Here is a 57,671-nt window from a genome sequence, read left to right as displayed (position 1 = left end):
AGCTGGCCGCGCGGGCCGCCATGAGCGTCGAACGGGCGCACAGCTTCACCCGGCAGCGCTCGATCGCCACCGCGCTCCAGCGCCATCTGCTGCCCTCCCCGCCCCCGCCGCTGGCCGCGATCACCACCGCCCACCTCTACCTGCCCGCGGGCACCGGCGGCGCCTGGTACGACCTGGTCCCGCTGTCCGGGGCCCGGGTGGCCCTGGTGGTGGGGGAGGTCGCCGGCCACGGCATCGAGACCGCCGCGGCCATGGGCCAGCTGCGCACCGCGGTGCAGACCCTGGCCGCCCAGGACCTGGCCCCGGACGAGCTGCTGGGCCGGCTGGACGAGACCATGCAGCGGCTGGCCCGCGACAGCGGCGGCGAGCCGGCCACCGCCTCCTGCCTCTACCTGGTCTACGACCCGGTCACCGGCGGCTGCGACGGTGCCAGCGCCGGGCACCGCACACCGCTGGTCCTCGGCCCGGACGGCACCGAGCTGCCGCTGGACGTCCCGGTGGGAGCCCGGCTGGGCTCCGGCGAGGCGGGCTACCCCTCGGCGCAGCTGCGGCTGCCGGCCGGCAGCCTGCTCGCCCTGGCCACCGACGGCCTGCGGGCCGCGGGCGGCGCGAGCGGGAACGGGAACGCCGACGGAGCCGGGAACGGCAGCGGGAACGGCAGCGGCCGGCTGGCCCAGGTGCTGGCCCAGCCCGACCAGGACCTGCAGTCGCTGTGCGACGCCGTCGCCTACGCCCTGGCCACCGACCGCCCCGAGCAGGACGCCATCCTGCTGCTGGCCCGCACCAGCGTGCTGGACGCCGACCAGGTCGCGCACTGGACCCTGCCGGCCGAGCCGTCCATCGTCTCCACCGCCCGCGATCTGACCCGGCGCCAGCTCACCGCCTGGGGGCTCGACGAGCTGGTCGACTCCACCGAACTGATCGTCAGCGAGCTGGTCACCAACGCCATCCGCTACGGCCAGGGGGCGGTGACGCTGCGGCTGATCCGGGCCGGCACGCTCTCCTGCGAGGTCTCCGACGCCAGCAGCAGCGCACCGCACATGCGGCTGGCCGCCGACGGCGACGAGGGCGGCCGCGGGCTGTTCCTGGTGATGCACATCAGCAGCCGCTGGGGCACCCGCTACAACCCCCGGGGCAAGACCATCTGGTCCGAACAGCCGCTGCCCCCGCCGCCCTGAGGTCCAGGACGGCGGGGGCAGGACGGCGGGGGCGGGCCGGTGGCGCCGCCGGGTCAGCGGGCGGTCAGGTTCCACAGGTGGTCGGCGGTGCCGTTGTCGTCCCACTGCAGCACCTGCGCGCCGGAGGCGGTGCTCATGCCGCTGACGCCGAGCAGCAGACCGCTGTTGTAGTTGGCGATCTTGTAGTGGCCGCTGCCGGCCGGGATCAGCTGCCACAGGTGGTCCGCGGTGCCGTTGTCGCCCCAGATCAGCGCGGTTCCGCCGTCGGCGGTGCCGGCGTTGGTGATGCCCAGCAGCAGACCACTGGCCTTGTTGACGATCTTGTAGAGGCCGGATCCGGCGGCCGTCAGCGTCCAGGACTGGTCGCTGCCGCTGCTGGAGGCGGCCTGGTCGACCAGGGTGCCCTGGGCGGTGCCGGCGCCCGCGGTGTCCAGTGCCAGGCCGCTGTTGACGTTGGTGATCTGGTAGGTCCCGGCCAGCGTGCTGGAGCTGCCGCTGGGGGTGACCACCAGGTGGTAGCCGTAGGCCGCGTTGGTGGCCACCGGTACCGTGATCGAGCCGTTGACGACCGGGTAGTCCGTGTCGGAGATGGTGAACGGGGCGGAGACGGCGGTGGTGCGGCCCAGCGAGGGGGCGTACTCCAGCTTGACGTGCACGGTGCTGCCGAAGGCGCTCAGCGAGCCGAGCCCGTTGACGGTGACCGCGCTGGCGCCGCTGCCGCCGCCGAAGACCACGCTGACCTGGTTGCCGGCGCTGTTGACGGAGGCGGCGCCGTCGATGCCGGTCTGCGCGGGCGGCACGGTGGTGACCATGCTGCCGGTCATCGACCCGTACCAGGAGTAGAGCCAGTAGGCGCCGTTGGGTGCGCCGCCGGTGTCCACCAGGGTGTCGCCGAGGGTGCCGTAGTGGTTCCAGAAGGCCATCTCGGCGTTGTTCACCCCGGCGCGCTCGAACTTGGCGACATAGCCGACCATCGCGCCGGGCACGCCGACCTCGCTGGTGGTGCCGTACTCCTCGATGGCGATCGGCCGCGGGCTGATCCCCAGAGTGGTCTCCAGGTTGCGGTAGGCGGCCACGTCCGCGGCGATGTTGGCGTCGCCCTGGAGCTCGTGCCAGCTGACGATGTCGGGGAGGGTGCCGCTGGCCTTGGCGTCGGTGAGGAAGGTGGTCATCCAGCCGAGGTTCCAGGCCGAGTAGCTCGGGCCCTGGATCGGTGTGGTGGTGTCCTTGGCGCGGACCTCCTTGTAGGTGGTGGCCCAGCCGGAGTCGAAGCTGCCCGCCGAGCTGGTGTTCCAGGTCCAGTCGGGTTCGTTCCACAGCTCGTAGGCGCTGATGTTGCTCGCGCCGGACGCCTTGACCGAGGCGACCTGGGTGTCCACGGCGGACAGCCAGTTGCTCCAGCTCACCCACTGGTAGGGGAAGTTGGGGTACCAGTCGGGCATCCGGACCACCACCTTGGCCCCGGCGCCGGCAGCCTCGGCGGCCACCTTCAGCGCGTCGCCGGCCGGGGCCGGCTCGCCGTTGGGCAGCTGGGTACCGCCCGGCGCCATCTGGACGAAGGTGTTGGGGTGCAGCGGGGCTACCACGCTCGCGGCCGGGACTCCGGCGTTGGCCAGCCCGTAGAGGCTGCCCGAGGCGACATGGGTGACGGTGCGGAAGGGCTGGTTGGCGTCGACCACCAGGGTGGTGGCGGCGCTGGGTGCGGCATGGGCGGCGGTGCTGCCCAGGGTGGTGGCCGAGACGGCGAGGGCTACGGTGCCGAGCAGGGCGGTTGCCCTGCCCGCACGGGAACCTGCTGTGGTCACGGGGTGCTCTCCTGACGGGTGCCGGGTGGGTGGTGCCGGGCGGTTGGTGCCGTGGTGCGGAGGAGCGGTACGAGGGGCCGGCGGCGGTTCAGTCCTTGACCGCACCGGCGGTGACGCCGGCCGCGACATAGCGCTGGGCCAGCACGAGCAGGAGCGCGGCGGGGATCGAGGCCACCACGGCGGTGGCCATGATGGCGTTCCACTCCTGGTTGTTGTTGCCGATGTAGCGGTAGATGCCGAGGGTGATCGGCTGCATGGAGCCGCCGCTGTCGAGGGTGTTGGCGAAGACGAAGTCGGACCAGGCCCACAGGAAGCTGAACAGCGAGACGGTCACCAGCGCGTTGCGGCTGACCGGCAGCACCACCGACCAGAAGGTGCGGACGCTGCCGGCGCCGTCGATCAGCGCGGCGGCGGTCAGCTCGTCCGGGATGCCGGACATGAACGCGGTGAAGATCATCACGCCGAACGGGACGGCGATGGTGGAGTCGGCCACGATCAGGCCCCACCAGGTGTTCATCAGACCGTAGTTGAGGAAGATCCCGTAGAATCCCATGGCCATCACGATGCCGGGGATCATCTGCGCGATCAGCAGCACCATGCCGAGCACCCCGCCGCCCCGGGGGCGCAGCCTGGCCAGCGCATAGGCGGCCGGGGCGGAGACCGCGAGGGTCAGCGCCACGGTGCCCAGGCCGATCAGCAGGCTGGTGAGCAGATAGGGCAGCTGGTCGTTGAGGACGGCCTGGTAGCCCTGGAAGGTGGGATGCAGCGGGAAGAGGTCCGGCGGGTCCTTGCGCATGTCCTGCTGCGGCGTCAGCGAGACATTGACCATCCAGTAGACCGGGAACAGCATCAGTGCGGTGAGCACGACGCCGACGGCCGTCCTGGTGCGGGAGCGGGTCATGCGTTCTGCCTCCTCTGGACGCGGATGTAGAGCAGGCCGAAGACCAGGGCGATCAGGATGAGGATGTTGCCGACCGCGGCCCCGGGGCCGAACTGCGGCAGCAGCGAGCCGAATCCGAACCGGTAGGACCAGGTGGCCAGGGTGGACGAGGCGTTCCCGGGACCGCCCTTGGTCATGATCCAGATCAGGTCGAAGACCTTGAGCGTGTAGACCAGGCCGAGCAGCAGGGTGATCGCCGAGACCGGCCGCAGCAGCGGGAAGGTGATCCGGCGGAACTGCTGCCAGGTCCCGGCGCCGTCGAGCGAGGCCGCCTCGTAGAGCTCGCCGGGGATGTTCTGCAGGCCGCTGTAGAGGATCACCAGGTTGAACGGGATGCCGATCCAGATGTTGGCGACGATCACCGAGGTCAGCGCCCAGCTGGGCGAGGTGAGCCAGTCCACCGGCGCAAGCCCCACCAGGTGCAGACCGTAGTTGACCACCCCGGACTCGCTGTTGAGCATCCAGGCCCAGGTCGAGGAGGACACGATCAGCGGGAGCAGCCAGGGCACCAGGAACAGCGCCCGCAGCGTGCCGGACAGCCGGAAGCCGCGGTTGAAGAAGACCGCCAGCGCCAGTCCGGCCGCGTACTGCAGCAGGATCGACACCAGCGTGAACACCATGGTGTTGCGCATGGCCGGCCAGAACGTCGGGTCGTGCAGCACCTGGGAGTAGTTGGCCCAGCCCGAGAACGGGGCGTCGTTGTCGACGAAGGAGCGGACCGTGTAGTGGTGCAGGCTCAGATCGAGGTTGCGGTACAGCGGATAGAGGTAGAAGGCGGCGAGGTAGCCGACCAGGGGCGCGATGAACGCCCAAGCGGTGAGCTGGCTGCGGCGGCGCTGCCGGCGCCGCCGGGTCCGCGCGGCGGGGTCGAGCGGTTCGGTCGGTTCGGCGGGGGTCGCCCTGGACGTGGCTGGTGACCGCTGGAGGCGATCGGCTCGGACGGTGGTCATGCTGACGGGGCTCCTCGGTGCGGTGGCGACGTCCAGGGACAGGCCCTCGAAGGGGGTCCCGCTCAGCCCTGGTGGTTGGCGACGGCGGTCTGCGCCGCGTCGAGGGCGGCCTGCGGGCTCTTGCCGCCGGACAGCGCCGACTGCACCGCGGTCCACATCTGCTCGGAGATCACCGGGTACTTGGTGCCCAGACCGCCGCTGGTCCGCCCCTTGGCCGCGGCCACCGCGGTCACCCAGGGCTTCAACTCGGCGTTGGCCGCCACCTGCTGGGTCTGCACCGCGCTGGTGGGCGCGATGTAGGACAGCGTGGTGTCGGTGGAGAGCAGGTTGGCGGAGCTGGTCAGGCAGGTGACGATCTTCTTGGTGGTGTCGTACCGGGAGGAGTCCTTCTGCACCGGGACGGTGACGAACTCGCCGCCGGTCGGCGCCGGGGCTGCCCCGCCGTTCTGCGCCGGGATGCTGATCACGCCGTACGGGAACCCGGCCTTGTCGGCGTTGGCCAGCTGCCAGGTGCCGTTCTCGCCGAAGGCGTACTGCCCGGTGGCGAACTCCTGCCAGCTGGTGGTCTGGGTGTTGCTGAGCACGTCGTTGGGGGCCAGCCCGTCGGAGACCCAGCCCTTCCACAGCGACAGCGCGGCTGCGCCGTTGGCGTTGTTCAGCTTGGTCAGGTCGCCGCCGGCGCCCCAGAACCAGGGCAGGAACTGGAAGCTGCCCTCCTCGGTGCCGATCGCGGAGAAGGTGATGCCCTTCTTGCCGGCGGCCTTGACCTTGTTCAGCGCCGCGGTGAGCGAGGCCCAGTCCTTGATCGCCGTCGGGTCCACCCCGGCGGCCTTCAGCACGTTCTTGTTGTAGTACAGCGCCAGGGTGTTGGCCCCGATCGGGATGCCGTAGGCGGAGCCGTCGACCGTCCCGGCGCCGATGATGTTCGCCTGGATCGCGGAGGTGTCCAGGCCCAGGTCGCTGGTCTTGTTCAGGATTCCGGCCTGCACCAGCGTGGACACCACCGGGTTGTCGACCAGCATCACGTCCGGGGCGTTGCCCTGCTGGGCGGCGAGCAGGGCCTTGTTGCCCAGGTCGGTGGTGTCCATCCCGGTGCGCTTGACGGTCACCCCGGCCTGGGTGCCGCACGAGGCGACCAGCTTGGCCCAGGCGGAGCCGGCGTCGAACTGCGGGTACGGGTCCCAGAAGGTGTACGTGGACGCCTTGGCGGTTCCGGAACCGGTCGCCGAGCCGCCGCCGGAGGAACAGGCGACTGCGGAGGCGAGCGTGCCGGTGGCCAGCAGGGTGGCCAGGAGGGTACGGCTCAGATGTCTCATGCTGGTAGACCTCGTTGTCTGCGGTGTCGGTACGACACGGGAATGGGACAGGGGTGGTGCTGACGGTTCTTCAGTCGGTCGGCAGCCAGATGCGCATGGCGCCGCTGCTCCGGTTGGCCCAGGCGTAGTACGGGATGGCGGTCAGCTCGATGGCGGTCCCCCCGTCCGGGGCCGGCACGGGACCGCCCTCGCCCTGCGCCTCCGGACGGGCGCGGTAGGGCCACCAGCCGGACGCGGTGGGCGGCGGAGTGCTCCGGTTGCCGGCCGCGAGGACGGTGACCACGCCGCCGAGCAGGTCGGGGCGCTCCTTGACGGTGAGCGGGACGGCCGGGTCGATCGACACGTCGTCGAGCCCGCCGCCGGGGTGGTCGGCCTGTTCCAGGCAGTACACCAGCGGGCCGCGCTCGATCGCCGCGCAGCCGCGCACCGCGTCGACCCGCGGGTCGGCGACCACCAGACGCGGGGTCAGGTCGAGCTCCAGGACCACCTCGTCCCCGGGCGCCCAGGTCCGCTCCACCCGCAGCCACCCCTCGGCGGCGACGGCTTCGGCTTCGGCGACCGGGTCGCCGCTGCCGCCGTGCCGGAGCGAGTAGCGGTCGCACCACTCCGGGATGCGCAGCGACAGCGTCCACGGCTGCTCGGGGCTCTGCTCCACGGTGACCCGGATCCGGCCGTCCCGCGGATAGTCGGTGTTAACGCTCACAACTGCGGGCGCGCCGGCGGCGTCCCCGCTGAAACGGCCCGAGGCGTACTGGTGCAGTTGCAGGCCGTTCCCGTCGGTGGAGCTGAGGTAGTGCTCCAGGCTGGCCAGCAGCCGCATCACGTTCGGCGGGCAGCAGGCGCAGCGGAACCAGCGGGTGCGGCGCGACGACTGGTCGCCGCCGGCGTCGACGTAACCGTCGCGCACCTGGAGCGGATTGACGTACAGCCAGGTCTCCCCGTCCAGCGAGACCCCGGCCAGGAAACCGTTGAACAGGGTGCGCTCGATCAGGTCGCTGTACCGGGCCCGCCCGGTGAGCAGGGCCAGCCGCCAGCTGAACTGGATCGAGGCGATGGCGGCACAGGTCTCGCAGTAGGCGCGCTCGTTGGGGAGTTCGTAGGGGTCGCCGAAGTCCTCCTTGTCGTGGTGCGCGCCGACCCCGCCGGTCAGATGGGTCTTGGTGGTGGCCATGGCGTGCCAGAGCCGCTCGGACGCCTCGGTCAGCGCAGCCTCGCCGGTCTCCGTCGCCAGGTCGGCGGCGGCGGCCAGCAGGTAGAGCTGGCGCACCGCGTGGCCCTCCACCGTCTCCGCCTCACGCAGCGGGACCCGGTCCTGGCAGTAGGCCTCGTTGCCGTGCAGCCCGTGGCCGTGCCGGTCCACGAAGTAGCCGGCCAGGTCCAGGTAGCGCTGCTCGCCGGTCTCCCGGTACAGCTCCACCAGGGCGGTCTCCACCTCGGGGTGGCCGTCGAAGCCGTCGATCGGCCGCCCGCTGTGCTCCGGTCCGAAGACGGAGTCGATGTGGTCGGCGAAACGCCGTGCGACGGCGAGCAGTTGCCCGCCCCCGGTGGCCCGGTGGTGCGCGACGGCGGCCTGGATAAGGTGGCCCGCGCAGTAGAGCTCGTGGCCCCAGCGCAGGTCCGAGTAGCGGCCCTCGCCCTTTCCGGTCTGGAACCAGGTGTTGAGGTAGCCGTCGTCCTCCTGCGCCTGCGCGACCAGCGCGATGATGCGCTCGACCTCGGCGGCCAGCGCGCCGGTGTCGCCGTCGCCCTGGGCCAGCTGCCAGGACGCGGCCTCCAGCCACTTGTAGACGTCGGAGTCCACGAAGGGGTAGTGGCCCTCGAAGGCCCCCTCCTCGGCTCCGGCGACCAGACGCAGATTGTGCAGATTGCCGGCGGATTCGAGCAGCTCCGGGCCCTGCGGGATGCTCACCCGGGCATTGGCCAGCCGTCGTTCGGCCCAGAACCCCGCGGTCACCGTCGGCCCGGCCGTGGGTCGCAGAGCGGCCCGCGCCTGCGGGCCGAGCCGGACCGGACCAGTCGCGGTTGAGGTGGAGGTGGAGGTGGGGACGGTGCGGGACATGGAACTCCCAAGTTCGTTGCCGGGAAAGCAGGAGAGCTGGAAAGCTGAGCAAACCTTTTCCAAGCCGGAAACGTAAGGTCAACCTGGCGGGCCGTCAAGGGCTTGCGCAAGACGGGTTTTCGTCTGCCCACGACTGGTCAGCACGGGTCTTCGCTGGCACTATGAGGGAACCAAGCCCAAGTGAGAAAAGGATTGCCCGTGTCGGACCCGGTTCGCTCTCCCGCCAGGACGAGGGCCACCACCCTCACGGACGTGGCCACGCTCGCCGGTGTGAGCGTCGGGACCGCGTCCAAAGCCCTCAGTGGCAACGGCAGGATGCGTCCCGAGACCCGCCAACGCGTGCTGGACGCCGTCCAGGCCCTGGACTTCCGCCCCAACCCGCAGGCCCAGAGCCTGCACACCGGGCGCAGCTGGACCGTCGGGCTGATGACCACCGACGGCATCGGCCGCTTCAGCACCCCGGTCCTGCTGGGCGCGGAGGACGCGCTGGGCGCCGGGAAGATCTCGGTGCTGCTCTGCGACACCAGGGGCGACCAGATCCGCGAGCAGCACCATCTGGGCAATCTGATGGACCGTCGGGTGGACGGCATCATCGTCACCGGCCGCCGCACCGATCCGCGTCCGCCGCTGACCGGGGTCAGGGAGATCCCGGTGGTCTACGCCCTGTCACCGTCGACCGACCCGGCCGACACCTCGGTGGTCTCCGACGAGAGACACGGCTGCCAGCTGGCCGTCGACTACCTGCTCGGCTCCGGCCGCACCCGGATCGCCCATGTCACCGGACCGGCGCACCACGCCGCCGCCAGCGACCGGGCCCGCTTCACCACCAGCCTGCTGCAGCAGGCGTCCCTCGAACTCTCCACCGGGCGCGTGCACTTCGGCGACTGGAGCGAGGCCTGGGGCCGCCGCGCCGCGGACGCGGTGCTGCGCGCGGCGCCCGACACGGACGCCATCTTCTGCGGCAACGACCAGATCGCCCGAGGGGTCACCGACACCCTGCGCGAACGCGGCGTGCCGGTGCCGGAACAGGTCGCGGTGGTGGGCTACGACAACTGGGACACCATGACCCTGGCCGCCCGCCCCCCGCTGACCACCATCGACGTCGACCTGGTCGAGATCGGCCGGATCGCGGCCCTGCGCCTGCTGGAGGCCATCGACACCAACCCCAGCCCGGGACTGCACCAGGTCCCCTGCCGCCTGGTGGTACGCGAGTCGGCGTGACCGGGCGCCGCCGTCCGGCGCAACGCAAAAGGTGCTGCCCGGCGAGCGTCCCCCCGGTCGCTCGCTGGACAGCACCCGCCCGCGGTCAGAGCTCGTTGCCCCAGAAGTACCGCGCTGCCATCTCCACCAGCTGGAGCTTGAGCCGCTCCTGATTGGCGGTCAGGCTGTTCTCCGCCGTGAAGGCGCCGTTGGTCGACAGGGCGATGTCGTCGATGTCGAGTTGTTCGGCTGCGGCGTCCACCCGGGCCACGATCTCGTCCACCGACTCCAGTTCGGGGGTGCGGACGTCGACCAGGCCCAGTGAGACCACGACGCCGGGGCGTACCCCGGACAGCGGGAAGCGGGCCTGTTCCTGGACCGGGTACTCGACGCAGATCCGGTCGAACGGCTGGCGCTCCTGGAAGACGGCCAGCGGCGCGTCGGCATAGCCGGCGCTGAGGTCGGCGGCTCCGCCGGTGCTGAGGTCCAGGCCCAGGTGGAAGGTGTCCGGGGTCTCCAGGCCGTCGAGGACGGCCGCGTCCGCGGCCAGCATCCGCTCCACCAGCTCGACGGCGTCCAGGCCCAGTCCGGCGGCGCGTTCGGCCCCCCGCGCGCTGAGCAGGAAGCCGTAGAGCGGGTTGTGCAGCAGTACGTAGGCCACGCCCTCGGCCGCCAGCGCGGCGACCTCCGCACCGATGATCGCGCCCAGGGCCGCACCGGCCTCCTCGACGGCCTTCGGCTGCTCGCCCTCGACGGCCGAGAGCTCGGCGACGTAGCCGGGCGACGGCAGCGAGACCAGCAGCGGGAACTCGGTGACCCCGCGCAGGGCGCTGCTCTCGTGCTGCGCCAGCCGCGCCGCCCGCTCCAGCGGCCCGACCGCCCTGCGGCGCACCGGGACCGAAGCGCCGAGCAGCTCCGCCACCGGCCCGCCGAGCAGCTCCGGCCCGAAGCCGGAGACACCGTCGTGGACCACGCTCAGCGGGTCGGACCTGCGGAACCAGCCGTCGCTGACCGCCGCCAGGCCCAGCCGGCGCTGGGTGCTGACCGCCTCGGCGACGGCGGCGTCCTCGGCCGCGTCCAGCCCGGCGTCGTCCAGCTCGCCGCGCAGGTTGGCGGCCCGTGCCTCCAGCAGCGCGGCCGGCGGGGTCAGGCCCGCGTGGTGGTCGATGTGGTACTTGAAGTCGTCAGCCACGGTTCTCGACATCCTTCTTGAGGCCGGCCCAGTCCGGGAAGTCGGTGCTCAGGCCGGCGGCGGCGACGATCGCCCGGACGATCGCCTCGTCCTCGTCGGGGCTGCCGCCGGAGATGCCGACACCGCCGATGATCTCGTCGTCCTGCTTGAGGGTGAAGCCGCCCTTGGTGGCGACGATCGGGTGCTGGCCCATCCGGGCGACCTGGCTGAAGAAGACCGGGTCGCTGGCGGACCAGCCCTGCAGCTTGACGGTCGGACGCTGCATCACGGCCGCCGAGTAGGCCTTGGACAGGGCGATGCTCGGGGTCATCGGGCGGGCGCCGTCCATCCGCTCCACCGCCACGATGAAGCCGCCGTAGTCGACGACGGCGATGCTCAGCGCCTTGCCCAGCTCGGTGGCGTGCTTGCGCGCGTCCTCGATCAGCCGGGTGGCCAGGGCCAGGGATGGGGCGCTCATGCGGTCACCGTCTCCTCGTTGGGGTAGGCCAGCTGGAGGAAGCGTTCCAGGGCCGCGTTGAACAGCTCCGGCTTCTCCCAGTACATGGCGTGCGGCGCGTCCGGGACCAGGTCCAGGTGCGCGTGGTCCAGCAGTTCGGCGGCCCGGGTCACGGTCTTGCCGCTGAGCACCGCGTCGTCCGCGCCGGCCAGGAAGTAGATCGGGATGCCGGAGGCGTTGATCTCGGCCACCGTCGGGCCGTCGGTGTCCAGGTTCCGCAGGTCCTGCATCTTGGCCCGGTTGAAGGTGCCCATCTGCCGGAACAGGAAGGTCTTGGCCGGGTCGGTCTCCCGGAAGGCCCGGGTCAGCAGCCGGTCCAGCACCGGCAGCTTCACCGCCTCGGCCCGGTCGGCGGCGACCAGCGGGGACAGCTCGGGGTCGCTGATGCCGCCCAGCGAGTGCGCCAGCACCACCCCGGCCACCAGCCCCGGCTCGGCCAGCGCCGCGCGCAGCGCGGCCACCGCGCCGATGGACTGGCCGGCCAGCACGGCCCGGTCGATCCCGGCGTCCTTGAGCACCGCGATGATGTCGCCGGGGAACAGCCCGGCGTCCAGCCCCTCGCTGAGGTCGACCGCGGCGGCCGCGTCCGAGGTGCGGCCGAAGCCGCGCAGGTCCAGGGTGACCACGGTGTAGCGGCGGCTCAGCGCCGACACCTGCTGCCACCAGGCGGCATGGTGCCCGCCGGAGCCGTGCACCAGGACGACGGCGGGACCTTCGCCGTGGGTCTCGTAGTAGACGGACGTGCCGTCAGCAGTCTTCGCGTAAGGCATCGGGTCACTCAGCTCCGTGCGCGGTCGCCGGCTTGCCGCCGCCCAGGGGCGGTCGGTTGCCGTGGTAGACCAGCTCGATCATGGTGTGGTCGGGGTCGTGGATGTAGCAGAACTTGGAGTTGTTCTCCGGGCGCTCGATCGGCCGGGTGTGCCGGATCCCCAGCGACTTGAGGTGCTCCAGGAACTCGTCCCAGTCCTCCACCTCCATCGCGAAGTGGTACGGCGACATCCGGTCCATCTCCTCGACCGGGGTGAAGTGCAGGTCGAAGTTGCCGCGCGTCATCAGCACGACCTTGGTGTTGCTCTTGGGCGTGATCCGCTTCAGGCCGAACACCTGGGTGTACCAGGCGGCGGTCCGATCGGGGTCGGTGGTGGGGAAGTTGACGTGGTGGATGTAGGCAGGTCGGGTACTCATGGGTTCTCCTCGGCCGCCGAGGGCGGCTCCTCTTGGACGACGGGATTGCTCAGGACGCCGATACCGGAGATCTCGACGGAGAGCGTGTCGCCGACGTTCATCGCCACGGTCGCGTCGGCGCCCATCCACAGCACATCGCCCGGGTGCAGGGTGATGTAGCGGGAGGTCTCGACGATGTAGTCGTAGGGGTCGAAGATCATGCCGCCGGTGGCGAACTCGGCGGCGGTGACCCCGTTCAGCGTCACCGTGGTGGTGGAGGCCATCGGGTCGACCTCGGTCTCGATCCACGGCCCCATCGGTTTGAAGCTGTCGCTGTTCTTCGCCCGCCAGAAGGTGCGGTCGGCGCGCTGCCACTCGCGGGCGCTGACGTCGTTGCCGATCGTCCAGCCGAAGACCCCGGCCCTGGCCTCCTCCCGCGAGCAGCGGCGCAGCCGCCGGCCGATGACCGCCACCAACTCGCCCTCGGCCTCCAGCAGTCCGGTGAAGTCGGCCGGACGGACCACCGGCTGCCCGTGGCCGGTCAGCGCGTTGGCGGCGCGGTAGCCGACCTCGGGCCGCTCGGGCAGGTTGGGCTTCGTCCCCATCCGCTCGGCGACGTGGCGGACGTGGTCGGCGTAGTTGTAGCCCACCGCGTAGAAGGTCGGCGGCACCACCGGTGGCAGCAGCTCGACCTGATCCAGCGTCAGCAGCTCACCGGTGGGCTCGGGTTCGGCCCAGGGCTCGCCGTGCACCGGGTGCACCCCCACCTCGTCCAGTGCGGCGAAGCCGGTGCGCCCACCGGCCCGGAAGCGTATCCACCTCATCTCAGGACTCCCATGTCAGGCCTGCAGCCGGTGCGAGACCCGCTTGGTGACCAGGTAGCCGTCCAGGCCCTCGGCGCCGCCCTCGCGTCCGTAGCCGCTCTCCTTGTAGCCGCCGGAGGGCGCCTGCGGCACCGAGCCGCCGGTGTGGTTGATCGACAGGATGCCCGCCTCGAAGCCGCGGACCAGCCGGTCCGCAGTGTCGGCGCGGTTGGTGAAGCCGTAGGCCGCCAGGCCGTAGGGCAGCGCGTTGGCCTGCCGCAGCGCCTCGTCCAGGTCGTCGAAGACGATCACCGGGGCGAGCGGGCCGAACGGCTCGTCGGAGAGGATCGCCGCGTCCGCCGGGACGTCGACCAGCACCGTGGGCGGGTAGAAGTAGCCCGGCCCGTCCGGGATCTCACCACCGGTCAGGACCGTGGCGCCCTTCTCCCTGGCGTCGGTGACCAGTCGGTGCACCGCCTCCCGGCGGCGGGCGTTGACCAGCGGGCCCATCTGCACCCCGGGCTCCAGGCCGTTGCCGACCCGGACCGCCTCGCTGGCCTCGACCAGGGCGGTGGTGAACTCCTCGGCGATGGAGCGGTGCACGAAGAAGCGGCTGGGCGAGGTGCAGACCTGGCCGGCGTTGGCGTACTTGCCGCGGGCGCAGGCCACCGCCGCCGACTTGGGGTCGGCGTCCGCGCAGACGATCACCGGGGCGTGGCCGCCCAGCTCCATGGCCGAGGGCTTCATCACCGAGGCGGCCCGCTGGGCCAGGTGCTTGCCCACCGGGATGGACCCGGTGAAGGCGACGAACCGGATCACCGGGGAGACGATCACATGGCTGGAGACCTCCTCCGGCACGCCGAAGACCAGGTTGAGCACCCCGGCCGGCAGCCCGGCGTCGTGGAACGCCCGGGTGATCAGGACGGCGGTGCCGGGAACCTCCTCCGAGGCCTTGATGACGATGGAGCAGCCGGCCGACACCGCGGCGGCGATCTTCCGCATCGGGCTGCCGGCCGGGAAGTTCCACGGTACGAAGGCGGCGACCGGGCCGATCGGCTCGCGCAGCACGGTGAGGTTCTCGCCCGGCCCGGTCGGGATGATCCGGCCGTAGGCCCGGCGGGCCTCCTCGCAGTCCCACTCCAGCAGGTTGGCCACCCGCTGCACCTCGCCGGCGGCCTCAGCCAGCGGCTTGCCCTGCTCCATGGTCATCACCCGGCCGATCTCCTGCGCGCGTTCGCGCAGCAGCCGGGCGGCGGTGTGCAGGATCCGCGAGCGGGTCTCGATCGGGGTGTCCCGCCAGCTGCGCCAGCCGCGGTCGGCGGCCTCCAGCGCGGCGTCCAGGTCGGCCGGCTCGGCGAGCGGGAGCTCGCCGAGCACCTGCCCGGTGGCCGGGTCCACGACGGGCTCCCGGCGGGTGCCGCTGCCCTCGGTCCACGCGCCGTCGATGTACAGCGCCAGGGGCGGGTAGGAGCTGGTGGCGGTGGTCATGCCGGGTCGCCCTCTCGGTCGTTGTCGCGGTTGGTCTGCAGGGTCCAGATGTGGTGCGGCGGCGTGGTCTCGTGCACCCGGGTCTCGAAGCTGTCGTCCGCACGGTCCATGTCGGCCGCGTACTCCACCCGGCCGCCGCAGGGGGCGTGCACGAAGCGGAAGACATTGGAGCCGACCGTGTGCCGGCCCAGCTTCCGCGCCTCGCGCCAGCCCTGCTCGATCATGTGGTTGGCGCCGAGCACGACCTCGTCGAAGTCCCGTACCTCGTAGGCGGTGTGGTTGAGGCCGGCCCGGTCCGGGCGGTGGCACAGCAGCATGGTGTGCTGGTCGGAGTCGCCCTCGGCACGCATGAAGGTGCCCATCGGCTTGACCACGTCGGTGGCGCGGAAGCCCAGCCGGTCCAGGTAGAACCCCGTGGCCCGTTCGCGCCCCTCCTTGGGGATGTTCAGCGCGACATGGCACAGCCGCAGCGGCCGGACCCGCCCGAAGGGGTCGATCGGGGCGTTCCAGCGCCGGACGTCCCCATGCTGGTTCACCGGCCTGTCAGTTGGCTGTGAATCCTCAGGCTGTGAGTCCTGCGGCGCGACGACCGCGAAGCCGATGCCGTAGCCGGTCTCGTCCACGGTGTGCAGCACCCCGTCGCCGTCCACGGTGACCTCGCGGTCCCGGCTCAGCTCGGCGTGCAGCCGGTCCAGGTCGGCCTGGGACTCCACGCCCCAGACGATCTCGCGGATCGTGGACCCGGGCTCGACGCCGGCCGGCAGGTCGGGGTCGTCGAGCGGCCGCAGTTCCACGATCTGACCGGTCCTGGTGGCCAGTTCGACCGACGCACCGACCGCAGTGCCGGACTTCGGCACCGGGTCGAGTCCGAAATCCTCGAAGAACCTGGTGCACTCGGCCACGTCCTCGACCCCGTACACCGCGCGCTCAATCCGGATAATTGCCATGGGGCCTTCCCGTCGTATTCGGCGAACTCGCGCACTCGGAAATGGGGGCGATACCCCGGAATTGCCGGCCCCGTGAATTCACGGCCAGCCTAGGCGGGGCGGCCCGCACCCTTCAAGGGCGGTGGACGGCAGCAGCCGGCACATTAAGGTTGCACGTCGTGCAGGGTCCCGGCGGTGGTCATCGGGTTCCGCTTGAACCAGGCCGAGATGTAGTCCAGGAACACCCTGACCTTGCGCATCGTGTGCGCGCCGGGCGAGTGCACCGCGTACAGGGACCGGGCCGGGCCCGCGTACTCGGGCAGCACCCGCTCCAGCACCCCGCTCCTGATGTCCTCGGCCACGGTGCGCACCGGCATCAGGGCCAGCCCGCGGCCGCGGACCGCGGCCTTGCGCAGGGTCAGGTAGCTGTTGGAGGAGTAGACCGTCGGCAGCACCTTGAGGTGCGTCTCCTGGCCCTCGCGGTAGAGCCGCCAGAGCGGGTCGTTGATGTGCACGAGGCATTCGTGGTCGGCGAGCATGGACGGGTCCACGAGCGGCTGGTGCCGCTTGAGGTAGTCCGGCGACGCGCACAGCATGAAATCGAGGTCGGACACCTTCCGCACAAGGAGGGTGGAATCGCGCAGCCCCCTGGTGTGGAAAGCGACGTCATAACCGCGGTCCAGGAAGTCGAAGGTGCGGTCCGACATTCCGCCCACCTCGAATCGGACATGGATCTTCGGATGGTCGACCGCGAAGTCCGCGATCGCCTCCCCCAGGTCCAGGTTCCCGATCCACTTCGGGCAGATCACCGCGAGCTGGCCCTCGGCCTTGTCCTGCGCCCCCCGCAGCGCGGCGTCCTCGGTGTCGATCTCGTCGATGATGCGCTGGGCGAAGTCGAAGTACCGGCGTCCGGTGGCGGTGAGGGTGACCGCCCGGGCGGTCCGGTTCACCAGCCGGGTCCCCAACTGGTGCTCCAGTTCGGTGATGTGCCGGGAGACCAGCGAGCCGGAGACGCCGAGGCGGCGGGCGGCCTGGCTGAAGCTGCCCTGCTCGCCGACGCTCACAAAGCTCCGCATCACGGTTATGCGATCCACAGGACTCCTTCGTGCTGTGTGCATGGTGCTTGACTGCTGCGCGGAGGAACTGCCCCGCGGGTACCGCTCTGGCCGTGACCTTACGTTCTCCTCGTCTGCTGCGGAACCCTTGACCTGCGCAAAGGTCGCCGCACAGCATCCCGATAGATTGCCTGGACGATCCGCTCGGCGGGCACGTCGTCGGTCAGCTCCTCCGCGATCCGGCCCTCGCGGAAGACCAGCACCCGGTCACAGAGCACCGCCAGTTCGTTCTCGTCGGAGCCGGCCACCAGCACCGCGCAGCCCGCGTCGGCCGCGGCCCTGATCGCCTCGGCGATGGCATGGCGCGCCCCGACGTCCACCGCCTGGGTGGGCTCGTGCAGCACCAGCAGCTGCGGCCGGGTCGCCAGCCACTTGGCCAGCAGCACCTTCTGCTGGTTGCCGCCGCTGAGCTGACCCACGTTCAGGTCGGGCCGCGGCGGCTTGATGTCCAGGGTCCGCACCCACTCCGCCACCAGCTCGCGGTCCTGGGAACGGTCCAGCCGGGACAGCGCCCGGCGTCCCGGGCCGCCGCGCTGCGGCAGCACCAGGTTCTCGGACACCGACAGCTCCAGGGCCAGCCCCTGCCGCTCCCGGCCCTCCGGCACCAGCACGATGCCGGCCTCGATCGCTCCGGCGCAGTCCAGTCCGGCCAGCCGCACGGCCCTGCCGTCGATCGACACCGTTCCCTGCTCCGCCGTCCTGACGCCGGTCAGCAGGTAGGGCAGTTCCTCGTGTCCGGCCCCGGTCAGTCCGGTGACCCCGACGATCTCGCCCCGGGCGATGTCCAGCCCGGCCTCCTGCACGCCCTTGCCGGCCACCGCGCGGATCTCCACCACCGGTCGGTCCGGGTCCGCCGGCTTGCGGGCCCCGGCGCCGTCGAGCGCCCGGCCCAGCAGCGCGTGGACCAGGTCCGCCTCGCTGAGCTCGGCGGTGCGCAGGCCGGACTCCACGGTCCGTCCGTCGCGCAGCACGGTGACCCGGTCGGTGGCGGCGAGCACCTCCTCCAGGCTGTGGCTGATCAGCAGCACCGAGGTGCCGGTCGCCACGACGTCGTCGAGCATCGCGTAGAAGGCCTCCAGCGCGGCCCGGGTCAGCGAGCGGGTGGACTCGTCGAAGACCACCACGCCCCGGCCGTCCTGGGTGTCCTGCAGCGCCCGGGCGATGGCGACGGTGGCGCGCTCCTCCTCGGACAGGCTGCCCACCAGCGCCTGCAGCGGCAGCGGGCGGCCCAGCCGCTCCAGCACCGCCCGGGCCTGCTCGCGCTCGTGCCGCCAGGCGATGTGCCGGGCCACGCCGTGCGCGCGGAACCGGCCCAGCCGCAGGTTCTCCACCACGGTGCGGTCGTCGACCAGACCCAGGCTCTGGTGCACCACGCCCACCCCGTGGGCGCGGGCGTCCAGCGGCCGCACCGGCTGGCGCAGCGATTGGCCGTCGACCCGGATGGAGCCGCCGGGGTCGGCCGCGTGGTAGCCGGTGAGGATCTTGGTCAGGGTGGACTTGCCGCAGCCGTTCTGCCCGATCAGTCCGTGGATCTCGCCCGCGGCCACCTCCAGGCTCACCTCGTGCAGGGCCCGGTTGGAACCGAAGGTCTTGCTCACCCCGGTCACCTGGAGCCGCGGCACGGCGCCGGGCCCGCCGGGCCCGGCGAAGTGCTCGGCAGTCATCTACGCCGCCCCCCAGAGGGTCTTGAACTTCGAGGTGAAGTCGGTCGGCCCGAACCAGGCGCCGGACGCCTCGTTGGCGCTGTCTATGGTGATCGAGCCGACGTTGTCCCGGGTGAACAGGCGCATCGGAATGGTGTAGTCGGGCAGGGTCTGACCCAGCATCAGCCGCAGCGCCGCGTCCGCGGTCGCCCAGCCCTGGTAGGCCGAGGCCTGGCCGGCGTCGACGTAGAGGAAGTTCTTCGACTTGAGCTGCGTCAGTCCGGCGGTCCCCGCCGCCGAGGAGACGCCCTTGACCGAGGCGGCCTTGCCGGACTGCTGCACCCCGCCCTGGGTGACCTGCAGGTACTGGTCGAACTCGGAGACCACGTACTGCACCCCGGGGGTGCGCAGGACGGTGGAGCTGGTCGAGGAGGCGATCAGCGAGAAGTTGGCCGAGGAGATCTTGTTGACGGTCACCGAGCAGTCCGGGCAGAGCTGCTTGAACTCCTCCTGAGCCTTCGTCACATAGGCGACGGTGGACGGGGAGTCGGTGCTCTCGTTGAGGACGACCTTGGCCTTGCCGTTGGAATCGGCGATGATCCAGTCGGCGATGGCGACCAGCTGCGCGCTGCCGGCGCCCTCGATGTAGCCGAGGGTGGAGTCGGCCGGGTGGGCGCTGTCCGCGATCTGGTCGGTGACCAGCACCGGGATCTTCTTGGCCCGGGCCGCGTCCAGGGCGTTGCCGGCCAGCGCGTAGGGGATGGAGTCGGTGACGATGGCCCCGGCACCCGCGCCGACCGCCTGGTTGACGCAGGCGGCGATGGTCGAGGGGTTGGAACCGCCGTTGCAGATCTGCAGGTTGACGCCGACCGAGGCGAGAGCCTGCTTCAGCGCCGTGCCGGTGACCGTGAACTGGGCCGCCTGCTGGGTGATCGGGATGTAGTAGACGGTCTTGCCCTTGAGCGCGGACACCCCGGACAGGGTGGCGGTGGGCACCGGATAACTGCTGAGCGCCTCGGTCAGCTTGGCCACATTGGCGGTGGCGGTGGCGGTTCCGCCGACGGCGGGGGCCGAACCGGAGGCGCCGGCGCTGCCGCCGGTACCGGTCGACGACGAGGAACAGGCACTCAGCGCCATGGCGACGACGGCGGCCAGCGCCACCGGCGCCGCGGCACGGCGGCCGAGCGGTCTGGTGGAACCGGTGGAACGGCCGGAGCGGAACGTCAGAGCGGTTTTACGCATAGCGGTAGCGCCTTCCTCTGTACGGGCTGTACGGGCCTTGAAGAAAAGGGGGGTGGGGGTGGGACGGGCGGCGGTGCTCAGACCGAGCGCCTGCGCAGCAGGGTGGACAGGGTCACCGCGATCACCAGGGCGCCGCCGTAGAACACGTCGGAGACCCAGCCGGCCACACCGAGCAGCTGCAGGCCGAGGATGCCGGTGGCCAGGAAGTAGACGGCGATCAGCGTGCCGAGCGGGTTGAACCGGCCCGGTTCCAGCACGGCCGTGCCGAGGAAGGTGGCCGCGAAGATGGGGAGCAGGTAGCTCTGCGAGATGGTGGGGTCGAACCCGCCGGTGGCGGCCGAGGAGAGCACCCCGCCCACGCCGGCGATGGTGCCGGCGGCGACGAAGGAGCCGAACCGGATCCGGTTGACCTGGATCCCGGCCAGTCGGCTGACCTCGCGGTTGGCGCCGACGAAGCGCATGTTGCGGCCCAGCGGGGTCCAGGCGAGCAGGTAGGCGAAGCCGAGCATCAGCACCAGCCCCTCCCAGAAGCCCAGCGGCAGGCCGGCCACGTCCTGCAGGGCGATCAGCGAGAAGCTGTGGCTCAGTCCGCTGACCGGGGTCAGGTTGCTGACCCAGAGCGCGATGCCGAGCAGGAAGGTCGCCATGCCCAGGGTGACCACGATGGTGTTGACGCCCAGGCGCACGATCAGCCAGCCGTTGACGGCTCCGACCAGGGCCGCCGCCGCGATCGCCACCACTGAGGCGAGCCAGACGTTCCAGCCGTGGTCGACCGTCAGCACCGGTACCAGGATGGCCGACAGGCCCAGCGTCGAGGCCACCGACATGTCCACGAACTCGCCGATGGTGATGGTGCACAGCAGCGCGGCGGTCAGGAACACCAGCGCCTGCTGGCTGCCGAAGATGGTCTGGAAGGTACCGGAGGTCAGGAAGGTGCCCGGCTCGGTGGCGGCGTAGACGACGGCCAGGACCACCCAGACGCCGATCAGCGAGAAGCGCGAACCGATGGTGTGGACCAGGTTCGCCCGGCCGGGCTGTTCGAGCCGGGTGTCCTGGAGGGTGGCGCTCACGCCGTCTTCCGGGAACGGGGCGCGACCCTGGTGTAGCCGCGGATGTCCGGGTAGGGCGGCTCGCGGTCGGCCTGCAGGTCCACCTGGAAGGTGTTCAGCAGCATGGAGAGCATGGAGAAGTTGCCGAGGCAGCCGATGATGTCGACCAGGCCCCGCTCGCCGAAGGCCGCGAGCGCCTCGGCGAAGACGGCGTCGGCGACGAAGTGCTCCTGGAGCACCTCGGTGGCGAAGGCGTACAGCAGCTGCTCGTCCTTGGCGTCGAACTGCGGGTCCTCGTCCCGGGCCAGCCGCTCGATCGCGGCGCGGGAGACGCCGGCCTCGACGGCCTTGTCGATGTGGGCGTTCCACGAGTACTGGGCGTCGAAGTGGCGCGCCGCGATCAGCAGCGAGAGCTCGGTCAGCCGCAGCGGCAGCGAGGACTCGAAGCGGCAGTAGGCGCCGAGCGCCTCGACCTTCTCGCACAGTTCCGGGCTGCGCAGCCACACCAGGAACGGGCCACGGGTACCGCCCCGGCGGGCGGTGATTCGGTCGCTTATCTCCTGCTGCCGGGGGCTGAGATCGGTAAGGGGTCCAAGACGCATCGTCGCGTCCTCCTTCGTAAGACCGCCGGAGTTGGTGGTGGGTTAACACTGCTGAAATGCCGAGTGGCTGTCCACAGTCGGCCGATGATTCATGGTGCAGGCGGCGAAACATTAGTGTGCGCGTCCTGCGGCGCTGCTCGGACCGGGTGCGGTCTAGCCTGACCGGGCACCGGAAGAAACCTAGAGGAGACCCCGTGACCATCATCAAAGCAGCGGCTGTGACCAGGCTCAACAGGGGTGGCAGCGTGGAGACGATCCCGTTGGTCACCCGTGCCAGCGCGGTCGAGAAGACCACCTTGACTTCTGGCATCAGTACGTACCCGGTGGGCACCGGGGCGCCTTTGCACACCCACAATTGCGTGGAACACGTCACGATCCTCGGCGGCTCCGCGGAGGTCGAGATCGACGGTGTGACGACCGCGTTGCAGCAGTACGACACGACTTATGTCGAAGCCGGAATACCCCATCTTTTCCGTAACACCGGAGACACTCCGATGACCATTCTGTGGGTGTACGACTCCGGATATGTCACGCGTACTTTCATGGCCACCGGGGTCACCGTGGAACACCTGACCCCGGAGGACCGGATGGTCGCCGACAGCTGAGGGCCACAACGACGCGGTCCGGACCGGGGTGCCCGCCCCCGGTCCGGACCGTCGCCTTTCGCCGTGCCTAGTGGGGGATCCCCTCCGGTACGGCGACCTTGCGGGCCTGGGCCTGCGCGACCAGCTTGGCCAGCAGCGCGTCCGGCACCGGCACGCCCTTGAGGATGCGCTCGTCGAGCGTGCGGGAACCCCGCTCACCGGGCAGCAGCAGCCTGCCGTCCGGGTCGCTCTTCGGCAGTGCCTTGATGGTCTCCACGGTCTCGTCGACCAGCGACCGGAACTGCTCGACCGGCGTGAAGGCGGCGATGTCGATGGCCATCAGCAGCGCGTTCTGACGGTGCTTCCGCCCCTCGGGGTCGTCGCTGTGGAAGGAGCTGACGATCGGGTTGGCCGTCAGTCCACTGGCCATCAGCTCGAAGACCAGCGACATGCCGGCCCCCTTGGCCCCGCCCATCGGCAGCGGCACCGCCGCCAGCGCCGGATCGGTGGTCGGCTGCCCGTCCTTGGCCAGGGCGGCCCCCTCGGGCAGGGGCGTCCCGGCGGCCTTGTGCTGGGCGATCCGGCCGAGCGCGATCACCGCGGTGGCCATGTCCAGCAGCACCGTCGGATGGCGTCCGGCGGGGACGGCGACCGAGAGCGGGCTGGTCGCCACGGCCGCGCCGGAGCCGCCCGGGTAGGCCATGTTGGGAACGCCCGCCACGATGCCCAGGCCGATCATCCCGTACTGGGCGGCCCGTTCGGTGTAGTAGCCGATGGCGCCGGTGTGCACGGTTCCGCGCACCGCGACCCAGGCCGCACCGGCCTCGCGGGCCATGGTCACGGCCTCGTCCATGGCCCGGGTCAGTGCGACCGGGCCCGGGGCCGAGTCGGCGTCGACCATGGCGACGGCCGACTTGAACCGGTCCACCTGGATCCGCGGCCTGGCCTTGGCCTCGCCGCTCTCCAGGAGCTCCAGGTAGCGCGGGACCCGGGACACCCCGTGGGAGTCCACCCCCCGCAGATTCGCCCAGACCAGGACGTCGGCGACGGTGTCGGCGTGCTCCCGGCTGGTCCCTGACACGACGAAGAGGTCGCTGACCAGCGTGCGCAGCGCCTTCTCCGGCACGATGGTGCGTGGTTTGGCCACAGTAACCTCCATGAGGTCGAGAGGGCTTGATGATTGACGATTGATCAGATCGAGACGCGGACGTCCACCAGGGCACTGACCCCGCTGCGGACGCTCGCCAGCGCCTGCGCCAGGCCGGACTTGAGCTGCTCCGGCTCGGTGAGGCTGAGCCCGAGCACACCCAACGACTCGGCCACCTTGGCCAGTTCGGGCTGCCCGTCGAGGTCGACGCCGCGGAAGTCGTCCTCGCGCACCGCCGCACCGTCGGGGTAGAAGCGCAGGTGGTTGAGTTTCATGGAGCGGTACTGGCGGTTGTTGAAGACCACGATCAGGATCGGCAGGTCCAACTGCCGGGCCGCGGACAGCGACTGGACGATCGGGTTGTAGAGCATCGCCCCGTCCCCGATGACCAGTGCCACCTCCCGGTCGGTGTCGGCCATCTTGACCCCGAGGGCCACCCCGATGCCCTGGCCCAGTCCGCCCTGGACGTAGCTGTAGCGGCCGGGGCGGTCGGCCCGCAGGCGCTGCTGCACGGTCCGGGCGTGGGTGATGGTCTCGTCGACCACCGCCGCGTCCGGGTCCAGCAGTTCGCGCAGGCAGTCCACCACGTCGCCGGGGTCGATCCAGTGCTCGGCGGGCTGCCGGGGGGCCGGCGCGGTGCGGGGCACGGTCAGCGCGGCGAGCCTGGCGGCCACCTTCTGCTCGTCCACGCCCAGCTCCCGGACGGCGCCGGTCAGCGCGCGCAGGGTGGGGCCGATGTCGCCCTCCAGGTACTGGTCGGCGCCCAGCACCTGGTAGTCCACGTAGGGGCGGTGCGGTACGTCGTCAATGACCAGGACGTCCGCGGCCACCGGCCGGTCGCTCGGCGGGTACCAGGGCGCCCGGCAGCAGAGCAGCACCACCAGGTCGGCGTCGGCGACCGCCGAGGCGGTGTCGCCGCCGCGGTGCAGCGCACTGGTGCGCGGGAAGTTGGCGCACACCGCCGCCTGCGGCTCGATCACCGGGACGGCGAGGGTCTCGGCCAGTTCCAGCAGCGCCTCGAACCCGTCCTCGTGCCGTCCGGCCGACTCGGTCACGATCACCGGACGCTCGGCGGCCAGCAGCCGCCGGGCGGCCTGCTCCAGATCGGCCGAGGTGCTGACCCGCCGGCCGGCCTCCGGGATCGCCCGGCCGACCAGCGCGGGCGGCGTCCACTCGTCGAGCAACACCTCAACCGGGATGTTCAGGTAGACCGGTCCCGCGGTGGGACGGGCGGCGATCTCCGCCGCCCGCACCACCGAGCCGTACACCGTGGAGACGTCGCCGACCTGCGTGGACCACTTGGTCCAGGGGGCGGCCACGGCCTGCGGGCCGCCCACGATCGAGAGGTTGCGGTACCACTGCGAGCCGGGGTCGGCGCCGTGGCCGTCGCCGTAGCTGGTGGACTCCGAGGAGGCCACCACCATCGGCACCCCGGCCAGCAGCGCGCCGTGCACCCCGCAGGCGCCCTGCAGCAGTCCGGGCACCGCGTGCACCAGCACCAGCTGCGGCCGGCGGGTCACCAGGCCGTAGCCGGTGGCCATGGCCACCGCCAGGGTCTCGTGCAGCAGGTCCACGTAGCGCGGCCCCGCGGTGCCGTCCCGGTCCTGGCGCGCCAGCGCCTCCCAGACCGGGGCCCACTCCGAGCCGGAGGATGCGAAGACCACGTCCACGCCCAGGCTCCGACAGGCGGCCAGGACGGCCTCGCCGCCGTCGAGGCGCTCGTCGGTCATCGCGCGGCCTCCACCTTGGCCGGTGCCTCGGCCGGCGTCTGGGCCGGGATCGGCCAGCCCAGCACCTCGCTGATGCCGCGGCCCATGATCCACTCAAGCTGCTCCTCGGTGAAGCCGAAGTGCTCGGTGAACTGGTCGATGGTGTCCTTCCAGGTCAGGCCGTGGCCCATGAGACGGGTGATGTCGGTGCCCCAGAAGCAGCGCTCCTTGCCCATCCGGTCCACCATCGCGTGCACGTACTTGGCGATGTTCAGGTTGGGGAAGGGCTGGGTGGAGTAGCCGGGGATGGCCGAGACCTTGACATAGATGTTGGGGTGCTCGTACAGGTCAGCGGTCTCCTGGGCCCAGTAGCCGATGGCGTCGTCCACGCAGCGGGCCATGATGCCCATGTGGTCGATGATGATCTTCAGACCGGGGTGGTTGCCGGCGATGGTGCCCAGCTCGGCCTTCCAGACCGGCGCGTGCACCATGGTCGGGATGTCGAGCTCCTCGGCCAGCGGCCAGTACCAGTCATTGGTGCCGTCGATCATCCAGTTACGGTCGATCGGCCGGTGGAAGGTCAGCCGGGTGCCCTTGACGTGCGGGTTCTGGGCGAAGTCACGCATCATCGCGGCACCCTCGGCCGGCTTGTTCTGCGGGATCCGGGCCATGATGCCGAAACGGTCCGGGTACGCCTCACAGGCCTCCAGGGAGTAGTCGATCCGGTCGCCCTCCCAGGACGGCGGCAGGATCAGCGCGCGGTCCACTCCGGCCTCGTCCATCAGGCCGATGGCCTCCTGGTAGCTGAAGGCTTCCTCGCGGTGGCCGTTCAGCCGGATCCGCTCACGGGCACCGGGCACCCAGGGGCGGTCCGGGGTCTCTTCCTTCCAGACGTGGATCTGGGTGTCGACGATGAACATGCGGGTCCTCTTTCGTGAATGTCCGCCGGGATGGCGACGAAGTGACAGGTGATCAGATTCAGTAAAGGAGAAGAAGGCCTCGGACCGACGGACCGTCAGGACGTCGGAGCCAGCCGGTCGACCACGTGCTCGGCGATCGCCATGCAGGAGGTGGCGGCCGGCGAGGGCGCGTTGCGGACGGCGGTGACCGGGCCGACCGTGGATATCCGGAAGTCGTCCACCAGCTGCCCGCGCTCGTCCAGGGCCTGCGCCCGGACCCCGGCCGGGGCCGGCACCAGGTCGTCCGGCCGCAGGTCCGGCACGTACTGCTGGGCGGCGGCGGTGAACACCCGCTTGGACAGCGAGCCGCGCATCTCGCGCAGCCCCATCCGCCAGTGCTCCCTGGCCAGCCGGCGGGTGCCCGGCCAGGCCAGCGCCCGGCCCAGCTCGCGCAGGTTGACGTCGCTGCGCCGGTAGCCCTCGCGGGCGAAGGCGAAGACCGCGTTGGGGCCGACGTCCACGGTCCCGTCGACCCTGGGGGTGAGGTGGGTGCCGAGGAACGGGTACTCCGGGTCCGGCACCGGGTAGACCAGCCCGCGCACCAGGCCGGCCCGCTCCGGCCGGAGCCGGTAGTACTCGCCGCGGAAGGCGATGATGGCGGGTGACGGCTGGTCACCGGCCAGCCCGGCCACGGTGTCCGACTGCAGTCCGGCGCAGATCACCAGCCGGTCCAGCTGGTACTGCTGCTCCCCGCTGCGGACCGTCACGCCGCGGTGCGGGTTCGGGGTGATCGCGGTGACCGGGCAGCCGAGCAGCACCCTCCCGCCGGCCTCGGTGATCTCGTCGGCCATCGCCCTGGCGATCTGCCGGTAGTCCACGATCGCGGTGGTCGGCGAGTGCAGCGCGGCCAGCCCCTGGACGTTGGGCTCGATCTCGCGCAGCTGCGCCGGCTCCAGCCAGCGCACCCCCGGCACGCCGTTGGCCTCGGCCCGGGTCTCCAGGTCGCGCAGCCGCTCCAGCTCCGCGTCCGAGTGCGCGACGATGACCTTGCCGATCTCCCGGTACTCCAGTTCGTGCTTGGCGCAGAACTCCTGGATCAGCGTCACCCCGCGCCGGCAGAGCACGGCCTTGAGCGAGCCCGGCGTGTAGTAGATCCCGGAGTGGACCACGCCGGAGTTGTGCCCCGACTGGTGCAGCGAGACCTCCGGCTCCTTCTCGAAGACCACCACCTCGTGGCCGCGCTGGGTCAGCAGCCGGGCCACGGCCAGTCCGACCAGTCCCGCCCCGACGACGCCGACAGGCCGCACCTGGGAGGATGGGAGAGTCGCCATGTCAGATCCCCGTGTCGTAGCGGACGGCGACGGTCTTGACCCGGGTGTAGAAGTTCAGCGCCTCGCTGCCCTGCTCCTTGAACGGGGAGCCGGAGTCGCCGAAGCCGCCGAAGGGCATGTGCACGTCCCAGCCCATGGTCGGCAGGTTCACCGACACCTGACCGGTCCTGACCCGGTCGCTGAACGCCTCCGCCTGCCGCAGGTCCCGGGTGAACACGGCCGAACTCAGCCCGTAGACGGAGTCGTTGACCGCCTCGACCGCCGCGTCGAACCCGTCCACCACCTGCACCGCGATCACCGGTCCGAAGACCTCCTCGCGCCAGATGTCCATCTCCCGGTCCACCCCGACCAGCACGGTCGGCCGGACGTAGCAGCCGTGGGCGTACTGCTCGCCCTCCGGCGCCGCTCCCCCGGCGGCGATCCCGGCGCCCTGCGCGGCCGCCCGGCCGATGTGCTCCAGCACGCTGTCCCGGTGCCCCGGGTCCGCCAGCGGGCCGATCACCGTCTCCTTCTCCTCGCCCGGTCCGACCTGCAGCGCATCGGCCTGCGCCACCAGGCCGCTGACGACCTGTTCGGCGACGGCCCGGTCCACCACGACCCGGCTGGTGGCGGTGCAGCGCTGCCCGGTCTGGCCGAAGGCCGCCGAGGCGATGGTGCGCACGGCCAGCTCCAGGTCGGCGTCGGCGAGCACCGCCGAGGCGTTCTTTCCGCCCAGCTCCGTCTGCAGCCTGACGTTGCGTCCGGCCAGCCGCCGCTGCAGCGAGCGGCCCACCGGGGTGCTGCCGGTGAAGGAGACCGCGTCCAGCCGGACGTCGTCCAGCAGCGCCTCCTCGATCTGCCGGATGCTGCCGACGGCGACCCCCAGCACACCGGCCGGCAGTCCGGAGTCGTGCAGCGCCCGGGCCAGGTGCAGCGAGACCAGCGGCGTCTGGGTGGCCGGCTTGAGCACCACGGTGTTGCCGGCGATCAGCGCCGGGGCCAGCTTGCGGGCCGGGGTGAGCAGCGGGTCGTTCCAGGGGGTGACCAGCAGCACCACCCCGACCGGTTCGCGGCGGACGCTGGTGCGGGTGCCCGGCCGTCCGTCGGCGAGCAGCTCGCCCCACGGCCGGCGGGCGAAGCCGGCGTAGTAGTCGAAGAAGTCGGCGGCCTTCTCGACCTCCCCCTCGGCCTCGGCCCGGGTCTTGCCCATCTCCGCCACCAGGTCCGCGGCGATCTCCTCGTGCCGCTCGCGCAGCGTGTCGGCGGCCCGGCTCATCACCGCGGCACGGTCGATCGGGGACAGCGCGGCCCAGCCCGCTGCCGCCCCGGCGGCCCGGTCGTACAGCTCGGTCACCTCGGGAGCGGTCATCGCCGGGATCCGGGCGACCACCCGGCGGACGTCGGCAGGGTCGAGCACGTCGAGCGTGCGCCCGTCCGCCGGCATCCGCCACTCCCCGCCGACCAATCGCGGCACTGATTTCACTGACATACGCGCCGAACCTTCTTCCTCAATCCAACCGAGTGACCTGAGCATAGGAGCGAGAAAGCGTGTGCGGACCATGCGGATTTGCAAGCTTTGGTTTACGGTCCGGACGTGGTCGGCGGCTTCGCCGGCGCCACCGCGTAGGCCACTATGGGAGGCGCTCCGCGCACATCGGCGCACCGAGCACCACCAGCGAGTACCCATCGCGGGCCGCCTGCCCGCGGACGAAACGGATGGCCATGTCGTACGTCGTGATTGCGCGCTACCGCGCCCAGCCGGGTTCCGAGAAGCAGGTCGGGGAATCCCTGCGGAACATGCTGGCACCCACCCGCGCGGAAAGCGGAAATCTGCGCTACGACGTCTACCGCGATCCCCAGGACGAAGCGGCTTTCGTCCTCTGCGAGGAGTACACGGACCAGGCCGCGTTCGAGGCGCACCTCGCCTCGGACCATTTCGAGCAGTGGCTGCGGCAGGGGACCCTGCCGTTCCTGGCGGAGCGTCACCGGCACGACCTGGTACCGCTCGAAGCGTCCTAGCGCCTTCGCCGGCGCAGCAGCGTCGACAGCGTCACCGCCACCACCAGCACGCCGCCGTAGAACACCGGCGACACCCAGGCCTGCAGGCCCAGCAGTTGCAGCCCGAGGATCCCGGTCTCCAGGAAGTAGATCCCGATCAGGGTGCCGACGGGGTTGAAGGTCCCCGGCTCGATGATCGCGGTGCCCAGGAAGACCGCGGCGAAGGTTGGCAGCAGATAGCTGTCGGCCGTCGTCGGGTTGTAGCCGCCCAGGGCCGCGACCGCGATCACCGCGCCGACGCCGCAGAGCAGCCCGGCCGCGACGAAGGAGCCGAAGCGGATCCGGTCGACCCTGACCCCGGAGAGCCGGCTGACCTCCCGGCTGGCCCCCACGAAGCGCATGTGCCTCCCCAGCGGCGAGAACGCCAGCAGATAGGCGAAGCCGGCCACCAGCACCAGGCCGTAGTAGAAGGACACCGGCAGGCCGCCCACCTCGTACAGCGCGATCCTGCCGAAGCCGGCCGACAGTCCGCTGACCGAGTTCAGATGGGACATCCACAGCGAGATGCCGCCGAGCAGGGTGCTCATCCCCAGCGTCACCACGATGGTGTTCACCTCGGCGACGACCACCAGCAGGCCGTTGACCGCGCCGATCGCCACCCCCGCCAGGACCGCGACGGCCGCCGCCGGCCACACCGCCCAGCCGTGGTCCACCACCAGCACCGGCAGCAGCGTCGCGGAGAAGCTGAACACCGCCGGGACCGAGAGGTCGACGAACTCACCGACGCAGATGGTGCACAGCAGGGCCATGGTGAGGAAGACCAGCGGCTGCTGCGAGCTGAAGATGGTCTGGAAGGTCGGCGTCCGCAGGAACAGTCCTGGCTCGGCCGCGGCGTAGACCGCGATCATGGCCGCCCAGACCGCGATCACCGCGTAGCGCGCGGAGACGGTGCGGACCCGGGAGGCCAGGCCGGGCACCGGCCGGCGCGGGACGCCCCGATCGGCGTCGTGGCTGGCGCCCTGGTCGACGCCCTGGTCGACGCCCTGGTCGACGCCCTGGCTGACGCCCTGGCTGACGTCGTGTTCGATGTCCTGGTCGTGCTGTCGGGCGGCGTCCATCAGCCCACCCACCCCTCTCCGCTCTCATCCGCTCCGAACGTCGCGTGCACGATGGCGTCCTGGTCCAGGTCGCCGCTGAGTTCCCGGGCCACCCGGCCGTCGCGGAAGACCAGCACCCGGTCGCAGAGCACCGCCAGGTCGACCGCGTCGACCGAGGCCAGGACCACCCCACAGCCGGCCCGGGCGGCGGCCCGGACCGCGTCGATGATGTCGTGCCGGGCGCCGACGTCGACCGCCTGCGTGGGCTCGTGCAGCACCAGCAGGTCCGGCTTGCCGGCCAGCCACTTGCCCAGCAGCACCTTCTGCTGGTTGCCGCCGCTGAGGGTGGCGACCGGTGCCCCGGGGTCGGCCGGCCTGATGTCCAGCAGCGCGATCATCGCGGCCGTCTCCTCGGCCTGCCAGGCGGCGCCGATCCGCAGCGGGTTGCCGCGGCTGCGGACCCGGGGCAGCGTCAGGTTGTCGGCCACCGACAGCTCGCCGGCCAGCCCCTCCTCCAGGCGGCGCTCGGGTACGAAGGCCACCCCCGCAGCGACGAAGTCCCCGGTGCAGCCGCGCCTGCGGTCCAGCGCCAGCTCGTGTTCCCGGACCGTGAGTCCGCCCGCCCGGGCCCGCCGCGCACCGCCCAGCGCCTCGGCCGCCTCCTGGAAGCCCGAGCCGACCAGCCCGGTGAGCCCCACGATCTCGCCGCGCCGGATCTCCAGGTCCAGTCCGTCCACCGGGCCGACCGCCAGCCCCCGCACCGAGGCCAGCGCCTCCTCCCGGGCCTGGGTGTCCACCCGGTCGTGGGTGACCAGGTGCCGTCCCAGCATCATCCGGGTGAGCGCGGTCTCGTCCACCTCGCGGGTGGGGACGCCCGCCTCGATCACGGCGCCGTCCCGCAGCACGGTGACCCGGTCGGTCACCTCGACGATCTCCTCCAGCTGATGGGAGATCAGCAGCACCGAGGCCCCGCCCGCGATCAGCGATCTGACCAGGTCGAAGAACCGGGACCTGGCCTCCCGCCCCAGCGCCCGGGTCGACTCGTCGAAGATGATCAGCCCGCTGCCGGGGCGGTGGTCCTGCATCGCCCGGGCGATGGCGACCGCCGCACGGTCCTCGGCGGACAGCGCGCCGACCCGCTCTCCGACGTCCAGCGGGCGGCCCAGCCGGGCCAGCACCTCCTCGACCGCGCGCCGCTCCTGCTTCCGGTCGATCCGCCGGGACAGCCGCCCGGCCCGGTAACGGCCCAGCCGCACGTTCTCCCAGACGGTCCGTTCGTCGACCAGGCCGAGGTTCTGATGGACCACCGAGACCCCGGCCTCCCGCTGCTCCGCCGGGCGCACCGGCAGCGACAGCGGGCGCCCGTCCACCGTGAGGCTGCCGCCCGGATCGGGCGAGTACACCCCGGTCAGGATCTTCACCAGGGTCGACTTGCCGCATCCGTTCTGCCCCACCAGGCCGTGCAGCTCCCCCGGAGTGACCTGCAGCCGGACCCCGCGCAGCGCCCGGGTCGGCCCGAAGGTCTTGGACAGCCCGGCGACCTCCAGCCGGTGCGGCCCCGCAGCGGGCGTCACCCCTGGCCCCACAGCTTGGCGAAGGCGGCCTCGAACGAGGAGTCGCCGAACCACTCCCCGGAGGCCTGGGCCGCCGGGGTGACCTGGACGCTGCCGATGTTCTGCTTGGTGAACAGCCGGGTCGGGAAGGTCTCGGTGACCGGTCCGGACTTGGTCATCATCCGCAGGATCTCGTCGGTGAGCGCCCAACCGGCGTAGGGCTGGTCCACCGCCACCACGGCCTTGACCACGGAGTCGCCCTTGAGCAGCCCCAATCCGTTCACCGAGCCGCCCGCCACCGACAGCGACATGGACGAGGCCCGCCCGGACTGCTGCAGACCCTGGACGGTGTCCTGCAGGCTGTCCTCGAACTCGGTGTAGTAGTAGGTCGCCCCGGGGTTGCTGAGCACATTGGAGCTGGTGGCCGAGGCCAGCAGCGCGTCGGTGGTGGCGGTGATGGTCTTGACGGTGATCTTGCAGTCGGGGCAGTACTTCGCGTAGATCGGCTCGGAGTCGGTCACGTACGTCATCGACGACGTGGAGTCGGCCTCGGCGGCGATGATCTCGTTGCCCTTGCCCTTGGAGTCGGCGATCAGCCACCAGGCGATCTGGCTCGGCTGGTCGACCGCGCCGGGGACGTAGGTCAGCGCGTTGTCGTTGGCAGTGCCGGTCGGCGGGATCTGGTCGGCGACGACGATCGGGACGCCCTTGGCCTTGGCGGCGTCCAGTGCGTTCTTCGCCATGCCGTACTCGATGGCGTCGGTGATGATCCCGGCCGCGTTGGCCCCGACCGCCTGCTGCACGCAGGCCGCGACCGCCGACGGCTGGCCCTGGCCGTTGCAGACCTGCAGCGACAGGCCCGCCTTGGCCAGCGCCGTCTTCATGGTCGCGGCGGTGACCACGAAGCCGGGTATCTGCTGCACCAGCGGGATGTAGTACACCGTCCGGCCCTTGAACTTCGCCGTCCCGGACACGCTCGCGGTGGGCACCGGATAGGTCGCGGTCGTCGCCGAGAGCTTGGCCACCTGCTGCTCCGCCATGGCCAGGCCGGCCGCCACCGGATCGCTCCCGGCGGAGGCGCTGCCCGTGCCGGCGCCGCTCCCCGAGGAGCCGCTCCCCGAGGCACCGCCGCCGGCGCCCTGGCTGCCGCTCGATCCGCATCCGGCCAGTACCGCCGAGGCGGCGACGAACGCCGCGCAGGACATCAACCGCCGCTTTCCGTAAGGTCTCACTGGTCAAGCCTCCGCAATCCCCGATCCGCGACCCTCGCGTGAACACTGGGTTTCTACTCCGTTGCCCGTGCCCGGTCGTGAAGCCTTAGCTTGTGCAATCAGCGGCAACCGACCCGTTGCCGGGAGGCGCACCGGAATGCCCGAACGCGCTCCCGCCCCCTCCCGGCCGCCTTCTGACGCCCCTTTGGGCCGGAATCGGCAAGATCCCCCCGGCGCGGTGCGGAACCGCACACCCCTTGACGCCCGGTCACGGCTTCAGTACAGGCGCAGGCCCCGGATCCGCCCCGCAGGTGCGAAAACGGTGACCGGATACCGACCCCCGCTACGCGCTCCGGCCGACCGGGACCGTCTACATTGACGTAGACAATCCGCTCAGTACGTGTGCGCCGGACCGGACGCCGACCACCGGCCACCGCCGCCGCGCCCGGATGCCCCCGAATGACCGCCCCGGCGTGCCCCCCGGCCCCGCGCTCCCGATGATGGCTCCAACGGCCCGTCACCCGGGCGGAGCGGGCGCACCTGCGGAGGACCCCGATGTCGACGTACCTGTTCCGGCTGTCCCGGTTCTCGTTCCGGCGCCGCCGGCTGGTGCTGGCGCTGTGGCTGCTCGCCGCCGTCGGCGCGATCCTGCTGGGCCAGCTCAGCGGCGGGAAGACCAACGACAACTTCACCATCCCCGGCACCGAGTCCCAGCACGTCTCGGACCTGCTGGTGAAGAAGGTGCCGGCACTGAGCGGTGCGCAGACCCAGGTCGTCTTCGCGGCGCCGGTGGGCTCGAACATCAGCGCCGAGCCCTACAAGAGCGGCGTCGAGGCCGCGCTCGCGAACCTGAAGAAGGTCCCGCAGGTGGTCTCGGTCTCCGACCCCTACACGGCGCACGCGGTCTCCCCGGACGGTCGGGTGGCCCTGGGCCAGGTGCAGTACTCGGTCGCCGCGGCGCAGGTGAAGGACGCCTCCCTGGACGACGTGAAGACCGCGGTGAAGCCGGCCCAGCAGGCCGGCGTCCAGGTGGAGTACTCCGGCAGCGTCTACCCCGGCTGGCGGCTGGTCCCCTCCGAGGCCCCCGAGCTGATCGGGCTGGTCATCGCCTTCGTCATCCTGGTGATCACCTTCGGCGCGCTGGTCACCGCCGGGCTGCCGATCCTCACCGCGATCATCGGCGTGGTGATCACCCTGATGGGCGTCACCGCGGTCGCCGCGGTGGTCGACATCGCCTCCGCCTCCACCACCGTCGCCATCATGCTCGGCCTGTCCTGCGGCATCGACTACGGCCTGTTCATCCTGTCCAGGCACCGCAACAACCTGCTCAACGGGCTCAGCGTGGAGGACTCCGCGGCACTGGCCGCCGGCACCGCCGGCAGCTCGGTGGTCTTCGCCGCGCTCACCGTGATCATCGCGCTGTGCGGACTGTCCGTGGTCGGAATCCCGTTCCTCACCGTGATGGGCCTCAGCGCCGCGGCCGCGGTGCTGATGGCTATGCTGATCGCGCTCACCCTGCTGCCCGCCATGCTCGGCTTCGCCGGGCACAAGGTCACCAAGTTCATCGACACCCCGCTGCGCCGCGGCCACCACGAGCAGGTCGCCACCATCGGCGCCACCGCCCCGCAGCGCACCTTCGGCGCCCGCTGGGCCCGCTTCGTGGTCCGGTTCCGGGTGCCGATGCTGATCGCCGGGGTGGCCTTCCTGGTGGTGCTGGCGATCCCGTACTGGAGCATGCAGCTGGGCCTGCCCAGCGGTTCCTCCAAGCCCACCTCGGACACCTCGCGCAAGGCCTACGACCTGACCACGGCCAGTTTCGGGGCCGGCTTCAACGGCCCGCTGCTGGTGGTCGCCGACGGGATCTCCGGCAGCGCCGACACCCAGCAGATCCTCGACAGGCTGGAGAAGGTCCCCGGCGTGGACACCGCCAGCGTGGCGGTGCAGACCCCGCAGACCGTGGTCTTCCGGCTGATCCCCAAGACCGGCCCCAACGACCCGGCCACCGCCGACCTGGTGCACGGAATCCGCAACCAGCGCGCCGCCGTCGAGGGCAGCACCGGGGCGACCGTCCTGGTCGGCGGCACCACCGCCTCCAACATCGACGTGTCCAGCAAGCTCAACAGCGCGCTGCCGGTGTTCCTGGTGGTCGTGGTCGGACTCGCCTTCATCCTGCTGACCTTCGCGTTCCGCACCATCCTGGTCCCGATCAAGTCCATCATCGGCTTCCTGCTCTCGGTGCTGGCGGCGCTCGGGGCCCAGGTGGCGATCTTCCAGTGGGGCTGGGGCCGGCACATCTTCGGGATCACCCCGAGCGAGACCATCAGCTTCCTGCCGATCCTGATGCTCGCGATCATCTTCGGCCTCTCCAGCGACTACGAGGTCTTCGTGGTCTCCCGGATCAAGGAGGAGTTCAGCAAGAGCGACGACGCCCGCGGCGCGGTCGAGAGCGGCACCGGCCTGGCGGCCCGGGTGGTCACCGCCGCCGCCCTGATCATGTTCTCCATCTTCGTGGCCTTCATGTTCACCAACGACCCCACCATCAAGGCCATCGGCTTCAGCTTCGCCACCGGCGTGCTGCTGGACGCCTTCGTGGTCCGGCTCACCCTGGTGCCCGCGGTGATGGCCATCATCCGCTCCAAGCTCTGGTACCACCCCCAGTGGTTCGCCAAGTACGTCCCCGACCCGGACATCGAGGGCAACCGGCTCCAGGAGACCTTCCACCCCGTCCCGGAGGCCGCCCCCGCCCCGCCGACGGCCTGACCGCCGCCGGCGCGGGGACGCCCCGCGGTCCGCGGTGATCATCGGCCGTGCGAGAGTGGCCCGGTACACAACCGGAACGTCACCACCGCACCGTCATCCTGGAGCCCCCGTGCCAGAGGCCGTCATCATCGGAAGCGAACGCAGCGAGGCCGGTCTGCCGACCGGCATGGAGGTGCTCGCGCGGGGCGGTTCCGCCCTGGACGCGGTCGAGGCCGCGATGCGCTGCTGCGAGGACAACCTCGCCGACCACTACGTGGGCACCGGCGGCCTGCCGAACGCCCAGGGCGAGGTCGAACTCGACGCCTCGGTGATGCTGGGCTCCAACCGCAGGTTCGGCTCGGTGGGGGCGCTGCGCGGCTACCCCAACCCGATCTCGGTGGCCCGGGCGGTGCTGGAGGGACTGCCCCAGCACTGCATGCTGGTCGGCGAGGGCGCCGCGCTGTTCGCCAAGGAGAACGGCTTCCGCCGGGCCGAACTGCTCACCAACGAGGCCAAGACGCTGTGGCGGGAGCAGCTGCGGGCCTCCGGCGAGTCGGTCGAGGGCGAGAACACCGCAGCGCTCGACGGAGACGCGCTCTACCGGCGCACGGCGCTGGACCTGGTCCGCAGGCTGGCACCGCACGAGGGCCCCTGGGGCACCATCAACATCATCGCGCTGGACTCCTCCGGCGAGCTGTGCGTGGGCGTCTCCACCTCCGGCTACCCCTTCAAGTACCCCGGCCGGGTGGGCGATTCGGCCGTCCCCGGCGCCGGGAACTGGTGCGACCTGCGCGCCGGCGGCGCGGCCTGCACCGGCCGCGGCGAGCTGAGCATGCGCGGCGGCACCGCCCGCACCATCGTCGACCTGCTCGCCGCCGGAGCGGATCCGGCCGAGGCCTGCCGTTCGGCACTGGCCGAGGCCGCGACGCTGCCCGACGACTTCCGCGCCGAGCTGCGCGCGCTGGCGCTCACCCCGGACGGCCGCCACGGCGGCGCCGCCGGCCAGCAGGGCAGCACCTACGCCGTGATGACCGAGCACTCCCCCGAGCTGCGGATGCACCCGAGGGCGGTGCTGTGAAGATCTTCGTCTCCACCGACATGGAGGGCACCGCCGGGGTCGTCGACTGGGAGCAGTGCCGGCCCTCGGGGGTCGACTACCCCTACTACCGCGACCTGCTCCAGGCCGAGGTCAACGCCGCGATCGAGGGCGCGATCGAGGGCGCCGCCGAAGGCGCGGGGGACGGCTCCGCGGTCGGCTTCCTGGTCAACGACTCGCACGGACGGATGGCCAACCTCCGCCCCGACACCCTGTCAGGACGCGCCCGCTACCTGTCGGGCCGGCACAAGCCGCTCTACATGATGCAGGGCCTGGATTCCTCCTTCGACGCCGTCTTCTTCGTCTCCTACCACGGCTCGATGGCCACCTCCTCGGCCCTCTCGCACACCTACAACCCGGCGGCCATCAGCGAGGTGCGGCTGAACGGGTCGGTCGCCGGCGAGAGCGCGATCAACGCGCTGGTCGCGCTGGGGCACCGGGTCCCGGTGGTGCTGATCACCGGTGACGACACCACCGCCGCCGAGATCGAGCCGTTCTGCCCCGACGTCCACGCCGCCGTGGTGAAGACCTCGGTCTCCCGCTTCGCCGCCGACAGCCTGCACCCGGCCGACGCCCGCGAGGCGATCCGCACCGCCGCCCACCGTGCCGTGTCCGGGCTGTCCACCGCCTCGCTCCCCCGGATCGACCTGCCCGCCACCCTCACCGTCCGCTTCCGCAACCCGGACCTGGCCGAAATGGCGACCTGGATCACCGGGGTCGCCCAGGACCGGGCCGACCCCACCGTGGTCCACCTGGACGACCACGACCCGATCCGCCTCTACCGCACCTTCGTGACCGTGGTGCTGCTCACCCGCGGCATCGCCGAGTAGCACCGCCGGCGGGGTGGCCCTCAGCGCGGATGCGCGGCGAAGACCTGGTGCAGGATGTCCATGTACGCCCCGTGGCCGCTGGCACTGGACCAGGCCGTGGCGGACTCGACCGCCGTGCCCTCGCCCCATTCGTTGTAGGTCACCACCAGCTGGAACGGGGCGCCCGAGGTGGCGACGGTGGTGGCGTCGTTGCGGAAGCGGGCGAGGTCGCGCGGGACCGCCGGGGTCTTGGCGTCGTTCTTCCAGAACCCGGGCGACAGGATCGCCGAGTAGCCCTTCTGCACGTCCAGCACGTCGGCGTACTGGTGCCAGCCCTGCGGCTGGTCGGCGCAGCCGAGGTAGCCGCCGAAGACCTTCAGCACCACGTAGTAGCCCTCGCCCTGGTTGGCCTGCGCCCAGCGGGTGGCCATGCCGCAGCCGTCGGTGCCCGAGGCGTAGACGAAGATCACCGGCTTGCCGTCGATGTGCAGCCAGGCCTTCTGGGCCGAGTACTTGCGCAGGTACTGCAGGTCGCTCCGGATCGCCGTCACCGAGGGGTCGCCGTACGCCTCCTGCTCGTAGTACACCGTCCAGGAGAAGCCGAGCTTCGCGCCCTCGGACAGCAGCAGCGGCAACCGCTTGTCCTCGCGCTTGCCCGCACCCCACCAGGAGGAGATGCCGGCCTGCAGACCGCCGTACTGCATGTCCTCGATCTGGCGGTCGACGGTGGCCGGGACGTCCACCGAGTACTTGCCCGCCGAGGGCGTGTACTGGCTGCCCGCGCCGCTGAAGTTCTCCGGGTACCAGGGGTAGTAGAAGGCCGCCCGCACCGGCAGCGCGGTGTTGTCGACCGCCGCCGGCTTCGGCGCCGCAGGCTTGTGCGACGGCGAGGGGCTGGGCTTGGCGCTGGGCGAGGGCGTGGGGGTCGGCGCGGGCCGGGTGGCGGAGGGCGCCGCGGCGACCGTGCGCGCCGCCGTCGCCACCGGCGCGGCGGCGCCGGCGTGGGCCGGCCCGGTCAGCCCGAAGGCGTAGGCGGCGGTCGCCGCGGTGGCGGTGACCAGCGCCACCGAGGAGAGCACCGCGCCCTTGCCGACCGAGACACCGCCCGTCTTCCAGGCGGCCCGCCTCGCCGTGCTGACCGCACCCCGGCCCGCGGCGGCCACCGTGTGGGCCCCGGCGCCGCCCGCAGCGCCGCCTCCCGCTCCCGCCCCCGCTCCCAGTCCCGAGGCGGCCAGCCCCAGCAGCAGCACCGGCGGGACGGACACCAGCGCCACATCGGCCAGCAGCCGCTCCGCCGGAACCAGATCGACCGGCACCCCGCCGCACATCTCGCAGGTGCGCACATGCCTGGCCAGCCGCTTGCGCCACAGGCCGGTGGGCCGTCCGTCCCAGCCCCGCAGCACCCGGTCCGTCTCCGGACACCGCGGCACCGCCCTGAGCGCGCGGACGATCGCCCGTGCCACGTCCAGCTGCGCCTTCATCCGCTGCACCCGGACCGCGGCCTGCGGCAGCGGCAGCTTCATCGCGGCGGCCAGTTCGCTGCGGGTGAGCCGGCCGGCCACCTCCATCCACCACAGCGACAGCAGCTGCCGGTCGTCGGCGTCCAGCCACCGGGTGGCCTCGGCCGCCTCCCGCCGCTGGCCCGACAGGCCCAGCACGGTGATCGTCAGATCGACGAAATCGGCTCCCGGATCAGCGAGTTGCGATGCCTCGTCGAGGCCGTCGATCCCGTCGGTGACCGGTGCGCTGCGCCGCAGCCGCCAGTGCCGGCGCACCTCCCGCATGGCGATGGCGACCAGCCAGGACCGGAACGCCTCGGGATCGCGCAGCTTCCGCACGTCGCGGATCATCTGCAGCATGATCTCCTGCACGACGTCGTCGGTGTCGGCGGGCACCCCCAGCGCACGTCCCACGATGTTGTAGATCAGCGGCAGATAGTCGGCCACCAGGACGTCCAGGGCGTGCTGGTCACCCCGTTGCGCGGCACGGACCACCGCGGTCTGCGAATTCTCGGTCATGGTCAGAGGAGGGTTCCCGGTCGGCGGCGGCATAACAGAAAGCCGCGGAACAGCTTCGCACAGGTGTGCCCAGCACGGGCTTCCGGTCCCTGGCGCCCGCCCTCGCGCAGGGACCCCACCGCTGTCACGGATAACAGATTCCGGTGCGATCGAGCGGTATCCCACACCGGTCCGGAGTTCCTTGACCCGCTGTCACACACGCAAGTTGAATCCCTTCCGACCTCCCCCTCGCTCTCCCCTCCCCCACTCCTCCCCCCACACGGAGAACCACGCAATGTCAGTCAACCACCGCAGGCAGACCTGGTCCCGCCGCAGGGTCCTCACCACCGCGCTCGGCGGCACCGCCGCCGCGGCGGCCGGCGCGTTCGGCATCGCCAAGGCCGCCACCGCGGCCAGCAGCTCGGCCAGCGCCGCCGGCGACGTGGTCGGGAAGATCACCGTCGGCTACCAGGGCTGGTTCGCCGCCATCGGCGACGGCGCGCCCATCAACGGGAGAAGTACGGCCGCAAGTTCTACATCATGTACGACGCCACCGGCTGGACCAACATGCAGTCGGAGATGAAGGCCGACTGGACCAACAAGATGAAGGCGCACACCGCCTCGTCCGCCTATGCCATGCAGAACGGCAAACCGGTGGTCTGCATCTGGGGCTTCGGCTTCAACGACGCCAACCACCCCTGGGACGCCGCCACCTGCCTGGACGTCGTCAACTGGTTCAAGAGCCAGGGCTGCTACGTCATCGGCGGCGTACCGCGCGAATGGCGCACCGGCGTCGGCGGCTCCCGGGCCGGCTTCTCCGGCGTCTACCACGCCTTCAACATGCTCTCGCCGTGGATGGTCGGCGCCATCGGGAACGCCGCCGACTCCGACTCCGCGTACCAGAACATCAACGTCCCGGACCAGGCCGACTGCAACGCCAACGGCGTCGACTACCAGCCCTGCGTGCTGCCCGGCGACGTGTCCGCCAGGCAGCGCGCGCACGGCGACTTCATGTGGCGGCAGTTCTACAACATGGTCCGGGTCGGCGCCCAGGGCATCTACATCTCCATGTTCGACGAGTACAACGAGGGCAACCAGATCGCCAAGACCGCCGAGACCCAGGCCTGGACCCCCACCAACTCCGGCTTCCTGGCCCTGGACGAGGACGGCACCGCCTGCTCCTCCGACTACTACCTGCGCCTCACCGGCGACGGCGGCCGGATGCTCAAGGGCCAGATCGCCCTCACCGCCACCCGCCCCACCCAGCCGGTCGTCGTCATCGCGCCGGCGCTCCGGACGGTCTCGCTGCGGGCCAGGGCCAACAGCGACTACGTCACCGCCGAGAACGCCGGCGCCTCCGCACTGATCGCCAACCGCACCTCGGTCGGCACCTGGGAGCAGTTCGACGTGGTCGACGCGGGCAGCGGCAACATCGCGCTGCGCGCCAAGGTCAACGGCATGTACGTCACCGCGGAGAACGCCGGCGCCTCGGCACTGATCGCCAACCGCACCGCGATCGGCCCCTGGGAGAGTTTCAAGCTGGTCACCAACTCCAACGGCACGGTCAGCCTGCTCGCCCAGGTCAACGGCAAGTACGTCACCGCCGAGAACGCCGGCGCCGCTCCGCTGATCGCCAACCGCACCGCCATCGGCACCTGGGAGCAGTTCGACCAGGCTACCGTGTGACCGCGGCGCCCGACCCGTGCGGCGCCCGCCGGCGCGGCTACCGGCGCAGGCCGAGGGCCTCCCGGCCGGCGTAGCGCGCCTGGGCGCCCAGCTCCTCCTCGATCCGGATGAGCTGGTTGTACTTGGCGGTGCGGTCCGAGCGGGACAGCGAGCCGGTCTTGATCTGGCCGCAGCCGGTGGCGACGGCGAGGTCGGCGATGGTGGTGTCCTCGGTCTCCCCGGAGCGGTGCGACATCACCACGGTGTAGCCGGCCCGGTGGGCGGCGCCGACGGTGGCCAGGGTCTCGGTCAGGGTGCCGATCTGGTTGACCTTCACCAGCACCGAGTTGGCCACCCCGGTACGGATCCCCTCGCGCAGCAGCGCCTCGTTGGTGCAGAAGACGTCGTCGCCGGTCAGCTGGCAGTGGTCGCCCAGTCGCGTCATGAGCAGCCGCCAGCCGTCGAGGTCGTCCTCGGCCATCGGGTCCTCGATGGAGGCGACGGGGTAGCGGGCGACCAGGTCGGCCAGGTAGTCCACCTGCTCCTGGACCGTCCGCCGCAGCCCCTCGCCGGTGTAGTCGTAGACCCCGTCGCGGAAGAACTCCGAGGTGGCGGGGTCCATCACCAGGGTGATGTCCTGGCCGGGCTTGTAGCCGGTGCGCTCGATGGCGCCGAGCACGAACTCCAGCGCCTCGTCGGCGGTGCGCAGGTTCGGGGCGAAGCCGCCCTCGTCGCCGACGGCGGTGCTGTGACCGGCCGCCAGCAGGTCCCGGCGCAGGGTGTGGAAGACCTCGGAACCCATCCGCACGGCCTCGGCGAAGGTGGCCGCACCGATCGGCGCGATCATGAACTCCTGGAAGTCCAGCGGATTGTCGGCGTGCGCGCCGCCGTTGACGATGTTCATCATCGGCACCGGCAGCAGCCGCGCGTCCACCCCGCCGACGTAGCGGTACAGCGGCAGCCGGTGGGCCGCCGCCGCGGCCTTGGCCACCGCGAGCGACACCCCCAGGATCGCGTTGGCGCCCAGCCGGGCCTTGTTCGCCGTCCCGTCCAGCTCGATCAGCACGCCGTCGAGGACCGCCTGCTCCTCGGCCTCCAGGCCGAGCACGGCGTCGGCGATCTCACCGTTGACGAAGCCGACGGCGCCCTGGACGCCCTTGCCGTGGAAGCGCCCGGGATCCTCGTCGCGCAGCTCCACCGCCTCGCGGGCCCCCGTGGACGCCCCCGACGGCACGGCGGCCCGTCCGAGCGAACCGTCCGTCAGCTCGACGTCGACCTCGACGGTCGGGTTGCCCCGGCTGTCGACGATCTCGCGTCCGGTGATCCTGGCGATGGCGGTCATGCTTCTCCCTTGGGACGAGATTGAGAGTGGGTTCAATCACCCTCTCGCGCTCCTCCCGCCGGTGACAGCGGCGTGATCGCCATGGTTCGAAAGGATCACGCCAAACCCCTCGGAGGTGCCGTCGGCGGTCCTGACCTGGACCGGACCGCCGACGGCACGGGGCCGGGCGCGGAATCAGCCGCTCTGCTCCGGGGTGAGCACCTGGAGTGACAGCGCACTGGCGTACAGGTCCACGGAGCCGGTGCCCCCCGTGCGGACCTGCAGATGGGTACCGCCCGCGGCGGCCGCCGTGCCCTGCACGGTGACGGTCTGCGGGACGGCGGACAGCTGCACGGTCTGGCTGGTGACGTCCTGCGCGCCGGTCCAGAAGTCCAGGTAGACGGTGCCGGTCCCCTCCAGGGTGATCGAACCCTGGTAGCTCTGACCCGCCGTCGGCTGCGTCGTCGGGTCGGTCCAGATCCAGGTGTCGGGGGCCGCGTAGGACTCGGTCCAGTGCTCCGCGCTGGCGCCCTCCGGCGAGGTGGCGGACACCAGCGTGCCGGCCACCGGGCCGACGCCGTTCTGCACCGGTCCGGCCCAGGAGAGCTGGCCGGTCGGGGTGGAACCGAACAGGTTGGGGCCGCTCGGGGTGAGGATGACCGGCTTGCGTCCCGGCGGGAACTGCAGCGTACCGGCCGGGTAGGACGGCGGCGCGTCGGCGGCCGCGGCCGCCCAGGTCGGATCGGCGGTGTCGGTCAGGGTGAACGCGATCCGGTTGCTGCCGGCCCGACCTGACGCACGGTCGGCTCCGGTGATCAGCGAGGCCGACAGCCAGGCCGGCGCCCAGGACTTCCCGTTGACCGTGACGCCGTGGACGTACGCGCTGGTGGAGGCGCCCGGCGCGGTGATCGTCAGCCGGTGGCCGCCGGGCACGGCGATCTCGGCCGCGGGGAAGACCGGCGCCCCCAGCGCGAGCACCGGGGTGCCCGGGGTCGCCGGGTACATACCGAGGCTGGACCACACGTACCAGGAGCTCATGGCACCGAGGTCGTCGTTGCCGGGCTCACCGCCGGGGGTGTCCGCGTAGACCGTGTCGAGCAGCTTGTGCACGATCGCGGTGGTCTTGTAGGGGGTACCGGTGTAGTCGTAGATCCACGGGGTGCCGAAGGCGGGCTCGTTGCCGGCCCACTCGTACGGCAGGTTGGGACCGGCCTGGAGCTGGGTGAAGTAGGTGTCCAGCCGCTTGTTCGCAGCGTCGTCCCCGCCCAGGCCGGTGATCAGCCCCTGGATGTCCTGCGGTACGGACCAGGTGTACTGGGCCGCGTTTCCCTCCTGGAAGCCGGACTGCCCGAAGGCGCCCATCCCGTCGGTGGTCGGGTCGAACTCGGGGAACTGCCCCTGGGCGTCCCGCGGTTGGATGTAGCCGGTGGCGGTGTTGAAGAGGTTGGTCCAGTTCTGCGACCGCTGCAGGAAGGTGCTGTAGGTCTCGGTCTCCCCCAACGCCTCGGCGAGCGTCGCGATGCCGAAGTCGGCGGTGGCGTACTCGATGGTCTCGGAGGCTCCGTTGGGCTCGGGCGAGAGCGAGCTCTGGGTGGTGTTCGGGATGTAGCCGAGCTTCTGGTACGCGTCGAGTTGGGGCCGCTCGACGTACCAGCCCTGGCCCATCTCGGCGGTGCTGGTCGGCACCGTGGTGGCACCCTTGACCATGGCGGCCAGCGCGGCCCGGGCGTCGAAGTCCCGCGCCCCCATGGCGTAGGCCTCGGCGATCATCGGATCGGCCGCGTCCCCGTTCATCACGTCGGTGTAGTCGTCGGCGAAGCCCCACTTGGGCAACCAGCCGCCCTGCGCCTGGTCGTTGAGGAGCGAGGTCATCATCTGGCTGGTCTGCTCGGGCAGGATCGTGGCGAGCAGCGGTATCTCGGAGCGGTAGATGTCCCAGCCCGAGAAGTTGGCGTACTGCTCCTTGCCGCGCGCGGTCCGGTGGACCTGGTCGTCGAAGCCCAGGTACTGGCCGTTGTCGTCGGAGAAGACGCTCGGCTCCAGCATGGTGTGGTAGAGCGCGGTGTAGAACTCCCGGCGCTGGGCCGCGGATCCGCCGCCGATCCGGATCCGGGAGAGCAGGCTGTCCCACTGCGCGTAGGTGCGCGCGGCCACGGCCGGAACGCTCCAACCGGGGTCCTCGGCCCTGAGGTTGGCTGCCGCGTCGCCCTGACTGACGTAGGACAGCGCAACCTTCATGGTCACCTGCTGACGGGTCGTGGTGTCGAAGGTGACCCAAGCGCCGGACTGCAGTCCCTGGGTGCCCGCGACCTGGGTGCGCGACTGCGCGCCCTTGGCCTCGGTGCCGCGCGGGGCGACCTTGGTGCCGGCGCCGGCCGCGGGCCTGCCGTCGGGCGCGGCCGGCTGCCGCTGCGGGCCGGGGCCCTTGGTGCTCACCTTGGCGATTCCGGGCGACTTCACCACCGCGTCCAGGCGGATGGACGCCGCCGAGGCGATGAGGTCCACCGGGCCGGTGCCGGCGGTGCGCACCTGGAACTGCGGGCTGCCGATCGGGCCGGTGGGTACGGCAGCGTCCACGGTCAGCGTGACCGGCGTCGAGCTGAGCTGGACCGGCTTGCCGCCGACGTCCTGCTGTCCGTTGTAGAAGTTGAGGTAGACGTCACCGGTGCCCTGGAGGGTGACGCTGGCCTGGTAGCTGTCGCCCTGGGTGAGCGCCGGGGGCGTGGCCTGGATCCAGGTGTTGGCCAGCGCGTCGGTCTGGCTCCAGGAGACGGCGCTGTCCCCGGCCGCCGTGGTGGTGGGAGTGATCGTGGCGGCGGTGCCGCCGCTGGCCACCTCGTGGTAGCTCCAGTCGAGTTGGCCGGTGGGGGTGGTGAAGACGTTGGCGCCGGTCGGCGCGGTCTGCCAGGTGCCGTAGGAGGAGAACGGCCGGGAGAAGGTGGCCACGAAGTGCACCGGGTAGGTGCCCGGCGAACCGCAGAACTGGCCGGCGGTCTCGGTGCCGGCCACCTGGTTGTCGCCGATCACCTGGACGCTGGCCGCCTGGTTCCCTGACTGGGCGTCACCCATCTTGAACAGCAGGTTCGCTGCGGTGGTGCTGGGGTAGGTAAAGGTGCCGATGCCGGTCCGGGTGGTCGCCGCGAGGTCCGCCTGGACGGCGGCGGCGGGCGTCGACGGGTTGAGTTTCACCGAGTACGAGCCGGGTGTGGCGTGCTCGTCGCTGTGCTGGAAGGCAGCGGTGCTGTTGGCCGGGTCTGCGCTCAGCGCGCCCACGATGGGGAGGACGGGGAAGTCGCCCATCGCTCCGCAGCCCGGGCCCGACATATGGGTGAGGCTGAAGCCAGTGGTGGCCGAGTCGTCGTAGTTGTAGCCGCCTCCGTCCGGACGCGACGGTGTGTCAGGGCTGAAGGACATCATGCCGAAGGGCGCCGTCGCCCCCGGATAGGCGTCCACCTGGCCGACGGTGGCGCCGCCGGAACCGGTGCCGATCATCGGGTCGACCAGCGCCGCCGGATCCTTCACCAACGCGACACCTGCGGTGGCCGGGAGAACCGGGGACGTCGCCGGCAGGGCCGAGGCCACCCCGCCGCTCGTCGCGAGCACCCCTGCGGCCACTGCCGCGACGAGGGTGGCCTGTAAGCGTCCTGACTGCCTGTAGCGAAGGAGCATGGGGGTGGCCTCTCCTCTGACAACGTTATCAACGAGGTTTCTATCCCCAACTGCGCCACCCCACAAGCCTTTGGATGCAACCTGCTACTCAGGCGCCACTCAGACACGGGCACAGACGTGGGCGCGGGCGCGGCGTCTCAGCCCGCAAGCTCGATCAGGTTCCGGGCGGTCGCCTCCGGGTCGACGATCTGGTGCAGGTGCTCCCCGGGTAGGTGTGCGACCCGCCAACCGCGGTCCCGCGCCTCGGCTGCCTCGGCCTCGTAGGGCGGGCCGAACAGCAGGTAGGAGCAGGGGTGGTCGTCCCAGCCGGCCGGGACCGGGATGGTCTGCCGGTAGTACGCCAGCGGCAGCCTCGGCTGCTCGTCGACGACGGTCCGACGGGTCGTGGCGTCGGCGAACATGGGCGCGATGTCGGCCTCGTCCCACCAGTCCGTCCAGCGCGGCAGCAGGCCGTCCACGCTCTTGCCGCGCAGGAACTCCAGCAGCTCGGGCGGGGCCACCGGCGTCGCCCCGTCCCGGGCGGGCAGCGCCGCGTCGACGAAGACCGAGCCGACCACCTGACGCCGGGGCCGGCCGTCGCCGCCGTCAGTGCCGTCGAGGCCCGCGCGGATCAGCGGAAGGAACAGCCCGGCGTTGCTGTGTGCCACCAGCACCAGCGGCCGGTCGGCGGGCACCGCCGTCAGGTCCTCGCGGACGGCGGCCACGACGGCCGGCCAGTACGGCGGCGGCCCGGTGCCGACGTCCAGCAGGGACGGAACCCGGGCGTCGTAGCCCGCCTCGGCGAGCCGTTCCGCCACCGGACGCCAGGTCGAGGGCCCCACCGAGGGGCTGTGCACGAGTACGAAGAGCGGTCGCATGCCCAGATCCTGACGCCGCGCCGGCCCGGACGCGAGCGGATCTGCCGACAGCAGACCGCGCACGGGTACACACCAGCAGGTCGCCGATGTGGGCCGCGGTCCCGTGCACCGAGACGACCCGGGCGCCGAGCGCCCGTGGCAGGTCCTCGGGCGTCGGCTGCGGGGTGAGCGTCGAGGTCGGGAAGTCCAGGGTGATGCTGCCGTCGGCGTCCGCCGTCGCCGCGAGCACGCCGCAGCGCGCGGCGAACCGCACGGTGCCGGTCGCGCTGCCCGTCTCCCGCAGCACGTGCGCCGTCGCGAGGGTGGCATGGCCGCACATGTCCACCTCGGTCGCCGGAGTGAACCAGCGCAGCGCCCAGTCGGCGTCGCCGCCCGGCGGCAGCGGGTGCGCGAACGCGGTCTCCGCGTGGTTGACCTCCCGCGCCACCTGCTGCATCCAGCCGTCCTCCGGAAAGTCCCGCAGCAGCACGACCCCTGCGGGATTGCCGGCGAACGGACGGTCACTGAAGGCGTCCACGATCCAGATGCGCATGCACAGCACCCTAACCGCACCGGTCCTGTCCCGGTTTCGGGGACACGTTCGGGCGGCTGTCCCGGCGTCAGTTCACTCGGGCAGCGGGATGATCGCCGCCGGGGGCAGCACCGTGTGCCGCAGGGACGGGTCGACCGGGTTGTTGTAGGGCGGGTACTTGGGTCCGCCCGCCGCGCGGCGGTAGACCTCGGTGGAGATCTCCGGGCTGCTGTCGAAGTTCGGGATGACCTGGTTGCCGAAGAGCTCGATCATCTCCAGGCTCTCCTCGTGCGACAGCCCGCCGGTGACGCCGAACACCAGCTGGTCGCAGCCCACCTGCTGGTAGGCGGCCACCTGCTCGCACACCTCGTCCGGGGTCCCGCAGAGCAGGTAGCCGCCCGCGATCAGCTCGTCCAGCAGTTCCTCGCCGCCCAGCGCGCCGAGGTGGATCGGCGGGTCCGGCCAGGTGATCTCGTCCAGCGACTTGGGCATGGTGTCGTGGTAGAGGTTGACCAGCGTCACCAGGTAGCCCAGCCCCGCGGACAGGGCTATCTCCCGGGCCCGGGCGCGGTCGCTCAGGCAGATCACGCCGTTGGTCATCATCACGTTGTTGTTCTGGTAGTCCCCGAGGATCTCCACCGGGTTCTCGGCGGCCTCCTTGTAGGCCTCGATCCGGCCCTTGAGGTTGTAGATCGGCTCGAAGTTGAAGGCGATCCCGCCGATGCCCAGCGATCCCGCCTTGGCGAAGGAGCCGGGGTTGCCGCAGGCCATCCAGATCGGCGGGTGCGAGTGACCGTAGGGCTTGGGCAGGATGTTGTGCGGGGTGGGCACGGTGAAGTGCTCGCCCTGGAAGGAGTAGTCGTACTGCTCCCACATCCTGACGATCTCCCGGGAGACCTCGTCCCACTCGGCCCGGGTGGACTCGGTGTCCATGATCCCGAAGGTGGCCACCTCGTGGCTGCCGGCGCCGCGCCCGGTGCCCCACTCGAAGCGGCCCTCGGTGATGTGGTCCAGCATCGCCGCGCGCTCGGCGTAGCGGACCGGGTGCTCCTTGCGCGGCGAGAGGCTGTTGATGCCGGTGCCCAGGTGGATCCGCTCCGTCTTGGCGGCGACGTAGCCCATCGCCACCTCGGGGGCGGACATGTGGCTGTACTCGGTGAGGGTGTGGTGCTCGCCGAACCACACGTACTTCCAGTTGTGCTTGTCCGCCTTGACCGCGAGCTCCAACTCCCGCTTGAGGGCCAGGTGCTCGGACGGGCGGTCGTGCGCGGCCGGGCCGGGTACGAATCCATTCAGGAAGATGCCGAACTCCATCAGGGGCCTCCTGGGCGGTCAGATCCTGCGGCGGAAGGGGCGTCGGACGGTCCGGGCCGGCATCGCTATCTGACGGTCCGTCAGTTTCCTTCTCGCATAGCTATCACACCCGGTTGTCGGCCACAAGGGATCAGGCGCCGATCCGTCGCCCCGACCCGTCCGGCCACCGGGCCAGGAACCGGTGCAGCGAAGCCGTCACGGCGGCGACGAAGGCGTCGGCGGCCGGCCCGCCGACCCGGTCCAGCGACAGGTAGGGGTTGAGGTCCTCCAGTTCGACCAGCAGCAGCCCGCCCTCCCGGGTACGGCAGGCGTCCACCCGCTGGATGCCGTGGTCCAGGGTGTTCCAGTCGATGAAGCGCCGCGCGAAGTCCAGGTCGTCCCCGCTGGGCCGGTACGGCTCCAGAACCCAACGGCGGTCGGGGTCCGGGGCATTGAGGGCGTACTGGAAGGTGTCGTCGACGAAGTAGAAGGAGACCTCGTAGCGGAAGTCGATCCGCGGCTGCACCAGCAGGTCGCCGCTCCCGAGGTCCAGGCCGGCCAACTCGCCGCGGGGGACGAAGTGCAGGCCGGCCGAGTCGGCTCCGGCCTTGGGCTTGACCGCGTACTCGTCGGCGTCGGGCAACCGGTCCAGGTCGGCGAGCCGGTCCACGGTGGGGATGACCGGGTACCCGGCCGCGGTCAGGTCGAGCAGGTACTGCTTGCCCGCCATGTCCCCACGGCCGTTCAGCGGGTTGTAGACCCGGGTGCCGCGCGCACCGGCCGCGCCGCGGAAGGCCTGGTACGCCTGCTGGTAGTGCAGCACCGGACCGCTGTTGCGGACCACCACCAGGTCGAAGCCGTCCATCAGCGCGGCGGCGTCCAGCGGGTGGCACAGGGCGGTGTCGAAGTCCTCCCGCAGCCGCGAGGAGAGGAATATGTCCTCGTCGCAGTAGCGCCGCCCCCGGGCCTGGTAGCCGAGATCGGTGACGAGCAGAACGCTGGGACGACCGGACACATGCGCCTCCTGGCTGGGCGGTCGGTGATCGATGGCGCCCCAACCTACCCGCGCGGCCTACCCGCGCGGCCAGACCCCGCTCCGCTCGGACCGGCCCTGCGGCGGGACCTCGGGCCGCTCCTCGTCGGGGAAGCGCAGCCGCCCCCACCACCGCAGCAGCGTGTCCAGGGGGTGCTCGTCCGCCACGGCCGTCGTGTCCGCCACGGCCCCCGCCTCGACGCCCGCCTCGACGCCCGGCGCGGTGGCCGACCAGACGCCGGCCTGCGCGACGAGGCGTTGCAGCGCCCCTTCATCGTCCTGATCACTCGCAGTCATGAGCCGCTGATTACCCCCGAATTGCCCAGGTAACGTCATCAAACGGTCACGAAACTGCCCCGTCCCGGTCGCGACACGCCCAGAGAGTCGCTCACTTTCGGGCCGTCACCCCACCTCGCGCGGACGGCGGAACCCCGGTCCGGACCCCGGTGATCGAACACCGGCCCGCGCGGACCCGGCACCACCCGAACAGGCGCGGTCCGGGCGTCCGGCAATCGAGTGGACCGTGCTCCCCGACCGTCGGCGTTCCGGCAGCTCACAGCCTGATACCGAAATGGGCAAAGAATATTTTCCCGGCCGGACCGCATGAAGCCGGCACCACCGCCACCGCGATCACCCAGCGTCACCACCGACCGTTCCGCGGCACGCCCCGCACACCCGCCGGACCGTCCGTCCACCCAGATGACCCGATGCCGACGTGGCAATACTGACGGCTGACCGACCAAGTCCCCGCCGCCGTGGCGGGGCGGTCCGCCCGGACGCCCAGTCTCGCCGCCGGTCGGACGTCAGCTCCGCACCCACCCATCGGCGAGAGCGGGAGACCCGAGCACGGCGGGACGGCCTGGAGAGGACCGTCCCTTGGGGTGCAGCCACCGCGCGGTGGCCGGGCAGCTTTCGGAGCCCGAACCCGACAGGACACCTTCCGCAGGCGGTTCCGGAGGAACCCGCGTGACCGAGTCCTCGAACACCCTTGCGCGCCCCCATACCGGGCGCATCCGAGCCGGCGTGGTCACCGTGGTGACCCTGTCGGTGCTCACCGGCGCCGGACTGGCGCCACCGCCGGCCCAGGCGGCCACCCTGCAGGCCAGAGCCCTGAGCGTGGCCGCCTCCAAGCAGGGGGACCCCTACCGCTACGGTGCGGCGGGCCCCGACAGCTTCGACTGCTCGGGCCTGACCTTCTTCGCCTACCGCCAGGCCGGCACCCGCCTGCCGCGCACCGCCCAGGCCCAGTACGACAGCGCCCACCACATCCCCCGCAGCGACCGGCGCCCCGGGGACCTGGTCTTCTTCCACTCCGGCCGGAGCGTCTACCACGTGGCCATCTACGCCGGGAACGACCAGGTCTGGCACGCCCCGCACCCCGGGGCCGATGTGCGCCTGGAGCGCATCTGGACCGACGCCGTCTGGTACGGCCGCCCCTGACCGCGGCCGCCGAGCCCGCACACGCCGGGGACCGACGGCCCGGTTCCCCCTGCCGGACGCACCGTCAGGAAACAATGGCCGGATGAGTTCCGCCCCCGCCACGCCCCCTTCCGGGCCCGCCCAGCCCGCCGGAGCCACCGCGTCCGCCACCCCGGACGAACCGGTCCAACTGGTGCTGTCGGCCGCCTCCGGCGCCACCGACGCGTTCGCCTTCCTCTGCCTGGGCAAGGTGTTCGCCGGGGTGATGACCGGCAACCTGGTCCTGGTCGGGGCCTCGGTCGGGGTCGGCGACCACCAGGTGGTGCCCAGGGCCCTTGCCGCCCTGGCCGGGTACGGGCTCGGCGCGGCGGCGGCCGGCCGGGCCCGGCCCGGGGTGCCGGTCCGCGCCCTGCTGGCGGCCGGGACCGGGCTGCTGGCCGCCGCCGCGGTGGCGTGGGCGCTGGGGTCTGGCCGGTCCCTGCCCGGACAGCTGGTGCTGATCGTCGCCGTCTCCCTGGCCATGGGACTGCAGGCGCAGACCTGGCCGGTGCCCACCACCTACTTCACCGGCACCTTCACCGCCCTGCTGAGCCGCGCCGGGCGGCGGCAGCTGCTGCACGAGGACCGCTGGCCGGCGCTCCGGCTGGCAGCCGTGGTCGTCGGCGCCGCGGCCACCTCGCTGCTCGCCTGGTGCTGCCTGCCCGCCGCCGGCACGGCCGCCGCGGCACTCTCCGCCCTGGCCCTGGCGCTCACCCTCGTGCCCCGTCATAACACCCCGCCAGCCATGTGACCTGGATCACATCGATCACATGTCACGGTCGCGGCCGCCGCATCCGTCTTGGGCCTGTCAGAGCGATTCGGACAACCCGAACAGGGAGACGGACATGAACAGGATCATCATCCTCGGCGCAGGGTACGCGGGCATGACGACGGCGATGAGCCTGGCCGCCCGCACCCGCAGGCGTCAGGACGTGCACATCACGCTGGTCAACCCGCAGCGGCGGTTCACCGAACGGCTGCGGCTGCACCAGGTCGCCTCCGGCCAGCAGCTGGCCGACCTGCAGATCCCCGAGCTGATGGCGGGCACCGGCATCGAGTTCGTCGAGGGCTGGGTGACCGCCGTGGACGCGACCGCGCACACCGTGCGCATCGACGACGAGCGGACGCTGCCCTACGACACCCTGGTGTACGCACTGGGCAGCGTCGCCGACACCGAGACCGTGCCCGGTGTCGACGACCACGCGCACACCCTCACCAACGCCGCCTCGGCCCACGCGCTGGCCGCAACGCTGGGGCGGCTGGACCCGGGCGCGACCGTGGTGGTCGGCGGCAGCGGGCTGACCGGCGTCGAGGCCGCCGCCGAGATCGCCGAGCAGCACCCGGACCTCACCGTGCTGCTGCTGGGACGGGCCGAGCCCGGCTCCATGATGGGCGCCAGGGCGCAGGCCTACCTGCTGGCCGCGCTGGAGCGGCTGGGCGTGCGGGTACGGGCCGGGGCGGAGATCGCCAAGGTGCTCCCGGGCGGCGTCGAACTGGCCGGCGGCGAGCACATCGGCGCCGACGCGGTGCTGTGGACCACCGGGACCCGGGTCTCGCCGCTGGCCGCCGCAGCCGGGCTGACCGTCGACGAGCGGGGCCGGATCGTGACCGGTGACCGGCTGCGCTCGGTCTCCCACCCCGACGTGTACGCCATCGGCGACGCGGCCGCGATCCGGCAGAGCTACGGCGTCATCCACGGCACCTGCCAGAGCGGGATGCCGACCGGCGCCTACACCGCCGCCGCGATCGCCGCGGAGTTGAAGGGCCGTCAGGCCGAGCCGTTCCGGTTCGGGTACCTGCACCAGCCGGTCAGCCTGGGCCGCCACGACGCGGTGATCCAGTTCACCCGCCCCGACGACACCCCCGGCCGCTTCCTGCTCACCGGCAGGAGCGCGGTGTTCTACAAGGAGACCGTGAGCAGCGCCCCTTGGGGAGTCTTCGGCCGGGTCCGGAAGTACGGCGCGGGGATGACGGCGCTGTGGCGCAAGGGCGGTCGCAGCACTAAGATCACCTAGTCGTGACCACCACCGACGACCAGCAGACCTTCGCCGACCACCGGAACCTCCTGTTCTCGGTCGCCTACCGACTGCTGGGCACCGCGATGGACGCCGAGGACGTGGTCCAGGACGCCTGGTTCAAGTGGTCGGCGGCCGACCGTTCCCAGGTCGCCGACCCCAAGGCCTACCTGGCCAGGATCGCGACCAACCTGGCCATGGACCGGCTCCGGTCGGTCCAGCGCAAGCGGGAGTCGTACGTCGGCCCCTGGCTCCCGGAGCCGATCCTCACCGCCGGCCTCCCGGAGCCGGCCGACTCCGGCGCCGACACCCTGGACGCCGTGGAGCGCGCCGACTCGGTGTCGACCGCGATGCTGGTCGTGCTGGAGACGCTCAGCCCGCTGGAGCGGGCGGTGTTCGTGCTGAAGGAGGTCTTCGCCTTCAGCTACGCGGAGATCGCCGGCATCGTCGAACGCACCGAGCCGGCGGTGCGCCAGGCCGGGCACCGGGCCCGGGAGCACGTCCAGGCCCGGCGGCCGAGGTACACCGGCGCCACCGCGGCCAGGCAGCAGGCCACCGAGCGGTTCCTGGCCGCGTCCACCGGGGGCGACATCAACGCGCTGATGGAACTGCTCGCCCCCGACGTCACGCTGTGGACCGACGGCGGCGGCAAGGTCCGCCAGGCGCTGCACCCGGTCGAGGGCCGCGCCAAGGTCGCCGCCTGGATGGCCGGGGTAGCCCGCCGCCGGACCTACGAGGGCGTCGAGATCAGCGACATGACGGTCGCCTTCGTGGAGATCAACGGCGGCCCCGGCATCACCTTCACCGGGGCCGGCCGGGTCATCTCCGTCATGATCGTCGATCTCGACGACGAGGGCCGGATCCGCACCGTCCACAACATCGCCAACCCCGACAAGCTGCAGGCCGTCGCCGGGGGCAGCGTCCACGAGATGGACCCCCGGTGACCGCCTGACCTGCTAGGCCTCCGTCGACCGCTGCTCGTAGCCGACCACCCGCACGCAGGCGGTCAGGCCGAGGATCGCCTGCTCCAGCTCCTCCAGGGTCGGGTAGCTGGGCGCGATCCGGATCAGGGCGTCGCGCGGGTCGTCGCCGTAGGGGTGGGTGGCCCCGGCCGGGGTGAGCACGATGCCGGCTCCGGCGGCGCGGCGGACGACCTCCTTGGCGCAGCCGTCGGCGACCTCCAGGCTGACGAAGTAGCCGCCCTTGGGGTGGGTCCAGGTGGCCAGGCCGGTTCCGCCCAGCTCGGCCTCCAGGATCCGCTGCACCGCCTCGAACTTCGGCTGCAGCAGCGCCCGCTGACGCTCCATATGGGCCCGCACGCCGTCCGCGTCGCGCAGGAACAGCACGTGCCGCAGCTGGTTGACCTTGTCGGGTCCGATGGACCGCTTGGCGTTGTTGCCGAGCAGCCACTGCACATTGGCGGCCGAGGCGCCGAAGAAGGCGACCCCCGCGCCGGCCAGGGTGATCTTGGAGGTCGAGCCGAACACGAACACCCGGTCCGGGTTGCCCGCCGCCTCGCAGGCCGCGAGCAGGTCGGCGATCTCCACCTGCTCGTCGGTGAGGTGGTGCGCGGCGTAGGCGTTGTCCCAGAACACCCGGAAGTCGGGGGCGGCGGTCCCCATCGCGGCCAGCCGGGCCACGGTCTCGTCGCTGTAGCAGGTCCCGTCCGGGTTGCTGTACTTCGGGACGCACCAGATGCCCTTGACCGAGGCGTCCTCGGCGACCAGCCGCTCGACCACGTCCATGTCCGGCCCGGACCCGGTCATCGGCACCGGGATCATGTCGATGCCGAACCGCTCGCAGAGCGCGAAGTGCCGGTCGTAACCGGGGACCGGGCAAAGGAAGGCGATCCGCTCCTGGTCCACCCAGCGGGAGTCGGCCCCGGGCACCCTGCTGAGCAGCGCGTGCACCAGGCAGTCGTGCATCAGCTCCAGGCTGGAGTTGCCCGCCGCGAGCAACTGCGCCACCGGCACCTGCAGCACCCCGGAGAAGATCTCCCGGAGCTCGGCCAGCCCCTGCAGCCCGCCGTAGTTGCGCACGTCGGTGCCGTCGGCGGCGCTGCGCCGGCCCCCGGGAAGGCTCAGCAGGTCGTCGGAGAGGTCGAGTTGGGCCGGCGCCGGCTTGCCCCGGGTGAGGTCGAGCGACAGCCCGCGGCCCGCGAGGGCCTCGTAGTCCTTGCGTGCCCGGTCGAGGAGATCATCCAGGGTGGTGGAGCTCAACTCGGTGGTCATGGGTTTCCTCTCGCAGGGCCCGCACGCGCGGCGGGTGTCACCTGCTGAGCATACAAAGCAGCGGACGCCGCCGTTCCGTGGGGCGCCGCGCAAAAACCACTGGCCGCTCCACCAGCCGCTTTGCTTGGATGCGGGCATGACCAACGACCTGCCGGACGGCGGCCTCCCCGACGGCTACGAGATCTCCACCGACCCCGCGCGGCTCGACGCCGCCCTGATCCACCGGTGGCTGTCGCAGGACGCCTACTGGGCCCTCGGCCGGGTCCGGGAGAAGCAGGACGCCGCCATCGCCGGCTCGCTCAACTTCGGCGTCTACGACCTCGCCTCGGGCGCCCAGGTCGGCTACGCCCGCGTCGTCACCGACCGGGCCACCTTCGCCTGGCTCTGCGACGTCTACATCGCCCCCGAGGTCCGCGGCAAGGGCCTGGGCACCGCGCTGGCCGGTGCGGTCCGGGACGAGATGGCCCCCTACGGCATCCGCCGGATCATGCTGGCCACCGCGGACGCGCACGCCGTCTACGCCAAGGTCGGCTTCGAGCCGCTGGCCGAGCCGGGCAAGTGGATGGCGCTCGGCCTGCAGTGACCAAACGGTGCCGGCGGACGGGCCGTGCCCGTCCGCCGGCACTGCCGATCAGGAAGGCCGCACCTCCGAGGCCGCCGACACCTCCGAGAAGAGCAGGGTGAAGGTGGTGGCCCCGGCGGTGAGCCGGTGCTGGGGCAGCGCGCCCGGGCCGCAGGACCCGCTGCCGATGCCCTGGTGCGCCTGGTCCAGGGTGAGGAAGACCTGGTCGCGCGGGTGCAGATCGGCGGTGTGACGCGCCGCGTCGAGGTCCTCGCTGGTCCACGGCCGGGCGGTGAAGTCGAAGAACGGCTCCCCCTCCACCCGCAGCCCCGAGCCGTCGGCGTCCAGGAAGGTCGCCCAGCGCACCTCCGAGCGGTTGCCGTTCTCCTGCGGCATCACATAGGGCGTCTGCAGCTGCGCCACCGGCGCGGCGAACCGCCCCACCCGGACGGCCTGCCGGGTGTCCCGGTAGGACTCCCCCGGGCCGAGCCCGAACCAGGTCGCCCGGTCGAACGCCGCGGGCAGCGCCATCCGCAGCCCCAGCCGGGGCAGGGTCAGCGCGTCCCACTCGCCCTCGGGGACCACCGAGAGGTCCAGCCGCAGCCGGCCGTCCTCCAGGCTCCAGCGGTACTCGGCCTGCAGCCCCAGGTCGGTCGCCGCGGGCGCGACCCGGCTGCGGACCACGAACGCGCCGTCCTCCGGGCCGGCGGAGACCGTGCGGTGCCGCATCCGGTCCAGCCCGGCCCGGCGCCAGGCGCGGGCGATCGAGCGCTCACCGCCGCCGAGGTCGTTGTCGGTGGGCGCCCGCCAGACGTCCAGCCGCGGACCGCTCACCGCCAGCCCGCCCAGCCGCACCAGCACCCCCGACGCGGGGTCGAACCGGGCCGGACCGAGGGCCGCCCCGTCCTGCCGCTCCGACCCGTCCGACCCGGACGGCACCGGGGTGCGCCGCGGCCGCTCGGCGAGCTGCAGCTGCCCCCAGGCCACCTCGTGCCCGGCCGGGGCCCAGGGCTGGTCCTCGGCCAGGGTGGCCCGCACGGTCAGCCAGGACTCCCCCGCCGCGGCGGGGACCTTGGGCAGCGGCAGCTCAACACCGGTCCCGGCCGGTACCTCCGGCACGGTGAGGGTGCCCCGGGCCACCGGCACACCCTCCTCCTCCACCGTCCAGTCGAAGGCGAGGTGCTCCAACGAGCGGAAGTCGTACAGGTTGTCGATGCGCAGCCCGCCCCCGCCGCCACCCGCCGCAGTGCCGCCGATCCGCACCGGCGCCACCACCTTCCGGAACTCGACCAGCCCCGGCGAGGGCGTGCGGTCCGGGAACAGCAGTCCGTCGGCGATGAAGTTGCCGTCGTGCAGCGGTTCGCCGAAGTCGCCGCCGTAGGCGTAGTACGGGGTGCCGTCCGGGGTGCGCTGCGGGATGCCGTGGTCGATCCACTCCCAGACGAACCCGCCCTGGAGCCGCTCGTATCGCTCGAAGAGCTCCTGGTACTCCGTCAGGCCGCCCGGCCCGTTGCCCATGGCGTGGGCGTACTCGCACTGGATGAACGGCAGGGTGCGCCGGTGGGCGTCGCGCTCGGGGGTCGAGGCCGGCGCCTCCTCGCGCCGGCCGATGGCGAGCACCTCCTCGTGCGAGGCGTACATTCGCGAGTAGACGTCGACGTAGGAGCTGTCCCAGTCGCCCTCGTAGTGCACCGGCCGCTCCGGGTCCCGGTGGTGGCACCAGGCAGCCATGGCCTCCA

General features: G+C 71.7%; 46 protein-coding genes and 2 pseudogenes (2 of these 48 cut by a window edge). 13 read left to right on the top strand and 35 right to left on the bottom strand.

What is annotated here, in order from left to right; translation table 11 throughout:
- Nucleotides 1–1,178: the 3' portion of a SpoIIE family protein phosphatase gene (locus IF29_RS0127195; RefSeq protein ID WP_030260162.1), read on the top strand. Its footprint begins 910 nt before the window's first position; 1,178 of the gene's 2,088 nt are visible here — the last part of the coding sequence; its start codon lies beyond the left edge, outside the window; its stop codon occupies nt 1,176–1,178.
- Nucleotides 1,179–1,231: 53 nt separating this feature from the next.
- On the opposite strand, the gene IF29_RS0127190 is transcribed toward IF29_RS0127195, so the two are convergent.
- The 5 genes from IF29_RS0127190 to IF29_RS0127170 form a co-directional block, all read right to left on the bottom strand.
- Nucleotides 1,232–2,983: an RICIN domain-containing protein gene (locus IF29_RS0127190; RefSeq protein WP_030260159.1), complete on the bottom strand. Its 1,752-nt coding sequence runs from the start codon at nt 2,981–2,983 to the stop codon at nt 1,232–1,234.
- Nucleotides 2,984–3,071: 88 nt separating this feature from the next.
- Complete coding sequence (locus IF29_RS0127185; protein ID WP_030260157.1) at nt 3,072–3,884, bottom strand: carbohydrate ABC transporter permease; 813 nt, start codon at nt 3,882–3,884, stop codon at nt 3,072–3,074.
- A complete protein-coding gene (locus tag IF29_RS0127180; protein ID WP_030260155.1) occupies nt 3,881–4,873 on the bottom strand; it encodes a carbohydrate ABC transporter permease in 993 nt (330 codons plus the stop codon). The genes IF29_RS0127185 and IF29_RS0127180 overlap by 4 nt, the downstream gene beginning before the upstream one ends.
- A 62-nt stretch (nt 4,874–4,935) precedes the next feature.
- Nucleotides 4,936–6,189: a sugar ABC transporter substrate-binding protein gene (locus IF29_RS0127175; protein WP_030260152.1), complete on the bottom strand. Its 1,254-nt coding sequence runs from the start codon at nt 6,187–6,189 to the stop codon at nt 4,936–4,938.
- Nucleotides 6,190–6,259: 70 nt separating this feature from the next.
- Nucleotides 6,260–8,248 carry a glycoside hydrolase family 127 protein gene (locus IF29_RS0127170; protein ID WP_030260149.1) on the bottom strand — a complete coding sequence of 663 codons (1,989 nt, stop codon included), beginning with the start codon at nt 8,246–8,248 and terminating at the stop codon, nt 6,260–6,262.
- Between the two features lie 252 nt (nt 8,249–8,500).
- Between IF29_RS0127170 and IF29_RS0127165 the strand changes: the two genes are divergently transcribed.
- Nucleotides 8,501–9,469 (top strand): LacI family DNA-binding transcriptional regulator, encoded by a 969-nt coding sequence (locus tag IF29_RS0127165; protein ID WP_232242475.1) that lies wholly within the window; start codon nt 8,501–8,503, stop codon nt 9,467–9,469.
- A gap of 85 nt (nt 9,470–9,554) precedes the next feature.
- Here the strand turns inward: IF29_RS0127165 and IF29_RS0127160 are convergent, their stop codons facing one another.
- The 12 genes from IF29_RS0127160 to IF29_RS46990 all read right to left on the bottom strand — a co-directional run bounded on the left by IF29_RS0127160 (nt 9,555) and on the right by IF29_RS46990 (nt 21,168).
- Nucleotides 9,555–10,640: a uroporphyrinogen decarboxylase/cobalamine-independent methonine synthase family protein gene (locus tag IF29_RS0127160; protein ID WP_030260144.1), complete on the bottom strand. Its 1,086-nt coding sequence runs from the start codon at nt 10,638–10,640 to the stop codon at nt 9,555–9,557.
- Nucleotides 10,633–11,097 (bottom strand): GlcG/HbpS family heme-binding protein, encoded by a 465-nt coding sequence (locus IF29_RS0127155; protein WP_030260143.1) that lies wholly within the window; start codon nt 11,095–11,097, stop codon nt 10,633–10,635. The genes IF29_RS0127160 and IF29_RS0127155 overlap by 8 nt, the downstream gene beginning before the upstream one ends.
- Nucleotides 11,094–11,906 (bottom strand): alpha/beta fold hydrolase, encoded by an 813-nt coding sequence (locus IF29_RS0127150; protein WP_030260139.1) that lies wholly within the window; start codon nt 11,904–11,906, stop codon nt 11,094–11,096. The genes IF29_RS0127155 and IF29_RS0127150 overlap by 4 nt, the downstream gene beginning before the upstream one ends.
- 4 nt (nt 11,907–11,910) lie before the next feature.
- Nucleotides 11,911–12,321: a VOC family protein gene (locus tag IF29_RS0127145; protein ID WP_051726060.1), complete on the bottom strand. Its 411-nt coding sequence runs from the start codon at nt 12,319–12,321 to the stop codon at nt 11,911–11,913.
- Nucleotides 12,318–13,124, bottom strand: coding sequence for a fumarylacetoacetate hydrolase family protein (locus tag IF29_RS0127140; protein ID WP_030260134.1), 807 nt, complete (start codon nt 13,122–13,124; stop codon nt 12,318–12,320). The genes IF29_RS0127145 and IF29_RS0127140 overlap by 4 nt, the downstream gene beginning before the upstream one ends.
- 15 nt (nt 13,125–13,139) lie before the next feature.
- Entirely contained in the window at nt 13,140–14,591 is a 1,452-nt protein-coding gene (locus IF29_RS0127135) for an NAD-dependent succinate-semialdehyde dehydrogenase (RefSeq protein ID WP_030260133.1), read from the bottom strand.
- The gene (locus IF29_RS0127130) at nt 14,588–15,538 is read right to left on the bottom strand and encodes a VOC family protein (RefSeq protein WP_030260131.1); all 951 of its coding nucleotides are present in this window, start codon (nt 15,536–15,538) and stop codon (nt 14,588–14,590) included. The genes IF29_RS0127135 and IF29_RS0127130 overlap by 4 nt, the downstream gene beginning before the upstream one ends.
- Before the next feature lie 143 nt (nt 15,539–15,681).
- A complete protein-coding gene (locus IF29_RS0127125; RefSeq protein WP_030260130.1) occupies nt 15,682–16,611 on the bottom strand; it encodes a LysR family transcriptional regulator in 930 nt (309 codons plus the stop codon).
- A gap of 80 nt (nt 16,612–16,691) precedes the next feature.
- Nucleotides 16,692–18,296, bottom strand: coding sequence for a sugar ABC transporter ATP-binding protein (locus IF29_RS0127120; protein ID WP_063757617.1), 1,605 nt, complete (start codon nt 18,294–18,296; stop codon nt 16,692–16,694).
- Entirely contained in the window at nt 18,297–19,517 is a 1,221-nt protein-coding gene (locus IF29_RS0127115) for a sugar ABC transporter substrate-binding protein (RefSeq protein WP_198037564.1), read from the bottom strand.
- A 77-nt stretch (nt 19,518–19,594) separates the two neighbouring features.
- On the bottom strand, nt 19,595–20,587 hold the full coding sequence (locus tag IF29_RS46995) for an ABC transporter permease (protein WP_037596771.1): 993 nt from the start codon (nt 20,585–20,587) through the stop codon (nt 19,595–19,597).
- Nucleotides 20,584–21,168 carry a carboxymuconolactone decarboxylase family protein gene (locus IF29_RS46990; RefSeq protein WP_037596769.1) on the bottom strand — a complete coding sequence of 195 codons (585 nt, stop codon included), beginning with the start codon at nt 21,166–21,168 and terminating at the stop codon, nt 20,584–20,586. Before IF29_RS46990 ends, IF29_RS46995 begins: the two co-directional genes overlap by 4 nt.
- 194 nt (nt 21,169–21,362) lie before the next feature.
- On the opposite strand from IF29_RS46990, the gene IF29_RS0127100 reads away from it, so the two are divergent.
- Complete coding sequence (locus tag IF29_RS0127100) at nt 21,363–21,773, top strand: cupin domain-containing protein (RefSeq protein ID WP_030260121.1); 411 nt, start codon at nt 21,363–21,365, stop codon at nt 21,771–21,773.
- Nucleotides 21,774–21,840: 67 nt separating this feature from the next.
- Here IF29_RS0127100 and IF29_RS0127095 read toward each other — a convergent pair whose 3' ends face one another.
- The 5 genes from IF29_RS0127095 to IF29_RS0127075 form a co-directional block, all read right to left on the bottom strand.
- Complete coding sequence (locus IF29_RS0127095; protein ID WP_232242472.1) at nt 21,841–22,899, bottom strand: Ldh family oxidoreductase; 1,059 nt, start codon at nt 22,897–22,899, stop codon at nt 21,841–21,843.
- A gap of 44 nt (nt 22,900–22,943) precedes the next feature.
- Entirely contained in the window at nt 22,944–24,629 is a 1,686-nt protein-coding gene (locus tag IF29_RS48615; RefSeq protein WP_030260117.1) for a thiamine pyrophosphate-dependent enzyme, read from the bottom strand.
- Nucleotides 24,626–25,528 (bottom strand): amidohydrolase family protein, encoded by a 903-nt coding sequence (locus tag IF29_RS0127085; protein WP_051726059.1) that lies wholly within the window; start codon nt 25,526–25,528, stop codon nt 24,626–24,628. Before IF29_RS0127085 ends, IF29_RS48615 begins: the two co-directional genes overlap by 4 nt.
- Before the next feature lie 95 nt (nt 25,529–25,623).
- Nucleotides 25,624–26,838 (bottom strand): L-2-hydroxyglutarate oxidase, encoded by a 1,215-nt coding sequence (gene lhgO, locus IF29_RS0127080; RefSeq protein ID WP_030260111.1) that lies wholly within the window; start codon nt 26,836–26,838, stop codon nt 25,624–25,626.
- Between the two features lies 1 nt (nt 26,839).
- Entirely contained in the window at nt 26,840–28,306 is a 1,467-nt protein-coding gene (locus tag IF29_RS0127075; protein WP_030260109.1) for an aldehyde dehydrogenase family protein, read from the bottom strand.
- Nucleotides 28,307–28,539: 233 nt separating this feature from the next.
- Between IF29_RS0127075 and IF29_RS0127070 the strand changes: the two genes are divergently transcribed.
- Nucleotides 28,540–28,836, top strand: coding sequence for a putative quinol monooxygenase (locus tag IF29_RS0127070; RefSeq protein ID WP_030260106.1), 297 nt, complete (start codon nt 28,540–28,542; stop codon nt 28,834–28,836).
- Here IF29_RS0127070 and IF29_RS0127065 read toward each other — a convergent pair.
- Genes IF29_RS0127065 through IF29_RS46295 form a run of 3 tightly spaced genes read right to left on the bottom strand, consistent with a single transcriptional unit; the run spans nt 28,833 to nt 32,697 of the window.
- Nucleotides 28,833–29,933, bottom strand: coding sequence for an ABC transporter permease (locus IF29_RS0127065; RefSeq protein ID WP_084715018.1), 1,101 nt, complete (start codon nt 29,931–29,933; stop codon nt 28,833–28,835). The two genes, IF29_RS0127070 and IF29_RS0127065, sit on opposite strands and share 4 nt — an antisense overlap.
- Nucleotides 29,933–31,486, bottom strand: coding sequence for a sugar ABC transporter ATP-binding protein (locus IF29_RS46300; RefSeq protein ID WP_037596766.1), 1,554 nt, complete (start codon nt 31,484–31,486; stop codon nt 29,933–29,935). Before IF29_RS46300 ends, IF29_RS0127065 begins: the two co-directional genes overlap by 1 nt.
- Nucleotides 31,483–32,697 carry a sugar ABC transporter substrate-binding protein gene (locus IF29_RS46295; RefSeq protein ID WP_157623947.1) on the bottom strand — a complete coding sequence of 405 codons (1,215 nt, stop codon included), beginning with the start codon at nt 32,695–32,697 and terminating at the stop codon, nt 31,483–31,485. The genes IF29_RS46300 and IF29_RS46295 overlap by 4 nt, the downstream gene beginning before the upstream one ends.
- A 534-nt stretch (nt 32,698–33,231) precedes the next feature.
- Between IF29_RS46295 and IF29_RS0127050 the strand changes: the two genes are divergently transcribed.
- From IF29_RS0127050 to IF29_RS0127040, 3 genes are all read left to right on the top strand, one after another.
- Entirely contained in the window at nt 33,232–35,436 is a 2,205-nt protein-coding gene (locus IF29_RS0127050) for an MMPL family transporter (RefSeq protein ID WP_030260098.1), read from the top strand.
- A 109-nt stretch (nt 35,437–35,545) separates the two neighbouring features.
- The gene (locus tag IF29_RS0127045) at nt 35,546–36,493 is read left to right on the top strand and encodes a glycosylasparaginase (RefSeq protein WP_051726057.1); all 948 of its coding nucleotides are present in this window, start codon (nt 35,546–35,548) and stop codon (nt 36,491–36,493) included.
- Nucleotides 36,490–37,341, top strand: coding sequence for a M55 family metallopeptidase (locus IF29_RS0127040; RefSeq protein ID WP_030260094.1), 852 nt, complete (start codon nt 36,490–36,492; stop codon nt 37,339–37,341). The genes IF29_RS0127045 and IF29_RS0127040 overlap by 4 nt, the downstream gene beginning before the upstream one ends.
- Nucleotides 37,342–37,361: 20 nt before the next feature.
- Here IF29_RS0127040 and IF29_RS43890 read toward each other — a convergent pair whose 3' ends face one another.
- Nucleotides 37,362–39,338 carry a sigma-70 family RNA polymerase sigma factor gene (locus IF29_RS43890; protein ID WP_051726056.1) on the bottom strand — a complete coding sequence of 659 codons (1,977 nt, stop codon included), beginning with the start codon at nt 39,336–39,338 and terminating at the stop codon, nt 37,362–37,364.
- 274 nt (nt 39,339–39,612) lie between these two features.
- Between IF29_RS43890 and IF29_RS49075 the strand changes: the two are divergent.
- A pseudogene (locus tag IF29_RS49075) lies at nt 39,613–40,592 on the top strand (glycoside hydrolase family 99 protein); the annotation flags it as partial.
- Between the two features lie 448 nt (nt 40,593–41,040).
- On the opposite strand, the gene eno reads toward IF29_RS49075, so the two are convergent.
- From eno to IF29_RS0127000, 7 genes and pseudogenes are all read right to left on the bottom strand, one after another.
- Nucleotides 41,041–42,324, bottom strand: coding sequence for a phosphopyruvate hydratase (eno, locus tag IF29_RS0127025; protein ID WP_030260089.1), 1,284 nt, complete (start codon nt 42,322–42,324; stop codon nt 41,041–41,043).
- A gap of 174 nt (nt 42,325–42,498) precedes the next feature.
- A complete protein-coding gene (locus tag IF29_RS43885) occupies nt 42,499–45,972 on the bottom strand; it encodes a GH92 family glycosyl hydrolase (protein WP_157623946.1) in 3,474 nt (1,157 codons plus the stop codon).
- Between the two features lie 137 nt (nt 45,973–46,109).
- On the bottom strand, nt 46,110–46,829 hold the full coding sequence (locus IF29_RS0127015) for an alpha/beta fold hydrolase (RefSeq protein WP_030260084.1): 720 nt from the start codon (nt 46,827–46,829) through the stop codon (nt 46,110–46,112).
- Between the two features lie 70 nt (nt 46,830–46,899).
- Nucleotides 46,900–47,361: pseudogene (locus IF29_RS45250) on the bottom strand (PhzF family phenazine biosynthesis protein); the annotation flags it as partial.
- Between the two features lie 72 nt (nt 47,362–47,433).
- Nucleotides 47,434–48,654 (bottom strand): LLM class flavin-dependent oxidoreductase, encoded by a 1,221-nt coding sequence (locus IF29_RS0127010; RefSeq protein WP_051726054.1) that lies wholly within the window; start codon nt 48,652–48,654, stop codon nt 47,434–47,436.
- Between the two features lie 130 nt (nt 48,655–48,784).
- Nucleotides 48,785–49,648, bottom strand: coding sequence for an ATP-grasp domain-containing protein (locus IF29_RS0127005; protein ID WP_037596764.1), 864 nt, complete (start codon nt 49,646–49,648; stop codon nt 48,785–48,787).
- Nucleotides 49,649–49,705: 57 nt separating this feature from the next.
- Nucleotides 49,706–49,963 carry a hypothetical protein gene (locus IF29_RS0127000; RefSeq protein WP_030260078.1) on the bottom strand — a complete coding sequence of 86 codons (258 nt, stop codon included), beginning with the start codon at nt 49,961–49,963 and terminating at the stop codon, nt 49,706–49,708.
- A 669-nt stretch (nt 49,964–50,632) separates the two neighbouring features.
- Between IF29_RS0127000 and IF29_RS0126995 the strand changes: the two genes are divergently transcribed.
- From IF29_RS0126995 to IF29_RS0126980, 4 genes are all read left to right on the top strand, one after another.
- A complete protein-coding gene (locus tag IF29_RS0126995; RefSeq protein ID WP_037596761.1) occupies nt 50,633–51,106 on the top strand; it encodes a C40 family peptidase in 474 nt (157 codons plus the stop codon).
- 82 nt (nt 51,107–51,188) lie between these two features.
- Nucleotides 51,189–51,875, top strand: coding sequence for a YoaK family protein (locus IF29_RS0126990; RefSeq protein ID WP_051726053.1), 687 nt, complete (start codon nt 51,189–51,191; stop codon nt 51,873–51,875).
- A 94-nt stretch (nt 51,876–51,969) separates the two neighbouring features.
- Nucleotides 51,970–53,139: an NAD(P)/FAD-dependent oxidoreductase gene (locus tag IF29_RS0126985; protein WP_030260071.1), complete on the top strand. Its 1,170-nt coding sequence runs from the start codon at nt 51,970–51,972 to the stop codon at nt 53,137–53,139.
- A gap of 2 nt (nt 53,140–53,141) precedes the next feature.
- A complete protein-coding gene (locus IF29_RS0126980) occupies nt 53,142–54,083 on the top strand; it encodes an RNA polymerase sigma-70 factor (protein WP_030260068.1) in 942 nt (313 codons plus the stop codon).
- Nucleotides 54,084–54,095: 12 nt separating this feature from the next.
- Here the strand turns inward: IF29_RS0126980 and IF29_RS0126975 are convergent, their stop codons facing one another.
- On the bottom strand, nt 54,096–55,370 hold the full coding sequence (locus IF29_RS0126975; protein ID WP_030260065.1) for an aspartate aminotransferase type Ic: 1,275 nt from the start codon (nt 55,368–55,370) through the stop codon (nt 54,096–54,098).
- Between the two features lie 136 nt (nt 55,371–55,506).
- On the opposite strand from IF29_RS0126975, the gene IF29_RS0126970 reads away from it, so the two are divergent.
- Nucleotides 55,507–55,953, top strand: coding sequence for a GNAT family N-acetyltransferase (locus IF29_RS0126970; RefSeq protein ID WP_030260064.1), 447 nt, complete (start codon nt 55,507–55,509; stop codon nt 55,951–55,953).
- Between the two features lie 48 nt (nt 55,954–56,001).
- Here the strand turns inward: IF29_RS0126970 and IF29_RS0126965 are convergent, their stop codons facing one another.
- Nucleotides 56,002–57,671, bottom strand: the 3' portion of a protein-coding gene (locus IF29_RS0126965; RefSeq protein WP_030260062.1) for a glycoside hydrolase family 2 TIM barrel-domain containing protein. It continues 1,252 nt past the right edge of the window; 1,670 of the gene's 2,922 nt are visible here — the last part of the coding sequence; the start codon falls outside the window, past its right edge — the gene reads right to left on this strand; the stop codon is at nt 56,002–56,004.

Source organism: Streptacidiphilus jeojiense (assembly GCF_000719095.1).
Classification (GTDB): domain Bacteria; phylum Actinomycetota; class Actinomycetes; order Streptomycetales; family Streptomycetaceae; genus Streptacidiphilus; species Streptacidiphilus jeojiensis.
Note: the sequence above shows the minus strand (reverse complement) of the source record. Positions and strands in the feature narration are given on the sequence as shown.

Bases quoted from the DNA above. Each gene is read 5' to 3' on its own strand.
- IF29_RS0127185 (WP_030260157.1), bottom strand. From the start codon at position 3,884: ATGACCCGCTCCCGCACCAGGACGGCCGTCGGCGTCGTGCTCACCGCA.
- IF29_RS0127180 (WP_030260155.1), bottom strand. From the start codon at position 4,873: ATGACCACCGTCCGAGCCGATCGCCTCCAGCGGTCACCAGCCACGTCC.
- IF29_RS0127175 (WP_030260152.1), bottom strand. From the start codon at position 6,189: ATGAGACATCTGAGCCGTACCCTCCTGGCCACCCTGCTGGCCACCGGC.
- IF29_RS0127170 (WP_030260149.1), bottom strand. From the start codon at position 8,248: ATGTCCCGCACCGTCCCCACCTCCACCTCCACCTCAACCGCGACTGGT.
- IF29_RS0127155 (WP_030260143.1), bottom strand. From the start codon at position 11,097: ATGAGCGCCCCATCCCTGGCCCTGGCCACCCGGCTGATCGAGGACGCG.
- IF29_RS0127150 (WP_030260139.1), bottom strand. From the start codon at position 11,906: ATGCCTTACGCGAAGACTGCTGACGGCACGTCCGTCTACTACGAGACC.
- IF29_RS0127145 (WP_051726060.1), bottom strand. From the start codon at position 12,321: ATGAGTACCCGACCTGCCTACATCCACCACGTCAACTTCCCCACCACC.
- IF29_RS0127140 (WP_030260134.1), bottom strand. From the start codon at position 13,124: ATGAGGTGGATACGCTTCCGGGCCGGTGGGCGCACCGGCTTCGCCGCA.
- IF29_RS0127135 (WP_030260133.1), bottom strand. From the start codon at position 14,591: ATGACCACCGCCACCAGCTCCTACCCGCCCCTGGCGCTGTACATCGAC.
- IF29_RS0127130 (WP_030260131.1), bottom strand. From the start codon at position 15,538: ATGGCAATTATCCGGATTGAGCGCGCGGTGTACGGGGTCGAGGACGTG.
- IF29_RS0127120 (WP_063757617.1), bottom strand. From the start codon at position 18,296: ATGACTGCCGAGCACTTCGCCGGGCCCGGCGGGCCCGGCGCCGTGCCG.
- IF29_RS0127115 (WP_198037564.1), bottom strand. From the start codon at position 19,517: ATGCGTAAAACCGCTCTGACGTTCCGCTCCGGCCGTTCCACCGGTTCC.
- IF29_RS46990 (WP_037596769.1), bottom strand. From the start codon at position 21,168: ATGCGTCTTGGACCCCTTACCGATCTCAGCCCCCGGCAGCAGGAGATA.
- IF29_RS48615 (WP_030260117.1), bottom strand. From the start codon at position 24,629: ATGACCGACGAGCGCCTCGACGGCGGCGAGGCCGTCCTGGCCGCCTGT.
- IF29_RS0127085 (WP_051726059.1), bottom strand. From the start codon at position 25,528: ATGTTCATCGTCGACACCCAGATCCACGTCTGGAAGGAAGAGACCCCG.
- lhgO (WP_030260111.1), bottom strand. From the start codon at position 26,838: ATGGCGACTCTCCCATCCTCCCAGGTGCGGCCTGTCGGCGTCGTCGGG.
- IF29_RS0127075 (WP_030260109.1), bottom strand. From the start codon at position 28,306: ATGTCAGTGAAATCAGTGCCGCGATTGGTCGGCGGGGAGTGGCGGATG.
- IF29_RS0127070 (WP_030260106.1), top strand. From the start codon at position 28,540: ATGTCGTACGTCGTGATTGCGCGCTACCGCGCCCAGCCGGGTTCCGAG.
- IF29_RS0127065 (WP_084715018.1), bottom strand. From the start codon at position 29,933: ATGGACGCCGCCCGACAGCACGACCAGGACATCGAACACGACGTCAGC.
- IF29_RS0127050 (WP_030260098.1), top strand. From the start codon at position 33,232: ATGTCGACGTACCTGTTCCGGCTGTCCCGGTTCTCGTTCCGGCGCCGC.
- IF29_RS43890 (WP_051726056.1), bottom strand. From the start codon at position 39,338: ATGACCGAGAATTCGCAGACCGCGGTGGTCCGTGCCGCGCAACGGGGT.
- eno (WP_030260089.1), bottom strand. From the start codon at position 42,324: ATGACCGCCATCGCCAGGATCACCGGACGCGAGATCGTCGACAGCCGG.
- IF29_RS43885 (WP_157623946.1), bottom strand. From the start codon at position 45,972: ATGCTCCTTCGCTACAGGCAGTCAGGACGCTTACAGGCCACCCTCGTC.
- IF29_RS0127015 (WP_030260084.1), bottom strand. From the start codon at position 46,829: ATGCGACCGCTCTTCGTACTCGTGCACAGCCCCTCGGTGGGGCCCTCG.
- IF29_RS0127010 (WP_051726054.1), bottom strand. From the start codon at position 48,654: ATGGAGTTCGGCATCTTCCTGAATGGATTCGTACCCGGCCCGGCCGCG.
- IF29_RS0127000 (WP_030260078.1), bottom strand. From the start codon at position 49,963: ATGACTGCGAGTGATCAGGACGATGAAGGGGCGCTGCAACGCCTCGTC.
- IF29_RS0126990 (WP_051726053.1), top strand. From the start codon at position 51,189: ATGAGTTCCGCCCCCGCCACGCCCCCTTCCGGGCCCGCCCAGCCCGCC.
- IF29_RS0126985 (WP_030260071.1), top strand. From the start codon at position 51,970: ATGAACAGGATCATCATCCTCGGCGCAGGGTACGCGGGCATGACGACG.
- IF29_RS0126975 (WP_030260065.1), bottom strand. From the start codon at position 55,370: ATGACCACCGAGTTGAGCTCCACCACCCTGGATGATCTCCTCGACCGG.
- IF29_RS0126970 (WP_030260064.1), top strand. From the start codon at position 55,507: ATGACCAACGACCTGCCGGACGGCGGCCTCCCCGACGGCTACGAGATC.